Source organism: Cohnella baijiui (assembly GCF_020731285.1).
In the GTDB taxonomy this organism is placed as follows: domain Bacteria; phylum Bacillota; class Bacilli; order Paenibacillales; family Paenibacillaceae; genus Cohnella.
The window spans coordinates 230,687-288,357 of sequence record NZ_JAJFOW010000003.1 but is presented as its reverse complement, the minus strand read 5'-3'; the positions used below and the strand labels follow the sequence as shown (position 1 = coordinate 288,357).

Sequence of the window (57,671 nt, the reverse complement as noted above, 5' to 3'; positions counted from 1 at the left end):
AGCACTCTGCTTCCGTCGGCTCCTTCCCACCATAATTCCGCAAGATCCCCGTTGCCGTAAAAGCCGCGGAACAATACCGCATTATCGATCCCGAACCCTTGAAAAATTTGCGGCATCTGACTGTTGTGTCCGAAAATATCGGTCACATATCCCGATTTCATCGGTTCGAATCCCATCTTTCTCGATTGCCGGAAGCCGGTCAGCAAATTACGGACAAGCGACTCTCCGCTCACGAGAAATTCGTCAGGCATCACATACCATGGGCCCGCAGCCAATCTGCCTTCCTGCAAATACTTCAACAGCTCCTCTTCCCGTTCCGGGCGTATTTTCAGGTAATCCTCGATCACGATCGTCTGACCGTCCAGCATGAAATGACGGTAAGAAGCATCCTCGCCCAGACGATCCAGCAATTCGTCCATCATATAGACGAGCCGCGTCCGAAAACCCTGAAAGTCCTGATACCATTCCCTGTCCCAGTGCGTATGAGAGACTACGAATATTTTGTTTAGTTGTTTGTTCTGTTGCTGAAGGGTCATTTCTCCGGATTCTCCTATCCTCTGTCGAAATAAGGGGCAGAAGCGGCTCTTCAGTTCCTCTTCTGCCCGATCGGGTTCATTAATACTTTGGTTTTGATTTATTTTTTTGAAGCTCGTTCACTTCATCTACGATTTTCTGTCCGCCAGCTTTCAGATACTTATCGATGGCGGAATCCCAGTCCTGCTCCGTTAGCTTGTCGTTGATAATCGCGCCGTCGATCACCGATTGCAGGTAATCGGTGTACAGTTGCGCCCCTTTCTCCACATCGAGTGGGGAAAAGATGGTGTAATTGCGGTATTCCGGATATTGAACGGCATTGTACTCCTCGAATTTGGCTTTTGCAGCCGCGAAAGCTTCGCCAACCCCGGAACCTTCATAGGTCGCTTTGATCGAGTCCCAATCAAGAGTTTCGGACATTGGCTGCAAGAATTTCAGCGGTTCGACTTGACCGATTTTATAATCCGCTTCCGTTCGATCATCTGCCAGAGGCATCTTCTTTCCGTCTATCACCTCGTAGGTCTTTCCTTCAATACCATATCTCCTAAAATCGCTACCTTCCGTAAGCGTCCAGTTGAGAAAACGGAAGAAGCCATCTGGATCCTTCATTTTAGCGTTAATATACATCCCTCTATCATAAGCGCCGAACGGGCGTATGCCGCCCATCGCACCGTCGGGACCTTTCAGAGGAGGAAGAATGCCGATTTTGGCTTCCGGATGCGTTTTCTTCAGCGTCGAGTAAATTTCCGGACCGTAGCCCCAGTTGATGCCCAATACGGCCGCTTGACCGGAAGTAAACTTTTGCTTGGCATGATCCCAGTTTTTAGCCACTAGAAATTCCTTGTCCAATAAGCCATCTGATCTTAGCTTTTTCAGATAAAAATAGAATTCCTTCATCCCTTTCGTTAAATAAAAAGGAACGATTGTGTTCGGATTCTCTTTGTCCTCTCCAGCCGCCGGTCCCCAGCCGTATTGCGTGAATCCAAATGAGGTCGAAAGCGCGCCAAATCCCCACAGCGTATCCTGGCCGGTCAACGGAATCATCTTGGCATCGCTTTGCTTGATTTTGACCAAAGCATCCTCTAGTTCTTTAACGGTCTTCGGTTCGGGAATCCCGAGTTTTTCGAAGATGTCCTGACGATAATACATGAATAAAGGAATGAGAGGATTTTGTACATTGGGAATAAAATAAATATTGCCCTTGTCGTCCGTAAGCATATCCCAGACCGATTGAGGTACGGCTTCTTTGATTGCCGGGTATTTATCCAGGTATTCATTAATTTTCAAAAAAGCGCCTTGGTCTTGCATATCTTTGAACTTCTTGATCGTCGGTCCGGCCGCCCAGAACACATCGGGAATATCGCCGGATGCGATGACGGTCATAATTTTCTGGTCATATTCTCCTATAGGTATGATCTGTACGTCGATTTCCGCATTGGCTCGCTTGAACATCTCTTTCTCGTAAGCTCCCCCTTTCGTATAGGTAGCAGGCCCCCACACTGGGCGAACATAACTGAACTTGACCGTCTTCCCTTTACTATCCGTCTGCTGTTTGGCCGTCGCGGTCTCTCCCCCTTGAACCGCGCTTGATTCGCTTGCTTTCCCGTTTTCTTTGTTACTGGAGCAAGCCGCTAGCATTGTCGCAATTATCGCCAAGACAAGCAGAATAACCCCGCTCTTTTTACCCCTTCTCTTACGCATGTTGCACGACATCCCTTCGCTTTTTGTTTTATATGAAAAATCCTATCGGATCTCTCACCACGCTCAACCTTTCACAGATCCTAACATGATGCCTTTAACAAAGTATTTTTGGAGAAACGGATAGACAAGCAAAATAGGTACGATCGAAAAAATGATTGTCGCCGCTTTGATATTTTCCGGCGTTAACATGATCTTGGTCGCATCTTGACCGATCACGGCCGTTACACCCCGATTATTGAGGGCATTCATATCGATGACGATGGAACGAAGCAGCACCTGAAGCGGCCATTTCGTATTATCGTTCAGAAAAAATAAGCCGGTAAAAAAATCGTTCCAGTGACCCACCGCGTAGAAAAGACCAATCGTCGCGATTGCCGGCTTCGAGAGAGGGATGATCATCCGCCACAAAATTCCCATATCGGACGCCCCGTCAATCCGCATTGCTTCCTCCAGCTCCTCCGGAATGCTCCAGAAGAAATTGCGCATCAGAATCAAGTTAAAAGGAACGACCATGCCCGAGACAACCAGGACCCAAATGTTGTTGAGCAGATGCAGTTCTTTCAGCAACATATAGGTCGGGATCAATCCAGCCCCAAACAGCATGGGGAATATGCAAACCCATAGCAGCGTTTTGTTTCCCGGCAGTGCGGTTTTTGAAAGCGAGTAAGCGCCGGTTATCGTTAAGGCTAAATTGAAAAGCGTTCCTACGACCGTGGCAAAGACGGTTACGAAAAACGACTTCAGCAAGATAGAGGTTGAAAAAATATACTCGTAGGCCGCCATTGTAAAGTTGTAAGGAACGATCATCAGCGGATGCTTGAAAATGGCGTCCGCCTCGCTAAGCGACATGGCAAACACATTCAGGATCGGCAGCAAGGTTACAAGTGCCATCGCAATCAATACTAGATAGATCAAGGTCTGCACCCACGCCGGATTGCGGTCCAAATTCTTGGGGCGGTTGATTAGCGCTAATTCATTCGTTTCGGCTCGAACCGGTGGATTTACCAAAGCGATTTCTCTCCTGTCCGTCGAATGATATGATTGGCCGACACAATTAATATCGCAGCAATAACCCCTTTAAAGAGACCTACCGCTGTGGCTAATCCATAATCGGCTTCAAGCAGTCCGACACGGTACACGTAGGTATCGATAATATCCCCAACACTATAGACAACCGGGTTGGAGAGGATCAGAATTTGCTCGAATCCGGCATCCAAAACGCTTCCCAGTTGCAGGATCAGAAGCATTGCGATCATCGGCCTAATCCCCGTCAGAGTAATATGCCAAATCTGCCTAAGCTTGCTCGCTCCATCCATCTTCGCCGCTTCATACAGATGAGGGTCGATGCCGGTAAGCGAAGCCAAGTAAATGATCGCCGCCCAACCGAATTCCTTCAAGATTCCGGTTACGACGACTAGCGGGCGAAAGAGATCCGGATTGGCCGACAGATTGATCGCATCTATTCCGAGTTTTTCCAACACCAGATTAATAATGCCGGACGGGCCTACGACATTGTAGATAATGCCTCCAAAGATGACCCATGACAGAAAGTGCGGAAAATAGGCGATCGTTTGAATGCTTCGTTTGAACCACATGACCCGCACTTCATTCAACAAAAGCGCGAAGAGGATCGGAACGGGAAAACCGAATAGGATCCGGTAAATACTGATCAATACCGTATTGCGGATCAATTCGGGGAATTTGACGGATGAAAACATCGTCTCGAAATTTTTCCAACCCACCCAAGGGCTATCCCAAATACCCAAAAACGGTTGAAAGTTCTTGAAGGCTATGACAACACCGTAAAAGGGAATATAGCTGAACACGATAAAATACAGCAAAGTCGGTGTTAGCAGCAAATAAAAGTATCGCCATCTCCAAATATTCCGCAATTTTTTTCCCCCAAACTGTAATTATGTATCCGCTTTCTTTCAGTAACATCATAGTGCATGAATTGTCTTATGTCAATATTTTATTTGGTATATTTATCTTATGACTTTATTTCCAAACTGTTAGATAGGGGAAATTAAGCGAACCTCGTTGCGTCGCTAATATTATAATGTTATAATACTTTATAATACCTTTTTCGATGAGAGGAATTCCTATGTCCCTGACCTCTGATAATCAGCCGTTATACCTCCAAATTAGAGATAATCTTAAAGAAAAAATCGATCTGGGCGTATTGAAACCCGGGGATCAACTTCCAACCGAATCGGAACTCGTCCAACAACATGGCGTCAGCCGCATTACAATCAAAAGCGCACTGAAGATGCTTGTCGAAGACGGTCTTATCTATCGAATTGCTGGTAAAGGCACTTTTGTATCTGACCCCAATTCTTCCGAGCATCTCCATATAGATACAAACGCCGCATTCAAAAAAGTGGGCTTTCTCAGCCCGCTTGCCAACGACGAATTTTCGATGAAGCTCCTGATGGGCGTGCAAGAAGCATGCAAAGAGCGAAACTTGATCCTTATCGTCCAATCTGCAACTACTCAACTCGAGGAGCAAGAAGGAATCCAATTTTTGCGCACCGCAGGCGTGGATGGATTGCTCATTTTTCCGGTAGACGGGGAAGCATACAGCGAGGCGATATTAAATTTAAAGACGGAGGGTTTTCCTTTTGTCCTCATAGACCGTTATCTGCCGGGCATCAAAACGAATGCCGTCTATTCTGACAATTTTCTCGGCGGAAAAATGGGAACCGAATATTTGATTAATAAAGGACATAAACAAATTGGAATCATATCGGGTACCAAATCGAAAACATCCAGCTCCGAAGACCGCTTCTCCGGTTATTTGGACATGGCTACCAAAGCCGGGCTAAAGATCGAACCGGCGCACTGGCTGACCCGTATTGACGAAATCACTTATTTAGACATCAAGATGAGTCGTGAAATGATTCGCAAGTGGCTCGAGTCCCAACCCGAGATTACAGCTGTATTTGCTTTTTCCAACGCATTCGCTCTTTATGTAGCAGATGAAGCGATGAAAATCGGTAAAAAGGTACCCGAGGAGCTTGCCGTTCTTTCATTCGACGCTCCCCCGATCCGTGACTTCCAAGGGTGCTTGTTCAGCTATATCGAGCAACAAGAAGAGAAAATGGGAGAGGAAGCGATTGGGTTGCTTCTAGCGGCAATAGAAGATCCCTCGATTAACCGGCAAATTGTAATTCCCGTAAAATTGAATGAAGGAAGAACGACATAGTTTGTTGAACAATCTACTCATCCAACCCATTCGGCAATCGGAAGTAGCAACATAACAAACCACCCTGCTGCGAGAGGATCTCAACAGGGTGGTTTGTACTTTGTTACTTATTTCATTCGGCTAACCATGTTGATAGGACTTGTGCGCCTTCTGCTCTGGTCAACATTTCTTTTGGAGCGAATCGATTCTTTCCGCGTCCATTAATGAAGCCCAGTTCTTGCGCTTTACTCACTGCATCTTGCGCCCAAACGCTAATTTGAGCCTGGTCGCTAAATGTATCCTTCTTTGTGGTTGCACCCTTATTCCCCTTCTGGTATTCATAAGCGCGAATCGATATCACTGCCATTTCTTCGCGTGTGATTGAATCGTTTGGCGCAAATAAATCCGTGCTGCGTCCAAGTACAATTCCAGCCTCCTCTACTGCGGCGACACTCTCCGCAAACCACTTCGTTGAGCCAACATCTTTGAATTTCGAGTTATTTACAGCCTTTAATTCCAATGCTCGTGCAATCATTGCCGCGAATTCTGCTCTCGTGATCATTCCTTGCGGTGCAAAACGAGTATCGGAAACACCTTCAATAATATGCTTTGCAACCATATGCTTTATAATTTCACTAGCCCAGAAGCTCGAACTCACATCGGAAAAGGTTTTGTCATATTCAAGCACTGCATACTGACCTAAATAATTAACTTTAACCGTTATAACGGCATCGTTTAATTTTCCGCCCACATACTTAATCGTTCCATCCGCCGCGACAGAGTAAATGCCCAACAGATTGGGATTCGCATTCGGATTCACCCTGAATGTAAGCGTCAACGGCTCCGTAAAGGTTGTTACCGGTATGACTGAACCGTCTTTGGTAACTACATTCAATTTGAAATCAATCACATCACTGGCAGCCGTTAATTTAACCGACCCATTTTCAATAAATCTTTGCTCCAAATGGATAACAGCCTCTTTTGGTGCAATAGCTGCAGAGAAATTGATTTGCGCGCCAACTGCTTGCGCTCCGGTTACGACTCCTTGGATTTTTTGCAGCTGTTCTTTGGAGAATTCGATTGTCATATTGTTCTGCACAATCCGCAAGCGATTAGAGCCAATAAGGTCAGCTACATGGGTTGGAAGTATGACCGACTCCTTATTTTTCAGAACTTCAATCGTTATCATACCTGCTTTTGCATTTTTTAGTTGATCATCTGAAACAACCTGTTGTTTTTCAGCGTCGATTGGTTCTGTTTGTGATATCGGCGTCGGCGTCGACGTCGTTGGCGTTTGGTTCGCTTCTGCTACAATAACTGTTCTTATAACTTCCGTAGCTGCATTGCCTGCCGAATCCTTTACATTGTAATGGCAAATGTACGTTCCCGCCACTGTCGTATCGATACCAGCTACGGCAATCCCATCTTTCGTGTACGTTACGACAGCGGTTAATCCTGTGTCTCGGTTATCTGTAATGGTGACTCCTGCATCCGTATAAGTTGCTCCATTAGCCACATGAACTCGTTCACTACCTATCAATGTGATGACGGGTGGCGTTACATCTACGGGAGGCTCCGGAGTAAGCTTGCCGACCAACTTCATATCGGCCCAATTGGCTTGGTCATCGCCATTGCCCATCCACATGAGCTGCCCCCATACATTGCCGCTTAACTTACGAGTCGAGAGCATACTCATCCCTATGATCCGATCATTACTCGGACTAAAAGGCGTGATTTGCAAAGCGCTCCATGGGATCGCCATCTCAAGCACATACTTGTGCGCTTCTGTATCTATTACGGATTTAATGACTGCTTCGGTTAATGTATATTCCTGAGCCCCTCCGTCATCCCCCTGCCTCAAAAATACATGCGGCTGCGAATCCGGTCCACCCGCCGTAAACATCACTGCATAATCGCCTGACCGGTAGGCCGCCCCTTTCTTATTATGGTCGATATCAAGGAAGAGCATCGACGCCGTAGAGCTGAACATATTTCCACCCGTTTCTGTAAACAGGAACTCGCTATCTCCCCGCTGCTCAAGCACATACAAATTTGTGTCGTCCCATTTCAGCCGATACTTTGCATTCATATTCTCTGTATTCCCCCACAGCGTTCCATAACGCAGCAGATTCGGATCACTCTGACTAATGACGATGTCCGTCGCGTCATTCCATTCGCTTTCATTAGCGACACCATCTATCGTGATCGGCGAAGAAGCCCAATGACCTAGATAGACCGGTTTGACGAATTTGATCTTAATCGGCAGCAAATATTCGATTCCGAAATCTCCCGTCGATAACCGAATAGACTGTTGCGGCGATGATGACGTAATGTCCGTATTCGGCGTGACCTGGACATGAATCGTTCGCGTCTGATGCGGCAAAATCTCAAGTTGATTGTCAGGGAAAGCAATAGCTAGCTCCGGTTCGCTATCGCCAGATAGCGATAACCTGTGGAGCATGCCACCCCAGCCCCGTCCAAAATGATCGCCGATTTTGACATAGACCCATCCCGACTCCTTTTGATAGTTGCTTATCGGATAGCTGCGCTCCCGTTTGTTGGTTCCACCCTCTACAGAACTGTCTGCTTCGTAATCCACGACGGTCCAATTCGTTCCATCGGAAGACAGTGAAACTTCAAACCGATTGGACAGGGTCAATTTCAATTCAGGGTTGCCCATATCCTGCGGCACGGGGACCTTGTACACGAAATAATTGGCCCCATCCGCATATCGACCGCCCCCGGACATAGCCGATCCTCTATTCTCGACCAAGTAGTCCCCTTCTGCAGCTGATTCTGGAATGAAAGACAACGTATCCTTTACGTTAGGAAGAACAGACATCGCGACTTGGTGCGCTACCGTATCGCGATTCGTCACAGCCAGCTCTAAGGTTTTAGTCTCCCCCGGCTGGATATCCAAGGTGTCATTCGTACGCACAGTAAATGGCGCAATGCGCTCTTCATAATGAAGGGTAAAGCTGTACATAACGGGACCATTGCCTCTTGTAGGATCCGCATTTGTCATTTTCACATAAACTTCGCCATTGGCATTCGCATATTGTGCCAAATTACCGATCCTTCGGATACCTTTATTAGCTCCTCCAACTACCGGATCTCCGTTCGCATCCAGGTCTGCTCGGAAAAGCTCTGTCCAGACTGCATCGTCGCCGGAGACACTAATGACGTAATTGTTGGCTATCTCCAGCGTTAGACTTGCTTTAGGGTATTGATTGATATTAAATTTGTAAACAAGCTCCGCACTGTGGTCCGTAAATCTAAAATCAGGGTGTTGTCCGCCTGTATATCGGACTTTAAAGTCGGCGTCCCCATCATTCTGATTCGTCTCTACACGCTTCTCTACAAAGTTGACTGGCGCCGTATCCGGAACTGGCGTACTCGACCACTGCACATGGACCGTCACGCCTTGTTTCTGGTGATCATGCCGGATCAACAACGTCCTCGAACTGTTCTCCCATTCCGCTGATACGATTACGGGTTCGTTCGTAGCATCCGTTGCCGTCACTGTTTCCGGATAGAGCCCCTCAGGCGCGCCCAGTCTGGCGCTTGCACGGGAATTCGGCGTACCCGCCAGCTTATAGCTGGTTTCATCTGCGCCTTCCCTAACATCTGTCAGTTCGCCGCTTGCGAACAGCACCTCAGGCTTTATCGTATCTCTGTCATTAATATCATAGAGCATCGCATTGGTACGCGGCTGCATCTCTGTCATCCCCGTAACAACCTGCAACCGGTCATCGAACAGATCGATGTAAGAGCCTTGTAAATGTAATTGCTCCGGTTGATCCATGACTTGAATCGTCGTATACGGTCCACGAATGGACTTCAACAGATTAGCTTCGGTGTACGTTTCCCCCGCTTGCTCCACCGCATATTTCGCAATATCGCGGATCAACTGAGAAGCCTCCGGACTGGATGCAAAATAATCGGCAGATACGCCCATTACGATTACCTTGCCTTGATCAACTTCTTGCTCGTATGCAACGGATTGACCGTTCGCTTCATACAGCGAAGTCGCCCCGGCACCAAGCTCAGCCGAAGTCACAGTAAACCGCTTGGGTATGTTGATCGAAGAACGTCCGCCAAACACACCGGCCCCGCCCGAAGATTGCAACACGATATCGTTCGTTCCCTTGGAAGTTCGCTCACTCGCTACGTTTAATGCAAGCTTATTCCATAGATCTTGCTTCGGCGAAGACAGGTTCGTTTCCGTCCACCACTCTTCCAATTGGTCCGAACTACCGGAGCCCCCGGTATATACCAGCACGCCGCCGCCCTTCACCCAGTCGCGCAAGGCGTCATTAACCTTGGAACCCGTGCCATTTCCGACACCAACATTGCCTTCTATGGCTTTCCATACATCATAGCTAACGAACAACACTTTCGTATTTGCCAACGCATTCGGTTTGGTTAAGGTTTCTGCTGGAATAACCTGTAGCGGAATGCCTTTAGCCACTAAGGGAACCATCGGACCGTAGTATGATGGGACTGCACCCGCGGTTGACATTTGTGAAATCGTATCCGAGTACAAAATGCCGATCCCTTGCGTGCCTGCCTCGATCGTTGCCGATTTCTCATACATATCCTGCAGTGCCCGATACACATTGGTTTGAATCGTCTTATAAGAACCTGGCGCTTGCGCAAATCCCCGCTCTGACCACGGAACGACTTCAAACTGCTTGAATTGCGGCTGCATCAGCTGCGCGGCAATGGTTGTTTTATAAAACTGTTCGTACTCCGTCCAACTATACCCGGGTGTATCGGCTTTCGGGTCGGCAAGTGCATACAACTGCTTGCCATCATCACCCAGCTTCAAGTGAGCAAAGCTAGAATAATCAATGTATGCGGATTCAAAAATACGCCGTTCGCTGTTCCCGTTCGCCGGCACCGGCACTAACGCGGCATCGCTCCACTCTTGTGCAATATAACCATCGATCGTCGGAATGTTGTAGTAATCATAGTTGGAAGTCGTAATTCCATACATTAAGTAGCCGATCCCAGAATGCGAGGCAACCAATACCTTGACGTTCGAATCGTACGCTTTAATACGTTCGGATATGTCCTTAAGTGCACGATAGCACAAATACACTTTAAGCTTTTGCGATTTGAATTCCGCTTCTTTCGATGAAGCAGGATCTACCCAATCTTCCCCATAGTAAGCTAACCATTCTCGTTTGAACGCGTCGGAATATCCGGATTTAATAAACATGTCCGGTTCCTCGAAAACGATGCGTCTAGCTCCGGCATCGATACTGGCCTTAGCCATTGAATAGATGTAATTATTCCAATTTTCAGTAGGCACCATATAAGGTACATCAACGCTGGTCGAATGGGTAAATAAATTCCCATCCTTATCCTTCTGAATTTCATCAACGTGTTGTACGCCGTCATATAGTCCTCGTTTGTAATAATTCATATCCCGATTTAAAGCCATCATCACATCCACTTGATATCCCCGATTGGTCCATGAGGCAATTCTTGATTTGATCGATGTAGGCTCGAATACATAGACCATAACCGAATCCGCCAACACGTGCGCACTTTCATCGTCTCCTCCCGCTCCCGTCTGAAATGTCGTACGAACGACCGAACTAGCATTCACATTGTCCACCTCCGCATAAACAGGTACAGCTCCCGCTATTGTTAGCGCTACCAACAAACTCAAAACTTTCTTCCTCATCATCGCACGCCTCCATAAGGATGAAATCATTCACTACTAAGAAATTCATATTATCTTATGACAAAGTATATCTTTACAATTTGTATTATGTCAATATGAAAAAGGCATAGAGTTACGGTTTGAGACGACTCACTTTAGAAAAATGGCGACATGAGGAAGACTTCCCCGCGCCGCCATTGTTATTATTAGGGAAACAAAGGCTGTTCAATGCCCGCCGGCTTCACGTCGAGTACCTGATTTCCTCTCCATTTGATTGTGAAGTTTGTATCGAGAAGAGTCTCTTCCGTTATATTCTCTGTCAAGTCAAACTCTATAATTACACTAGAATTCTGTTGCATATGATCCATCAGAATATATCCGTTTTCAATCTGCAGACGCTTTCCATCCCCGTTGATCTGCACGGATAAACCTTGTTCATCTGCCCAGAGGGGAAGGCGAACGCTCAAATCACATTCCCTGTGGACGGCAATCTCTATTTTACCGAAATCGGGAAGAAAACTTGCGAGCGAGACTTCGGGTGTCCGAATGTCGCAAAACAGATGGATCATGACCTGTTTTTCTTTCCTTTCGACGATGGATTGATAATATGCGCACAATGCCTGTACCGCACCGGAGGTAATATCCATTGTCGCAATATCGATTCTTTCACCCGGCAGAAACCTGTCATTCATAAGCGGAAATCCAAAACTGCCTCTCGCCCTCGCGCGGATGTTTTTCAGGCAATCTTCCACACGATCCGAGTTTTCCGGCAGCGACTCTGAATCCATCAATTGGGCTGGAAGCAAGTGGCTTCGCATAAATCTTTCCGCATCCTCGAAATAACGGGCGTCACTGTGTTTCCCCAACAACAAAGCAATTTGGATCAGGTCCCCGGTGTTATTTGCTTCGCCCCTGCCGGATTGACCGCTGACAAGCTCCGAGCACCACCCCGTGTCGCTTCTGAACGTACGAAGCCCGCGGTCATAGATTCTTCTGCAATGGTCAATCATGTTCTCGTCGGCTATGAAGATGGCATATTCCAGAATGGATTCGACCGTTGAGGTAATCGAGTGACCATGATCGCCCGCTGCTTCCGTCAGCCCTCCCTCTAATGTAAACGCGGTTTTTAAATTATAATTTGCGTAACGAGAAGCCAGATCAAGCGCAAGCATGCTCCCGGTTTCACAATGGTACCTTACAAGAGCTCGAATAAAACGTCCGCTCGACATAGGGGGCGGTCCTTCCAAATCTTGAAGTCTGTCGATGATCCCTTCTTGCTCCGCTAATTTAGCAGAGAACGCTCCTTCTTTCGTGGTTAAATCATTAAGCTTATCCAACATACGATCCGCTACTTCCCTTGCCCGTGCATTGCTTCTGTACTTGACTAGTGCAACTAATCCCAACAAACCTTCCCGAATATTATGCATCTGGATAAAACGTTGGCCTTCTTGCTGATGGTCGACATAAGAATTAAGGCCGTCCCGATTGGAAAATGACGCGAAATGATAAAACGTTAGCGCCTCTTCGACTTCTGCGGGAATCGGAATGCCGGTCATCGACTCGGCCGTCAAAAGCGCATCCAATGCCCTCCCGGTGCAATGCGGAATGCCGATCGGTCCAGAATGATCCAACCGGATTCGACCATCGGGATGTTTGGTCATGACAAAATAAGGTTCGTTCATCCTATCCGTGTCGATAGAAAATCCGATTAAACTGCCCATTCCCGCTTCTATTCGATTTCTTATGTCCGTCGTTAACACGCTCATTTCTCCTTCACTTTGAATTTACGAATTCAAAAGAATATCTTCTCTTTCCTTGATGTAAGAGGCGGTCTGATACACAAGCCGATCAAGCGTTTCCTTGTCGGATTTGCCGTACATGGCAGGGTAGGGATCTCCGCCGGGTCCCAGCGGTTCGGCCGTAACATACCTGCCTTCACGGTTGTAGCCGAGCAAATAGAGCGCCATGATAACGGTATCCAAATCCATGGAACCGCTGCCGAGCGCTCCGCGGCTGCTGTCCGCGATATGCAGATTGAGCAGTTGTTCCCCCGCCGCCAGCAATGCTTCTCCAATATGCGCTTCTTCGGATTGCATGTGGTAGACATCCGCGTTAATGTGCTGAACCCCTGCATGAGCTACTGCCTGAATATAGGCTTGGGCGTCGGCAATCGTGTGGATGAAGCTGACCTCGGCTGAGCGGATGGGTTCGATTGCCGCTTTCACGTTCGCTTCGACGAACCGATCGGCCACCATGCTTATAGTTTCGACGCTGCGGTCGAACTCCATGCCGTCGTATGGAATCGGCCTGCCTACCGCTCCGGGAACAACCAAGACATACGCCCCTCCTATCTCTGCTGTAAACTCGATTTCCCGTTTCAAGTAATCGACCGCGGCCTGCCGGTGAATGGCGCGGTTGCTCGATAAGTCGTTATCCTTGGAAAACATGCCGCACACGCCGGAGACTTGGATGTCAAATGCATTCAGCACCTCTAAGGTTTCGTGTGGCTTATACCCGAGGTCCCGTCCGTAATGATTTCCATGCAGTTCGATATACCGGATCCCCGCCCGATGCAATCGCTTGGCCGAGTCTTGAAGAGGCTCGATTCCAAAACCCCAATTGCTCCAGGAAAGATTCAGACGCCTTTTCAACTTGTCCGGATAATTTTGTTTCAATGCCTCAAAGCCATTTCGAATTTGCTCATTTTTCTTCTCATAGTTTTGCATGGCCGTCTATCCCTTCAAACAAAGGATAAATTCCTTCAACCGGACTGACGCCGATCACTTGCTCGCCAAGCCATCGCACTCGGTACGGTTTATGATAGATAAACTCGTCTTCCTCGCATGTCTCGGGGATGAACTTGACCTCATAAGACAGACCCGCTTGCAAATTGCGTATGACGGCATAACGGTCCATCATCAGAAACGCTACAGGTTCGTTATCGATACAAATCTGCAAAGAGGATGGCTCTGTTCGCTCTGGTATGCGAACCAGAATATTCCTCGCCGCCTTGGGCGTGATGACGATTCGGCCTTCTTTGGGCAGATCGCTTCTCACTTCCGCCAGGTCGTTCTCCCAGGAGAACAATAAATGAACCATAATCCCCAATTCCGATTCGGTAATGATATGCTTCGTGAATTCGCAGATCGCCTGAACGGCCCCCTGGGTGATGTCTATCGTATTGATGGCAGAGTCTTCTTTCTGCAAATGGCTGCTAGGCGTCGGGAATCCGAATCCTCCGATCATCCTTTCTTTCATATCGCATTCATGGTCTCCTGCCGGACTAGGGACTTCCTCTACAAAGTCATTTTTCAACACCTGACTGGGCAATAAGGAGGAGCGCATGAAAGTCTCGGCATGCGAAAAGTATTTCCGATCCGAGTGAGCGGCCAAAAGCAATTGGATCTGGATCAAGTCGCCCACCTGATTGACTTCGCCTTGATCGGTTTCCAGCCAAGCTTGTTCCTTGCACCATCCATACGAGCTGTAAAATTCCCGAAGACCGATTTCATACACGTTTCGAATCTGATCCGTCAGGATGGGATCCTTCGCGAGAATGGCATATTCCAATATGCCGCTTAGGCTCGAAGTTATGGAATGGATATGGTTGGCGGCTTGATCTTGGATAAGGCCTTCCGGAGAAAAGCAATGCCGCATGGTGCTTCTGCTGTGCGCTGCGCAAAGCTTCAGGGCTTTCAGATTGCCGGTCTCCCGATAATACTTCAACATCGCGCCGACCAGCCTTCCCTGAACTAACGGATAAGCATGCTGGATCGTGGCGAACTCTTTTTCCCTGCCCATCTTTTTCGCCGAATCATAGGATAGGGCGCCGGTTGAAAAATCGGTGAGCCGGTATACAGTATCCACGAACCCGACGGCAATTTTAGCGGCAGCTTCATGATTCCTCCATTTGATCAACCAGGTGAGACCCTCCAAACCTTCCCGAAGGTTATGGAATTCCACGAATCTTTTGTTATCCTGATCAGGATCATAGTAAGAAGGCAGGCAATCCTCATTGCTGCAGCAATCTATCAAATACCTCGTATAGACATGCTCCCCATGTTCGGGAATCCGCTCTCCCGTAATTTCTTCCGTATAAAAAAGCGCGTCCAACGCTCTTCCCGTCACATGCGGAATACCGATTTGAACGGCATGGTTGGCGAAGGCCGTTCCTTCTTTGGTCCTGATGATGCCGAAGAAAGGTTCTTCATCCTTATCTTTGTCCAACATCCGGCATATGTAGGCAGTTGCCAATTGCAGCCTCTCCGTTATGTCGGCATCATACCATTGAATTTCTTTCCCATGCTTTGGCATCACAATATCTCCCTTGTTCAACATTTTGTTTCGATATTGATTCGTTCTTGTATCGTTCCAACATTGGACAAAATAAGCTTCTATCGAAGCCCCCTCGAAGAAGAGCGCCCGCGCTTGGCGGAAGCTTATTATGCCAATCGGAAAGAGCTATGGGAAACCCCTGCTGCGCTTACTGTCGGCAAGGCCCTGTCGTATGGCGCACAACTAGATGATGCTCATATGTCTTGTGTATCAGCCTGGTAACTCCATTATCCAGACAATCGAAAAGGATATTTATGGAATCGTCTACCAGCTGCACCAAGGAGTGCTGTACGGTTGTCAACGGCGGATTCATGCTGGAAGCCATCGGAATGTCGTCATATCCGATGATGGACACCTCTTCCGGCACGCTGATATTCCATTTTACCATCGCCTGCATGGCGCCAATCGCTTTTACGTCGATCTCGGCTGCAATCGCGGTGAAATCTCTTCCATACTGCGTCAAATAGCGATCGACCGCCTTGTAGGCACTGTCCTCGGGAAGCGAAACGTCGAGAATACGCCGATATTCGAGACCGTGCCGTTCGACAAAATCCAGATAAGCTTTTCTGCGAACTGAGCTGTCACCAGCCGTGAGAAATAATATTTTTCTATGTTGCAGATCATAGAGATGACGAAGCGCTTTCATCTGTCCGGAATAATCATCGATGGCCAGATAATTTACATCTTCATCTTTATCAAGAATAACAACGATCGGGATATTTCTTTGTTTGGCAGCTTGCTTGATTTCCTCCGGCACGACGCTTTGATACCAGATGAATCCGTCTGTGCTGCCACTCAGAACATATTGATATAAGGATTGAACATCCCGCCCGTAGCCGTTATAAAGCGTAAGTCCCATATTTTCCTGAGACAGCCGGCTGGACATACGTAACAACAATTCGGAAAAGAACGGTTCCGAATATGTCAATTGCGGGTTGACGGCTATCACCAATCCGATATTGTTGGCGCGTCCGGATACGAGGGAGACCGCTTTTTGATTCGGAACATAGTTTAATTCTTTGGCAATTTCCAATATGCGCCTGTGCTTTTCCTTGACCGCCTTTCCCTTGCGGTTCAAAACATAGGACACGGTACTTACCGGTACGCCTGCAAGAAGGCTTATGTCTTTTAATGTCGTCATATCAATCCTCTTCTTTATTAAGCTGGTAAAAAAATAAATTCGTTCTTGGAACGTTACAATTTATTCTCAATATACCGCAACATCATTTTTTTAGCAACTGTTTCCGCTTAACGTATTATCCATCATTGAAGCCGTCGCAGCCCACTTCTCGAGCAAAAGATCCACTCGGAATAAGAGCGATCCTCCCCTGCGAATGAGCGTCGATTTAGACGAAAATAACGTTCAATTCTTGTCAACTCTTAACTCGAATGGGCGGGTATTTTTTTGGATCCCACGATAACGTGCAAATGATTTCTCCTCGGCATTTTTGTATAATCGATTCATGAGGAATATATATGCTCCGTCAGGTAACGCGAAGATAAAAAGATGGCTTGCTTTTCTTTTCTACGCATTAACGATAAGCATGCTTATCGTTTATAAATCCGAGCTTCTGGCTTGGATGCAGCAGGGCTCCCATTCAGTCTTCCTTATGCTGTTGATAACGATTTGCTTTACCTTTTTCCCTATACTCCCTTACAGCGTTGTCATTGGGATCATGGCATTTATGTACGGCACTCTCCCAGGCGCCTTGCTGTGTTGGACCGGCGCTTGGATATCTTCCCTTCTGATGTACGCCTTCACTAGAACTTTTTATAGCGAACAAACGAATAAATGGCTGTCGGCCAACGAACGAATGGTTTCCTTTCATGCAAAAGTGAAGAAAAACCCGTTTGTCTCCATCTTATTGGCGCGTCTGATCCCCGTGCTTCCGCAATCGATCGTTTCCATTTATGCCGGTGCCGCTTCTATTTCTTTTCCAGTCTATGCGTTAGCATCCGCAATAGGCAAAATTCCGGGGATGCTCATATACGCTTTTATCGGCAAGCATCTGCTAAGCCTTTTTTAATAACATACAGACCGAAGCATTGCTTTCTCCGACTTCTTGTTTGCAAGCTGTTGAACGAGAAGCCCAAAGAGGGCCGCAACAGGTCACCAACCAGCAACCTGTAACAGCCCCCAAACCCGTATCCGACGTGGCCTCTCAGCTCTTTTTCTTCTCCCGTCGCGATCGGATCATCGCTGTAACTAATCCAATCGCTCCAGCTTCTTATCCATCCCACGAACCACTATGCTTAAAGGGGTCTAAAGCAAAATACTCCTATGGCTGGGTCGAGCCGAACGGAACGCCAACAAAAGGCCATGTGAAATAAGGTAGCACCGGAAGAAACACTAATTATATAGCTCATCGATCGGTAGACCATCCAGCACGTGACTTACTACGACTGGCAACTTCTTAATGAATTTACTCCACTTTACACCTTCAAAGATGAAAAGCTCTTCATGTTCTATATCGAAGCTACCTAGACATTTTTGATCAGGGATCCAAATGATGAAACCAGTACCGCCATATCCTTCAACTTCCTTGGTAAAGTCTAAAAATATCCTACCTCGCCACTCTATCGGCTTCACGTCAAAGATTGTTTCAAACTCGACGTATTCTGTAGGGCTTGTCCCTGGAAGATCAATTCTTCGATTTTCTGTACCAAGCCATTTTACGATGTCCGCCGGCATTCCCATCTTTTTGAGCTCTTCTGCACGTTTATCTGCTTCATGCCAGATGGGTGGTTCAAACTGCTTTATATATTCCATCATTTCCTTATTCTTGTTCCGCTTTGCCTCAAGAAATGCACGGTCGCCATACTTATCCCTTATCGTTACATCTGCACCGTGCTCTATTAAGTATTTTACGATTTCAAAATGATTTCCGGATGCGGCCATTTGTACTGGTGTTGTGCAATATGGAAACACTTGATCTTTACCGTTAAAATTAACATCAGCACCATGTTCAACTAAAAGTTTTACGATGACAAAATGCCCACCCCATGCTGCATCTCTTAGAGATTTTCCTCCAATCTCAATTATGTCAATACCCATTTCCACAAGAGCGATTGCTCCGGAGATGTTCTCGAATGCTATCGCGCGACTAAGCGCGGAGTGACCTACATGGCTAATCGCGTTGATATTAGCTCCTTTTTGAAACAGGTACTCAAATAATGAGGGTTCACCATGCGCTGCATTTACAAAAGCAGGATTCTTCTTGTCATTAATCTCAGCACCATACTCAATAAACAGTTTTGCAATCTCATATTGTCTAAAATCAAAAGCACATTCCAGTGGATTATCATATATACCCACTTTTACGTTAGGATCAATTCCATCTTTTAATAAACGGAGTACCGATTCAATTTTACCTTCTTTAATCATCTGCTCTAATTGTTCCATATTGACCCTTTCGAAAATGGAATAGGTACCAAACCATTAATACCACAATATAACATTACTTATTCTTGAGGTAAATGAATACCTTGTTAGAACCTTGTCCACCTTGCCATGCACATTAGATACCTTAAGGATTGTGCTGTTTTGAGAGCTTGCCAGTCGTTAGCGTGCAGTCCCAAATTGCGGCGTAGCCGGTCTTGCAGCCCGGTACGATTCCTGATGTGCTCCTGTGCCTTTGGCACCTCCTCATTTTCTCATTTCCCATTGTCGACAATCATATAATGGTGAAAATGTATCACGGAGGTACCCCGGGAAAATGACTCCTATTTTAATCAAAATAGATGAGGAAATTCAGCGACTGACAAATACACTTATTCAGCAGCAGCAACAAGACGGGTCTTGGCGTTTTTGTTTCGAGAACGGGACGACCATAGATGCATACGTGATCATTCTCTTTCGAACGTTGAACATTCAGAATGAAGCCCTTATTCGGCAACTGCATGATCGCATCCTCGCCGAACAGCAGCCCGAAGGCTACTGGAAGTTGTTCCCCGATGAAGAAGAAGGAAACTTATCGGCTTCTGTTGAAGCTTATTATGCCTTGCTCTATTCCGGATATAGCCAAACAACGGATGAGCCGATTAGACGAGCCAAGCGCTTCATTCAATCCAAAGGTGGTCTTGGAAAAGTCGCCAGCATCTTGACCCAAGCCATCCTCGCTGCTACTGGGCAAAGGAAATGGCCCTTATCCATCTCGTCCATTCCTCTTGAGGTGCTGCTTCTCCCCGCTTCTTTTCCCATCAACTTTTTTGAGTTTTCAGCGTATTCAAGAGTCCATCTGATTTCCATGCTGATCATGGCCGATCGGCATTATTCTATAAAGACTGATCAAACTCCCGATCTATCCGATCTTCATGTTGATCCTATGAACACCGATGAACAGCCCGCTCGTGCGTTTCAGGAGATGCAAGACAGCATACAGGCCGGACTACGCAGGCTTATTGGCACGCCCCGCTCGATCCATGAAGCCGCCACAACAAAGGCAGAACAGTTCATTCTTCAACGGATTGAATCGGATGGAACCTTATACAGCTACGCCAGCAGCACCATTCTGATGATCTACGCCTTGCTTGCCCTCGGTTATGATCAGCAGCATCCTCTCATCACGCGTGCCGTTCAAGGCATAACAGCTATGCAATATCGCTCTGACGGTAAAACGACGATTCAAAACTCACCCTCTACCCTATGGGATACCGCTTTGATCACCTACGCCATGCAGGAAGCCGGAATGGCCGATGACCATGCGACGATTCGGGGTGCAGCTGCTTATCTGCTTTCCAGACAGCATCACCATTCAGGAGATTGGAGTATTCATAATCCCAATACACTGCCTGGGGGATGGGGTTTTTCGGAAACCAATACCATGAACCCGGATGTGGATGACGCAACTGCAGCTTTACGAGCCATCAGAAGTTTATCTCCTGCCAATCCTTCCTACAGAGAATCGTGGAATCGCGGGCTCCATTGGGTTCTATCGATGCAAAATAACGACGGAGGCTGGCCGGCCTTCGAAAAAAACACAAACAATGAAATGCTCACTTGGCTTGCCATAGAGGGCGCCAAATCGGCAGCCATCGATCCCTCGGAAGCTGATCTTACCGGGCGCACCCTAGAGTACTTAGGAAACTTTACCGGACTTGACACTCGGCACGACTTCATCAAACGCGGAACCAACTGGCTGATGAACCATCAGGAGAACGACGGCTCATGGTATGGAAGATGGGGGATTTGTTACATCTACGGTACGTGGGCTGCCCTAACGGGATTAAAGGCTGCGAACATCTCCTTCGAACATGAGACTGTACAAAAGGGAGCCCAATGGCTCTTCAACATCCAGAACGCTGACGGGGGATGGGGAGAATCCTGCAGAAGCGATCGGCTTCGGCACTATGTGCCTTTGGGGGAAAGCACGCCTTCTCAAACCGCATGGGCATTAGACGCTCTCATCGCTGTACATCCACAATCAACTGCCGCAATGGATAAAGGCATCTACAGACTTATCGCTTCCCTGCAAGAAGACAAATGGACGGCCTCCTATCCGACAGGTGCCGGCCTTCCGGGTCATTTATATGTTCATTATCACAGCTACCGATACATCTGGCCCCTCCTTACGCTGAGTCACTATAGACGGAAATTTGGCCCCAAATCCTGAATCGAAGCAAATCCAATAATCACCTCTCATATAGAGGTAAAAATTCACCGTGCCTGTTTTGATAGCGTAAAGTCTGCGATTTGTCCGGTTTCAGCAACTAAAGGGCAATTATGTTCAACCAGCCGTGATACTTGTCCACGCACCTGAACAAGCTATTACATACGATACATCTTCATTTGATATCAGAATGTCATGTTCGTGTAGATGCGACCTCGAAGGAGTCCGTTTCCAATCTGCCGTCTGGAAGGTACCTGTGGGTACTGGCCACGACACCAAAGCCGTATTGTGATGAACGTGGAGTCGGATTGTCGAATATGGAGTTTCTGGTATGCGAGGGTCATGCGGGGATATTTTGAAATTAGTGATCGTTCTCCCTTCTTATTGCGGATAAAATGACAAAATCTCTTTCTATTCTGCGACGATGTTTACAATCCTTACATGCGGGTTTGTTGCGTTTGCGTTCCTCCTAGAATTCATCCCCGAGGGTCATTACTTCGCTGCTGTTACGAACAACTCGCCGATTGATTCATCTGTTTACAATTCGTTCCCGCAAACGTCTGGGTTGGAAGTGGGCTCACAAAGCCTTCATGGACGAGGTGTCCCACTTAGTTTGATAATCATTCTTAAAAGATTGTAAATTATAGAAATTTAGTATATTTTATAAATGTAGGTGTCATTTACCTTTTTATCCTTCAATTATCAAGCAGGGAAGTGACATCAAAAAAAATTAATGGGAGTTGGTCAGTTATGGGAAGTCGGTTGTTTAACGGAAAGTTCATCTTACGCCACCTAGCTCAAATTATGCTTGGTCAAGTTTTCGGAACAATTGGGTAAAGAACGGAGTCACATACGAAGTTCAACATCTGACTGCAGAACCTAATGATCAACCTTCCATTCTCAAGGGAACAGGAGGGATTCTATTGTCAAATTCTGATTCATTCCAGGCTGCAGCTGCAAACCTAGCTATCACCGTCATGAAAGAAGGGGTATCGCAGTTGTATGGACCTCTTGATGCTACAATCACTGTATATGATGCTTTGAAAAGCTTTGTTACCGATGCAAACTTTAGCAGGACAACAGAAGTCACTGATATTAAGGCGAATTACACATATGGTTGGTATGAAAATATAGACTTTATGTATGTAAAAAAATTAGGTGAAGCAGATGACAAACAAAAATTGACATTCACTTCATCTGCTGTATATGGAAATATTAGTTGGACTATACCTGAATTCTCATACAAGTCAAATGGCGCAGTCCAGAAGTTGAGTTTTAACACTGACCAGAGGCCCTTCAGCTACTATAACACTACTGCACATAGAAATGGTTCTTTCGCAGTTGCAGCATATCTTGACCCTTCTGCACCCAGAAATGCATATATAACATGGGCCGAGATGAGAGGATTTCAAAATAAATTAATTAAAACAGTACCTGTAGCCACACCTGCATCCCCATTTGTGATGTAATAATAAAATGATAAGATTTGTGCGAAGTGTAATTTATAACTTCGCACAAATCTTATCCAATTTTCCAGAAGAATAGGGGGTGCCATTATAGTGTTCAAAATATTTAAAATTACATTAACTCTGATAATTGTATTAGGAATAGTAACGTCACTCATTTTATACTTCTATAAATTCCCCAAAGAAGTGGATCTAGTTCTTCCTGCTGTCAGCTTTTACGAGAACGACCCTTCTTCCATCAAGCATACTTCAGTAAGAGTATCAGGAACACTGTACCGGCCTTTTTTTCGCCAACACATATTCAAAGGAAAAATAATGATTGATGGCTTAGATTTTACAAAAGTAAATAACACGTTAGATACATATGTACTCGAAAAAAATAATGGGATAAACATGAGTAATCTTGTTTATCAAAAACCCTCACAACCATGGGAATTCGTCACGTTGAGTATTATCTGGTTTGATGATAATTTTGAACATATAAATATTGTGAGTAATTGGGGGGAAAATAAAAAATTGACGCTTTTCATCGTTTCTGCCTCTTCTTATGAAGAGGCGGTCGTTTCTCAACAAAAGATGAAAGAGCTGTATGGTTCTACATTCGTTCCATGAGAATAGATCTTACTTATCTCTTACCAAAAAGGGCTCATAGGCAAACGGATAATGTTATAGTCACCAATCGAGAATCGCACAATGCTCTTAATATCATCATTTGATAAGAATGTATCCGATAACATAAAAGGCCCCCATATTACACGGACTTAAATATGATAACTTGAGTTTTGTGATTTCTATCAATAATTCGAAAAATGGCAAACGTGTAGCGGAGAGGTGATCAGGTTGTTTGGGCGGATATCTTGTGATGCTTAATGATGTCGAATAATGGCTTGTTCTCCATGGCTTGTTGGTAAACATACACGATGATCTGCCCAAAATACTCCTGCCGAATTCGATATACTACATCTCCAAGTGTAAGATGTTTTCCATTTCGCTCAGGGATCCTTCATATTCGTAAACCCAATATGTCCCCTGACCCTCCACCGTAACGGAGCGGAGATCAGCTTTGCGTACGTATTAGGTAGCGAAATCAGCCATGGAGATTGTCACGCCGCTTACTTGCCTTCACTGCGCTGCGCGCCAGGTTGTCGACGACGTGCTACCGCTTCCACCCACAGCTGTGCCACATAGTCCCAGTGCTGCAGCTGGCGGCCGCCGCACGCATCGAAGATCGGGCACGGCGCCCCGCGCCGGTACGGGCTCAGCTCGAATAGCGCAGTCATTCGAGCGCGGTCGAACGACTTGCCGTCACTGACCACGTCGGCGCGTACCTCCTCGCCGGGCAGCGCCTGCGCAACAAAAAGGTATAGCCATCTACTTGGCCACCCCCTTCGCCTTTATATGTTCATTATCACAGCTACCGATACATCTGGCCCCTCCTTACGCTGAGTCGCTATAGACGGAAATTTGGCCATCAAGCATAAACAGAGGTTTTATTTAGGCAAGATTTGGTCGCTTTTTTTGTTTTCGCGATCCCAACGGTTTGAAGACGGAAAGCACCAATATCGCGGAAAGAGAAAGGATCTGGAGAATAATCCCGGTCCACAACTCGCCACTGTTCACGATGAACGCCGGATCCTGAAGGACGCTTGATCCTTCAGCCGATGTCAGCTTGACCGCTTTGAGCGTCCAGACATACATGCCGATTGGTCCCAATGCGACAGCAAGGAGCGTCAAGATTTCCTTGGCGATAATCCAGTAAAATTTGAAGAGCCTCCAGTGGGTCCGCACCGACAGTAATATCCCGGTGATGATAACGAAGACGACTGAATATCGAACAGCTGTTTTGGATAACACATGCATACTGGTATAACATGCTTGAAGCACGCCGACATCGTTCGTATTTGCCGTTGTAATGCTCAGAATCAGAAAGACAAACGCTTCACCAAGCATCAGCCCGGAAAACAACAGATGGAGCGTCAGCAGCCACTTTCTCTCGGTTGCTCCGATTTTCCCCACAACATTCATCTCCCGTCACTCAAAACTGTTTTCCTTTTTCAGTTTAATGGTTAATTCTAAAAGGGCTCTAAACGAAATCTAAAAAAAGTAGAAAGTGAATAAACTGGCGGCCGCGTGCATGCCACAAAAATAAAAAACCCTCTCATCCAAGAGAGGGCCTGGCTGACAAAGATGCTGCTATGAAGCAAAGTGGCACAACGTTCAAAGCAATCACGACAGGTGTAAGGGGCAGCAGCAGCATCACGTATATCAGCCAGCATACCGGTACATATAGAAGCAATAGGCCAACGCCAAGCACGACAGACGCTGCCAACCTGAAAAAAAGAAATCGTTCCATAGCGGCAACAATCAGAATCGCCAGCGTAGGCAAAGCAAACAAATCACTCGCTTCATGAAAGAAAACGGTGGTCCCAAGAATTAGCAGGAGCTGAAATGGCAATAAACCTGCAAGCGCTTCAGCAAGCAACGACAAGGATATTCCCGCCTATTGACAATCCTTGGATGCAGGAGTAAGATCAAATCAAAAAAGTTAGTTACCTGTAACTAACATGAGGATGATTCGTTTGAGCATGAAAACAGAAAACACTGCCGAGAAAATACTCCTGTCTGCTTTAGATCTAATGGCCGAGAAAGGATACAAGACGGTAACCATAAAGGAAATCGCCGCGGCTGCATCCATCAGCGAGATGACTGTATTTCGGACGTATGGTTCCAAAAAAGCGATATTGGACGCTATAGTCGATCACTATCTCTCCTCCGCCCCGATTGAACAGATCAACCCGAAGAATCTCGCCTATGAGCTGGAACAAGATTTGAACATGATCAGCGAGCTGTACCACCAGGTGTTGAACAGAAATAAAAAAATTTACTTGATTTCCATTATGGAACGTAAAACGATGCCCGAAATCCATCTGAGGCTGCACAATAATGCGACCAAGTTTCTTGCCATAGTCACCGAATATTTCCGTGTCATGCAGCAAAAAGGCAAAGTGATCCAAGGCAATCCTGAGTCCCAAGCTTTGACGCTCATGCGATTTAATTACGGGAAATTTATTTCCGGCTTGCTTTTGGAAGATATCGCGCCCCCTTTCCCAGACGATAACCTTCAAGTTTCGATATCCATTATTGCCAAGGGTTTAAAACCCTAATTTTTTTCCTCTAGAATGTTAGTTATCGATAACTACCAAAAAAGAGGAAGTGAATCGATGAAACGCTTGTGGACCAAATCTTTTACGGGATTAACGTTAACGATGTTCTTCTTATGCTTCGGGTTTTATTTGCTCCTCCCGACATTGCCGCTGTACATCCAGCAATTGGGCATCGGCGAATCGCAGCTTGGATTCATCATTGGCGGATTTACTTTGTCCGCAGTCGTTGTTCGTCCGATCATCGGCGGTCTTCTAGACCGATTCGGCAGGCGCTTCTTTATTCTTGCAGGTTTGATTCTCTTCGCAATGGCTATGTTTCTGTACAACTGGGCAAGCGGTCTTCTCTTGTTGATTCTTTTGCGAATCTTTCATGGCTGCGGTTGGGCCGTTTCCACCACTTCCATCGGAACGTCCATTACCGATGTGATCCCTGCTCAGCGCCGAAGCGAAGGAATGGGATGGTACGGCATGTCCATGAGCGTATCCATGGCCATGGGCCCCATCATCGGAATGTGGGTGGTCCAAAGCTACTCTTTCCACAGTTTATTTTTCCTAGCCGCCGGCTTGTCTGTCGTATCCATCCTGATTGCCCGGGGAACCAAGGTGCCCACATTGCGACAGGACAACAAGCGGAGAACGGTATTTTTCGATAGATCCGTTCTGGCAATATCCGCAGCGATATTTTTCTTAGCCCTTACGTACGGAGGTATTACCACCTTCCTGCCGTTGTTCTCCAGCACCATCCAAGTTAACGCAGGTACTTTCTTTCTGGTCTACGCCATTGCTCTAACGATAACCCGTCCTATCGCCGGGAAACTTGCAGATCGTTATAACGAAGCTTCCATCATTATTCTGTCTTTGATGATTACGATCATCGCGCTGCTTATTTTGAGTTTCTCCAATGGATTGCCGGGAGTCATGGCTTCTGCCGTTCTGTACGGAATCGGCTTCGGATCGGCGCAACCCACGCTTCAAGCGGCAACGCTAAGCCTTGTTTCTTCTGACAAAAAAGGCGTGGCCACGGCTTCCTTCTTCACGGCCATGGATTTGGGGATCGGGCTTGGCTCCATCATACTTGGATTGATTTCCCAGCACTTGGGCTACTCCTTTCTGTTTGTTTCATGCGCCGTTTCCGGGCTGATTGCATTGCTGATCTTCACCGTTTTTGTCAGGAGGACCTTACTACGCGGAAAGGAGGATAACGCAGGAATAGTCGATTGATATCTTACAGGGGAGGAACCCGCAATGACAACCGCTCAAATGAACATCGGTATTATTTTGGGCAGCACGCGCCCAGCGAGAGTAAGCCCGCAGGTGGGGAACTGGGTCAAGGAACTTGCAGACAAGCGCGGCGACGCCACATACGAAATCGTGGATCTCGCCGACTACAACCTGCCGTTTCTCGGAGACCCTTCCGGCGAGCAGCAGGTTGCGGCTTGGGCCAAGAAAATAGCCAGTCTGGATGGATTCGTATTTGTTACTGCGGAATATAACCACAGCATTACCGGGGCATTGAAAAATGCGCTGGATTCCGCACGTGCGGAATGGTACAACAAAGCAGCCGGCATCGTCAGCTACGGCTCTTCGGGAGGGACGCGCGCCGCCGAGCATTTGCGCGGGATTCTGGGGGAGCTGCAGGTGGCGGACGTTCGTACGCACCCCGCTCTAAGTATGTTTACGGATTTCGAGAATTACACGATTTTTAAGCCGGCCGAACTGCACATTGCACATGTGAACGATATGTTGAATCAGGTCATTCGTTGGTCAACCGCACTAAAGTCCGTTCGCAGCTGACTAGAACCCCTATTCGCGACGAACAAGCTCATCCCTTAGGGGAAGAGCTTGTTCGCATTTTCTCCAGCGTCACAGCGACGGGATGATTCGTGGCGTGGTGTGTTTTTACGTTATCGTCCCCGAAAGATCCGCCTGGGTCGCTTTTTTTGTTTTCGCGGTCCCCATGGTTTGAAGACGGAAAGCACCAATATCGCGGAAAGAAAAAGGATCTGGAGAATAATCCCGGTCCTCAGCTCGCCTCTGTTCACGATGAACGCCGGATCCTGAAGGACGCTTGATCCTTCAGCCGATGTCAGCTTGACCGCTTGGAGCGTCCAGGCATACATGCCGATGGGTCCCAATGCGACTGTAAAGAGCGTCAAGATTTCCTTGGCGATAATCCAGTAAAATTTGAAGAGCCCCCAGCGGGTCCGTACCGACAGCAATATTCCGGTGATGATAACGAAGATGACCGAATATCGAACTGCTGTTTTGGATAACACATGCATACTGGTATAACACGCTTGAAGCACGCCGACATCGTTCGTATTTGCCGCTGTAAGGCTCAGAATCAAAAAGACAAACGCTTCGCCAAGCATGAGCCCGGAAAACAACAGGTGGAGCGTCAGAAGCCACTTTCTCTCGGTAGCTCCGATTTTCCCCACAATATCCCCCCCCCCTTTCAATTCAATATATCCCGTTTGGTAAACACGCTAAATGAAATCACCAATGAAATCAGTGCCCAGGCGGCTAATACCGAAAGTGAAAAGGGCAACGTAAGACCGGGAACTGGCGGCGATCCCGCTGACGGTAAAGCGGCGCTTAAAAACGTATTCGTCTGCAAGTTCACCATGAAGAAATATTTGGCGCTATCCCAACTCGCAACCATGTTGACCAGGATCACGCCAGAGATCAAGGCGGCCAGCATGATCCCCATTCCTGCCGCCGTGCTTCGTACCAATACGGATACCATTAAGGAGATGCAGCCCACGACAAAACAGGAGAACCAGCACAAGCTGATTTCCATGAACAGATAGCGCCATTGTTCAATCACATGGGCATTGGCTGTGATTAATTGATCCCCGGTCACTTGAAATCCGGTGATTACGGGCATTGACCAACCGCTGTAACCAAACGCCAACCCCGAGATGGCATAGCATATCAAAGTCGTCATCAGAATGATTAAGGAAGTAAATAACAGGAGCGTGATCAGCTTGCTCATTAATACTTTCCATCTGCGCACGGGACGCGTCAGTAATATTTTAATCGTGCCTGTCGAATGCTCGGCAGAGACAAGGTCTATGGCTAAGATCACGACTAATAACGGCAGGAACAACCCGATCGCATTTCCGAAAAAATCCCGCGTAAAGGTGACGCCGCTGGGCGTTTGCGGATTAATGTTTTTATCCAAAGCGTACTGCAACCTTGTGATCTCGACTTTGATCGCGCGCTTCGCCTCATCGGGAATACGAATATTGCTTAATTTGTTCGTATTATCCGCAATTTGATTTTGCGTGGTGATGCGCCAATCCGTTGTACCGAGTTGCTTGCGCGTGTTCTCTGCGATTCTCGTCTGGGCGTAAGTAAACACGGATACCAGCACGACGACAATCACGAGAATCACGAGAAAACGGCGCTTTTTCAGCAATTTGATCGTTTCGTTTTGAATCAGCGGATACAGGCTAATCAATGGTCTCACCGTCCGTTAAGCGCAGGAACAATTCTTCCAGCGTCGGATTTTTCACCGTGATGGCGTTTACCCGGACTTTCGAGCGTACCAGTTCGGCATTCTTGATCGGAATTTGGTCTTCCGGCATTTTACAGCGTACGATTCGGTTGCTTGATCCTTCGCCTATCGGAAGCTCCTCGAACGATGTGACATACCCGCTTGCTTTTAAAATCGCCATCCCTTCTTCAAAAGGCGACAGCCGCCACTCGACGATCGTTTCCGCCGGACGCATCAAATCCGCTACATGGCCCACAGCCGTTACGTTCCCATGACTGATAATGGCGACGCGGTCGCACATGAGTTGTATTTCGCTCAGCAGATGGCTGGAAACAAACACCGACAAGCCCTCTTGGGCCAAGCTGCGAATGAATACGCGCATTTCCTTTATTCCCTGCGGGTCCAATCCATTGGTCGGTTCATCCAGAATGAGCAGCTTAGGCTTGCCTAACAGCGCCTGCGCAATGCCTAACCGCTGGCGCATGCCGAGCGAATACGTTCTTACCTTGTCGTGAATCCGTTGGTTTAAACCCACGATTTCCACGACCTCATGAATCCGCTGCTTCGTTACGTTTTTCAGCATTCTCGCAAAATGCTCCAAGTTCTCCCAACCGGATAAGTAGGGATACAACTCCGGGTTTTCCACGATGCAGCCGACGTATTGCAGCGCTTCGTCCGGCTTATTGCCTACCGGAATGCCGCATATGAAAATTTGGCCCTCCGTTGGCTTGATCAAATCGACGAGCATTCGGATCGTGGTCGTTTTACCGGATCCGTTCGGACCCAGGAAGCCGAATACTTCTCCGGCCCGAACGTCAAAGGAGATTCCTTTGATAATCCATTTATTTTTAATCTTCTTCTTTATATCGCGCACGGATAACACGATAGATTCATCCTTCACTGCTATTCACCTCCTTCGCGAAATTTATTCCAAAGCTTGAACGACACGGGCGGCGATTCGATCATATCCGAGCGAATTCGGATGAAATTCATCGGTGTATAAATATTTTTGGATATCAAACTGGAACAAATCGAATGTAGGAACGACGATCATGTTGGGAAAGCCGTCTGCGATCTGTGCCGCCTTGAGATTCCATTGCTGCAGGATCGAAGATCCCTCTTGATTTCGGTCCTTTTTGATATAAGGATTGTATAAACCCACATATACAATTTTGGAATTCGGATTCAATGCCGCGATTTTGGTCAAAATTTGGTTCAGTTTCTCTTCGATGACAGGCAAGTTTTTGTTGATTTCCGCATAATTGATGTCCGACTGATTGGTGCTCCCGGCTTGACTTAAATCATTGGCGCCGATCGTCAGCATGACGATATCGGCTTGTCGAATCAATTTCTGAACGTCAGGCTCCTCCATAAATTGAAGCAAGCTGTCTGCACGCCAACCGTTAACGGCTTGATTGACCACATTTACGGGCTTCTTCCAGAGCTCTTCCAGATGCGTGCGAACTTTGCCGACGTAACCGCCGTCTCCCGATAAATCGCCGGTCCCCCTTGTTAAAGAATCTCCTAACGCCAGAATCATCGTTTCACCTTTAGGTAACGATTCAGCGGCGCTGTTCGTCGGCACTGGGTTGGAAGCGGCATTGGCATCTGAAGGTTTGGGATAGATGATATCTTGAGCCGCATAAATCAACCCGAACATAAACAACAAGGTGGCAACGAAAGCCAATGAACCGGCAGCACGCCATAGTACGATTGAAGATTTCATCCCATGTTCCCTCCTTAACCCCGGCTATTGCACGTTAAAATCGATGGAATGGAGATACGGGCAAGTAATCCACACGACAATCGCTGCATCTTTCGGAAGCCTTCCGCTTTCGAGGACATCGTACAGATGAATCGTATGGATCGGGTCGAGCCAAACCCCCGTATGTCGATGAAACCGAACCGCCCGGTTCCGATATTGTTCCATCGTCAGGCGGAACGGGCGGATGAACGCGACTTCACGATATCGGCCATATTTCATCCTTAATAGCGGGACGGATAACCGATACCCGGTCGTTACGCCGATGAAGGAATGGTTCATGGGCGCTGATCGGGCTTTCCGATGCAGAAAGCCGTCGAGCATGTTCCCTGAAGCGATCGGAAATACATGCACGATTGGACATTCGACGTGATATTCCTGCAGTTGTTGAATACACTCGCTGAACGCCGTTTCAAAAGGATTAGGCGATAAGGGAACCCGGCCGCCGATCCCGATCGTGCGAACGCCGCGGAACGGGAGCCACTTGTAAGCAAAATACTTGGCCAGCTGAATGAGGGCCGGAGCCCGACTGATCGTAACGCGATGGTGATTCAAGTAAAGCTTCCTTCCCCGATCCGCGTAGGCTGTCGTGCTGGCCGCTCGCTCGAGAAAGTGAAGATGCTTGGCGCCTTTCCCATCGTTCTCTCGCAGAAATTGCAACAGGATTTGAAACGTATGCGATCCGGGATCGGACATGGCAACTAGGCGGTCCACATGTCCGTACCGGTCGAAAAAGGCTTGGAAGCGGCGGACTTTATTGCCTCCGTCCGGTCGGATCAAATCTTCCCGCTTCAAAAAAATCGGCGCTTGGCGCGAAAAAGCATCCCATCTTTGCAACGGCGACAAAGGAACGATCATGGACACAATTCTCTCCCTAAAGTAAGCGTAGCGTGTCTCGCTCCGATCATGAACCGCTGTGCGGGGCCGTAACGGGGCTCCGTGATTCCGCCGACCATATACAGCTTTTCCACGCTCGTTTCAAATCGGAAATTGACGATCGGGATGCCGCCTTCGACTTGAATGGCTCGCCGAAGACCGGCATCCAGGAAGCGGAGTGCATCCAATCGGTAGCGGAAGCCCGTCGCCGCGATAACCCCGTCATAGGACTCGTTCAATACGTCCGATTTGATGGGTCCATCTTTATCCTCATACAACTTCAAGTCGTTTACGTCCGCATAGACGGTGCGAAGGTCGTTCGATTCCCATACGTTTTTCATATCTGGCGTCATGGTCGTCTCGACGAATTTTTTGCCGAGCAGCGATTTGATCCGCGGCGGCAGGAAATAGTAATACGGAGAGGCGTACAGGATGAACTTGAACGCCGGTTTTGGCAAATTGATCGGTTCGGAATAAAACACGGGTTGCTTGCGCATCACCCAGGTGACCTGGTTTTCCTTGGACAAATGGGCGGCGCATTCCGCGGCGGACTGCCCTGCTCCGACAACGAGCAGGCGCTTGTTTTTTATGTTTTCGTAGTCCGCTACCTGCCAGCTATGCAACACGAGGTCGGATCTCAGCGACGCCAGACCCTCCGGAATCACGCCGTGATTTTCGATGCCCGTGGCCATGATGCTCGCTTCGGAGATTACTTGCCGCCCGTCTTCCAATGTGTGCACGAATAATGCCCCCTGCTTTTTTACATGCACCACTTTTTGCCGTTCGATGGGAAACGGCAAGCGCTTCAACACGTCCCGCAAATAATCGCGAAATACCGAAGTCGAGATGCGGTGGTTTAACAGCTCGTCGGCTCGGTCGGGGAATTTCTGCTGGATATAGCGCTTGATGTTGAAAGTATTATCTCGCGTATAGATCTCGCTCGTATGATAGTCGGAGCGAATCGACATGGAGCCGAGCGTATGATCGAACCAAAGCGAGAAGGGTTGCCCCGCGATTACGAATGGCACTTTGAGCCGCCAAAGCTCATAGGCAAGACTAATGCCGTATGGACCGGCTCCGACGATCATCACGGTTGTGTTCATGTGTCCCCCTTTCCGGAATTGGAAATCTTCCTAATGTTTTGCCGTGAATCCCGTATCCGACGAACATGATGGCCCCGATGAGCAGAACGACCTCTATCAAGTACGGAGTATGGAACAATAGCTGATTCACGGATTTCAGCGAATGCGGCTCGGATAGCGAACTGCGCTGCAAAAATAATGGATCGGCAGCTTTCCCGAATAACAGCAACGGAATTGCCGAGAGGATCGCCATCACCGAAAAATAATAGGTAATCCGGTTTCTCTTTTGGCGGAAATAAATGTCCGCGCGAAACCATTCCATCATGATGCGCGTCGCTCCATGGTAGATGAAAAACCCGATTGTAATGAGACCGTTGGGCAAATGTAAGGGAATGAGGCACATCAAGGTCGTAAAAGCGGCTAGATTGATGCCGGACTTGTAGAGCTGTACCGGATGAACGCGCACGCCTTGAAGCTCGGGATGAAGCCGCAAAATTTTCGATTTCAAGTTTGTGTAGGCGATTCCCCATCGGGAAGTCGTTGTTTTCCCGTAGCAGCACCCGTAATTAAAACAACCGATTCGTCCGAAAAATTGTCCCAACAACGTACCGAAGCAAAGACCGTCCCAAACGAAGCTGAGCGGGATGTTCGCAACGGAAGCGTATAGAATCGACCATAGGACGGCACCTATGATTCCGCCCTGGAAATAAAACCCGGTTTCGGACATATATTTTTTGGGATTCCGGAAAAATTTTTTGCCGAGCGCAATCAGATGCATGAGCCTGGCGCCGGCCCAAACCATCACTCCCCCGACCGGCAGCATGTAGTAAGTGCTTTCCGAGACGGCATATCCGTGAATGAACAAGTAGTAATAAAAAGCGGTTAGAATCGACATCGCGTTCAAGGCGCTGAATATTCCGAAATAGACGATGTGGAGTTTTTTTCCGCTATAAAGAATCGGATGGTCCTGTACCATTTTGATTGCCCGGAGCAGCACAGACGGTTTCTTTTGCATACCCGTTTACGCCATGGACTTGCCGGCATAAAGCCGGATGAACTGACGAGTTCCCTCCGTTCTTCTTGAATATCAGCGTGTATTTCAATACTGCTTTCCTTATTCAGTTTAATGGTTATTTCTAAATGGGCTCTAAACGTAAATCTAAAAAAAGTAAAAAAGGGAATGAGCCGCTTGATGAATCGCCACCGGAGCGGTCGTTGTTTATGCCACAAAAATAAAAAACCCTCTCATCCAAGAGAGGGCAATCCACGAACGAACTTATTGCGTTTTGAGCTCTCTTCTAGCCAACAACCAGCCTACCGCAATACTCATGATTGGCATGGAGAGATACCTTAAGCCGATTTGACCCAGATAATCGAGGAACGATATCTTCATCCACGGCAACAATACAAGCGCATCTTCCTGCATTGACTATACGGGTCAAAGCATGAATTACGCTTGAGCTTCAACAGAAATGCAGCTATATTTCGCGAATGTGTTACATAAAACAAATTTGGACGCCTGCTACAAATGAATCGCCTAATCCAATCGTATACCGGGGCTTATCGATATACTTGGTAGGAACGATTATGGCCTCTCCAGCATATATACTCTTATCTATTATTTCCTTATTAAACACTCCCTTTTCGCTCAGAGGAAGCTCTATCACTTTTGATATCTCTTCCTTAGAACCATACCAACCAACCATAGCTTTTGCAGTAGCAAGCATATTTCCATAGATGAGACCGCTTTCGATATCAATTGGAAGCCTATCTCCTACATACAAAGAATAATCCTTTGTATGTACAATGATGCCCTTGCTCATCCTAAATTTCTCTTTAAGGTATTTTATCCCCTCCACGCATGAGATGATATCATCAATCTGAATAGGGAAATTATACATACTTAGTGTATAAGCCAGCTCTTCTTCATTCATGCAAACCATATCCACTTCGGAATAGATCGTTTCGATGCATAATTTTCTTATTGCATCACTGTGATAATGAGCATCCTCAAAAAACACGATACCCGACTCGTTATTCGCCTTATACTTTCTTATATGTTGTCTTACATCATCTAATCGTTTTTGTAAAATTTCTTTGTCCTTAAGGGCATTGAAGCTAGAAAGTACGTTACTGCTGATATCTTTGGCATACCTCTCAATATACTCGAAATAGGGCTTCGAGAACGGCATGATTTCGTTTACCGTAATCCTTGTAATAATCAAACGATTCGATATCGGTATCGCCAGCTCTTGATCTCCTAAACGGATCATGTCTCCTTTTTTAAACTGTATAATGTAGTGTAATTCTTGTTCGGATTTTTGTGTCACTTGGTTTGTATGAATCAAGCTGCCGTCAGCAGACACTGTATAGATGCGCGGCGAATCAAGAATTTCGCAAACCTCTTTGGAATCATCGGTCAGATGAATAACGGAGGGACATCCAACGGCAGCTAATGCCATTGCCGCTTGTGCTGCAGTTCCTCCTATACCGTACTTCGTCGCAAAGAACTTCTCGATGATTTCGGTATCTTCTATCTCAACCTCGCCGCCAATTCCCTTCCCGCAAAAATAAACCAAAGTGCGAATAAAATCCTGTACTGTTCTTATAACCTTTGATGCTTTCATGTTACGCAAGTCTTCTCCCTGCATAAATTCTTCAAGGAGATGATTTAAAATATCCATCTGAAAATCGCATAAAACATCCAAGTTGCTTGTATACCCCATAGCAGGCATTTTTCCGTTGTTTTTTCGGACATTGATGTTCTCATCCATTTTGATATAAAGTTCGGCATACTTCTCTTCTATTCTCATGATTATGTCCCTCTGCGGATTTTAGATTTTCGTTACTTAGTGCTTAACAGCTCCGGATGTCATCCCTGCAATGAAATATCTTTGGAAAAATAAGAACAGGAGCAATACCGGCAACGACCCGAGTACGCTCATCGCCATCATCTGGTTCCATTCATACGCATGCTGGCCCATGAGCAAGCTAATTCCTACAGGGACCGTTCGATACTCATTCGTCTTTGTTAAAGCTAAAGCAAACAGATATTCGTTCCATGACTGCATGAAGGTATACATTCCTACGGAGACTAATCCGGGAACCGATACCGGAACCAATACCGTCCAGAGCGCTCTAAACCTGGATCCGCCATCCATCATCACCGCTTCATCCAAGTCTTTAGGCAACGTATTCAAATATCCGGTCATCATTAAGATTGCATAAGGCAGCGTAAACAACAGATAGGTTAGAATCAACGCGCCATAGGTGTTATATAATTTCATTGTTACAATCAAACTCAAATAGGGAATTAATAATGTGATAGGCGGCACCGCCTGAACGCTTACAATAATGGTGTTGATTACATTTTTGCCCCTAAATTTAAACCTGCTGAAGCTGTAAGAAGCGAGAATACTTATCGCTAAAGTCAAAATAACTGCGGTAAAAGCTATAAAATAGCTATTTACGAAAAATCTGATTTTTTCCGGATTTTTGAAAATCTCCACGTAAGCATCCACCAAGAAGTTCTTGGAAATCCACGTTGGCGGCCATGCGAAGATTTCCGAGTTTGGTTTAAAGGAATTCAAAACCATCCACAAGATAGGGAAACCTGAAAAGAGGGTTCCAATCATCAACAGGGTTACAACCAGAACTTTAATATACCCGCTTTTTCCTCCAACCATATTATTCCTGCCCTCTCTGATGGCGTACATAAAAAAACGCGACAATCGAACAAATCACTAACAAAATGACCGCGCTAGCCGAAGCCTGAGAATATTGATACTTGCTAAACCCTAATTTATATATAAACGTACTAAGCATCTCAGTCGAATGAATGGGGCCTCCGCCAGTCGTCATCCAAATGAGGGCAAATTGTTGCAAGGTCCATACAAAATCCAACATTAATAGACTGATTAGAATTGGTTTTAACTGCGGAATGGTAATGCGGAAAAAATGCTGTACGGCGCTTGCACCATCAATCGCGGAAGACTCATAAAGGTCAGAGGGGATTCCTTGAAGCCCGGCTAAAATACTTACCATATAGAATGGATATCCCGCCCAGATGTTAATGATCGTAACCGAAAGCAACGCAAAATCTCTTGAAGCCAACCATTCTACCTGGGTACTGTTTAAATTAAATATTTCCAATAAGTAGTTAACAACGCCGTGTGGATCCAGCAGCATTTTCCACAGAATGGCAATCACAGACGCCGTGAACATCCATGGCAAAGCAAAAATTACTCTGAATAAAGCTTTTGTTTTTGCGCTTAGGTATTTTGTATTCAATAGCATCGCAAATGTCATCCCAATAAACAAATGAACAATCACACTGCCGCCAACAAAAATCAACGTATTCTTTGCAGCCGCTGAAAAGGATTTATTATGGAACACTTTTGCAAAATTTTCGAAACCTATAAATTGAGGATGTTTATTAATAATTACATTATCGTAAAAGGAATAACGAACAACCATAATGATGGGTATGATTAACAATATGACCATTAAAATAATGGTCGGCGCGAGATAGAAATAGGGCTCGGACCTTCTTATTTTCTCAACTCTCACCTGCTAAGACCGCCTTTCTAGAACAGGGATGTATGTCAGACATACATCCCATTGATGAATCATGCAATGATTATTTAAATGCGTCTTGCCAAATATTTTGCGTTTCGGCCAACATATCGGTTGCCGAACTTGTATCTCCGCCTAAGTAAAGCTGCAGTTGCTCGTCAAAAGATCTCATTAATTCTTCTGAAGTAGGAAGTCCTGTAAATTCGTTAACCGCATAACAAGTCTTATAGATATCATACGCCTTCAAGAATAACGGATCCGCTGCCGAATAATCGGGTTCTGCTTTGGAGTTGCCGGGGAAGGCATTGGCATAAACCGCCAGTTTTGCGTTAACTTCAGGACTCATTAAGTATTCAACGAACTTCATGGCTTCTGCCTTGTATTTGCTGTTTTCTGCAATTCCAATGCCCCAATTCGCTACGTCCATGCCGCTTTTTCCAGCAAAACCATCTTTCACGGGAACCGGAATAATGTCGAAATTTAATTGGGGTGCTTCTTTTTTAATAAGCGTCAAATGAGCCAGAGAATCCGTCATAAATGCTACGCGGCCATTTGTAAACTCTCCGACCATGTCCGCTTCTTTCATCGAATTCGAGCCTTTAGCCACGACGCCGGAATCAAACAAACCTTTTACAAACGCGACAGTCGCGCCTAAGTCTGCGTTGTTCGTCAGTGCAGGCTTACCATCCTTTAACATAGACCCGCCCGATGCCCATAACCAACTCATAAAATTGTTTTGAATACCGCTTGGGGATTCTGTCGACAATGGGATCGCCCATCCTGCCTTGCCTGTTGAAGTACTAATTTTTTTAGTTGCTTCCTTAAATTCAGACCAAGTCTTCGGTATCGATTCAACGCCGGCTTCTTTTACGATATCTAAGTTTACATACATCGGATACGCGAAGTTTACGACAGGAATCATATAGGTGTTTCCGTCAACTCTAATTTGATCGGACAACTGGCTATCATCATATCCATCCGCTTTCATTAAATCTGTCAAATTGGCGATGGACTCGTGTTTAGCAAAATCATATACCCAAGAACCATCAAGACCAACAACGTCCGCCATTGTTCCAGCCGCCGCGCCGGCTGCAATTTGCGTTTTCGTATCCGCATACGGATTACTTAAAAGTTTGATCTTTACCCCCGTTTGAGCGGTGAACCCATCAACGATTTGCTGAAGAACGCCATCCGGCAATTCTACTCCCCACCACTGTTGGAACTCTAACGTAATGTCTTTTTTGCTGCCTTTTCCCCCAGTGTTGGAATCATTTGCAGCGGTCTCCGTTTGATTCTGAGTAGCAGTTGCACCATTGTCGCTTGATGAACCCGAACAGCCTACAAGCGCGATCATAATACTCGCTATAAATAATATGGAAAACGCTGTCTTGTTAAGCGCTTTCAAATGATCCAATTTAAACGGATTCAACCCATAAAACCTCCCCTACTTTTTATTTTTCATTAAGACTTTCCGAATGGATTCCACAAAAAAACTTACAATGCCGTCACTTGATACAAGCTAGCCTTGCCCGCGGAACCGAACAATTGCATCTTATATGCAATTACCGTCATAGCGGCTTGGGTTGAACTCGGAAAAAGCGCATCCGGCTCATAACCATTCGGATTGTTGTTCAAAGTATTGCGAAGTTCCGAAAAAAACGCCCGTTTCATTTCACTGGAGAGATTGATCTTGCCCACACCGTACTTCGTGGATCCCCGAATATCCTCTTCCGAGTTGTCGGATCCTCCATGCAAGACAAGCGGAATATTTACTTTTTCATAGATTTGAGACAAACGATCGATCTGGAGCTTAGGCTTCATCGATTTGGGATAGAACCCATGAGAGGTACCGATTGCAATGGCAAGCGTATCGACATTCGTATGATCCACGAAGTCTTTCGCTTGATCCGGATCCGTATACAGAATCTCCTCCGCTCCGCCTTCTGAACTCGTGCCTGTGTTCCCGATGGTACCGAGTTCCCCCTCAACGGAAACCCGTTGTGCATGAGCGATTTTCACGGCTTCCTTGGTCAGCTCCACATTCTTTTCGTAAGGCAGATGAGATCCGTCAATCATGACGGATGTAAATCCATTCCGGATAGCTCGAACAACATCATCGATATCGCGGCCGTGATCAAGATGGATTACGATCGGCACGCTAGCCCGCTGCGCCGCTTGAACGCAATAGGCGGCAAAGTCGTCTCCCATCAGGTCAATTTCATTCGGATGGATTTGAAGGATGGCAGGGGAATCCGCTCTTTCCGCCGTCCGAATGACAGCCCTTACAAATTCGCTGTTCGCAATGTTGAAGGCCCCCACTGCAAATTTTTCCCTATACGCTACGCGAAGCAATTTATCCATAGTCGTCAACATGTGAACACCTCCCCGTTATTTTTGCTTTTCGAACAGTTCATACCGGAATCCCTTTTTCTGCTCGCTTCCCTTGGCTTCACTCCTTACCATATCTTGTTTGTTCTCACCTCAAGAGTAAACATAATGTGTTTTTTTGTCAATATAAAATGATCAATATGAACATATTTTTAATAATTTTCTTCGATAAATGTTTGTTTTGTTTATTTGTTCGGTGCCTGCATAAACTAAAAAGGGAACGGTTGCAACCGTCCCCCTTACCAACCTTTCATTATACGGAACAAGTCGCCGATCATACTCTAACCAGTTCGGTGCCGTGCTCTCTCAACATGTCGCGCCATTCATCGGAAACGCCGGAGTCGGCGATGACCTGATGGGCTTGGCTAAGCGGCGCAAAAAAGTTCAGCGAACGGTTGCCGAATTTGGTGGAATCAGCCACGACATACGTTTCGGCGCTCGCCTTGCCCATCATTTGTTTGATTTCCGCTTCGGCAAAGCTGGTGGTGCTGAACCCTTTCTCCGTGATCCCGCCTGTCGCGATAAAAGCTTTATTGACGTAAATATTCTCGAAGAAGTCTCTGGCAACACTTCCTACAAAGGATTGGGAGCTGTGCCTCAATTCTCCCCCGCACATCACCAAGGAAACGTGCTCCTGCTCCCTCAGGCGATAAGCTGCCGTCAGTGAGCTGGTAATCACCGTAATGTCCCGGATCTGAGCTTCGGCGATGGCGATCGCGATCTGATACGTTGTCGTGCCGGAGTCCAGGATGATCGTATCTTTAGGCTGAAGCAGATTCAAACAATACTGCGCGATTTGTTTTTTCTCGTCCAACTGCACCGTTTCCCTTTTATCCAGCGGCGTTTCATCCAGAATGCGAATGCCGCCGTGAAACCTTTGGAATTCTCCGGACGCTTCCAGCTTCTGTAGATCCCGGCGGATCGTCATATCGGAAACCTGAAAATAATCCATTAATTCCTGAACGGAAACCGTGCCTCTTTGTTTGATCAGCTCCGAAGCTTTCTCCAGCCGTTTATTGGTAAACATGGGCCTTTGCCTCATCCTCCTCTTATCCACCCCACAATTCAAACGCCTGTGCGTATGTGAATATAATAGATGAATTTTTTTTGAGTCGTCAATGCAAATTCGTCAAAATCAAACACCAAAAACAAACACAACGCCAAAATTCACCCCTATAAAAAGTTTGAATTGTGTTGACACTTCGTTTTTATGGTCTTAATATGAACATAAATCGAACAAAACATTCATAATTACGAACGTTCCGAGCAGTCGACGAGATTCAGGAACATGAAGGTCGCTGAATGAATGGGGAGAACCCGCCGAATGGCGTTTTCTTAAATGAAAACAAATCACCTGAGACAGAGGGAGAGACAAACCATGTTGATTACGATGAAAGAATTGCTGACTGTCGCTTACAAGAACAAATTCGCCGTAGGCGCCTTTAATGTCGGCAACGGCGAGTTTCTGCGAGCCATTATGGAAACGGCCGAAGAGAACGATTCACCGGTGATTCTGGCCATCCACCCTTCAGAGTTGGAATTCCTGACGGACAGCTTTGTGGCATACTGCCGCGACATCGCTAATCAGGTCAAAGTGCCGGTCGTCATTCACCTTGATCACGGCGGCAACACGGCGCAAATCGTCCGCGCGATCCGCTGCGGATTTACTTCCGTCATGATTGACGCTTCAACGCAAACGTTTGACGAGAATATCCGGATCACGAAAGAAGCCGTCGCTATCGCCCATTCCGTCGGCGTCTCGGTCGAAGCGGAATTGGGTACGGTTGGCCAGGCGGAAGGCAGCATGGAAGGCGGTCATGACGAAATCCTTTATACCGATCCTCTGGAGGCTAAAGAATTCGTAGAGCGCACCGGGATCGATTCGCTCGCCGTCGCCATCGGAACGGCACATGGCATGTATCCGAAGGATCGGGTACCCAAACTCCAATTGGACCGTCTAAAAGAAATCGCCTCCCTCGTATCCGTCCCCCTTGTCCTGCACGGCGGTTCGGACAACTCCTCGGACGAGGTTGCAGCCTCGATTCAGTTGGGGATCAGCAAAGTAAATATATCCACGGAAATGAAAAAAGCCTTCTTCGGCCAACTCCGCGCCAAATGCGAGGAAATGCCGAAGCAGGTTGAGCCCACTGTCCTTTTCCCTTCCGCAATCGAAGCGGCCAAAGCGCTTATTCTGAAGAAGATGCAATTGTTCGGTTCCGTTGGCAAAAGGAATCTTTATATCAATGAGGTGCAGGATGATTACGCGCGAATCGGCCAATGAAGCGCGGAAAATGACTGCAAAGATGCTGGGGAAAGCCGGGGTCGTGCTTACTCCCGAGGAATACCCAAACCTCGAAATAACGGACTTCGGGTTGGGTAAGCTGATAAATACCGGATTGCAATTGTTCACTTATGTGAATACGCCCCGCTACTGCGCCAAAGATTTGGTGCTGTTTCCGCGGCAAACATGCGCCGAGCACCGCCATCCGCCGGTGGACGCGGGTAATCCCGGCAAGCAGGAGACGTTTCGCTGCCGTATGGGCATCGTCTATTTATATGTAGAAGGAGAGCCGACACCGAATCCGCAGGCTGTTCCGCCCGAGGGAGACGAGCCTTTCTATACGGCTTGGCACGAGGTCGTGCTGCGGCCGGGAGAACAATATACGATTTCGCCCAATACCCGTCACTGGTTTCAGGCCGGTGACGAAGGGGCCGTCGTAAGCGAATTTTCCTCCTTAAGCTTGGACGATAAGGATCTATTTACAGACCCGAGAATTGTTCGGGTTCAAAGCGAGTAGTGATTATAAAACCATACGATTTCATTTGAAGAAGGAACGGGAAAGACGGGGGCTGCAGCTTCCGTCTTTTTTCTTTTACCCGTTCCTACTAATTATATTGCGCAATGCAACAGCATGATCACATGGCCGCCAACAGACAAATGAGCAAATCCTTCGTAGGTTAACCTAAATCATGACCGGTTACGACGATGTAACCGACAAGGAAAACATTTAAAGCCAAAATGACAGCTGCGGCAAGCCACGATGCTACTTTAACCCAGGGTCGGTTTGCAAACTCCCCCATCTTCCTTTTATCGCTTGTGAATATGAGGAGCGGAACGACGGCAAAGGGCAGCTGCAGACTGAGTACCACCTGGCTCCATAAGAGCAAATCTCCTGTCCCCCTCGATCCGGCAAGCCATGTCACAATAAATGCGGGCACAACTGCGATTAATCGGGTAATCATGCGGCGGAGCCACGGGGAGATTCTTAGCTGTATGAACCCTTCCATCACGATTTGTCCGGCTAACGTTCCGGTAATCGTTGAATTCTGACCGGAGGCAAGCAAAGCGACCGCAAATAAGGTGCTCGCGATCCCTACGCCTACGGTTGGGCTCAACAGCTCATAGGCTCCTTCAATTTCAGAAACGTCCAGACCGGTTCCGTAGAAAGCGGCCGCACCCAGAATCAGAATGGCGGAATTGATTAGGAAGGCAATAAATAGCGAAATATTCGAGTCCCATACAGAGTACTTCAACGCTTCTTTTCGCCCTTCTGTATTACGCTTGAATTGCCTCGTTTGCACGATAGACGAATGCAAATAAAGATTGTGCGGCATAACCGTTGCGCCCAAAATGCCCAAAGAGATAAATAACATCTCCGGATTCGTCACAATTTCAAATTTCGGAACATACCCGCCCAACAGTGCAGATACCTCCGGCTTGGAAACGATCATTTCAAACACAAACACGCCGAATATCGTTGCCATGAGAACGATAACGATCGATTCAATAATTCGAAACCCTTTTTTCTGTAATAACAATAACAGCAGCACGTCTAGTGTTGTAATGAGAATACCGAGCAGCAAAGGGATCCCGAATAGCAAATTAAGTGCGATGGCCGATCCGATGACCTCTGCCAAATCACACGCAATAATCGCGATCTCCGATAAAATCCATAAAACAAAGGACGTTCTTTTACCGACCGCGTCTCGAGTCGCCTGGGCTAAATCCCGACCCGTTACAACCCCTAATTTCGCTGCCAATGCTTGGAGTAACATTGCAATTAAGTTCGAGATCAGAATAACGGACAACAGGGTGTAGCCAAAGCGTGCTCCCCCGGCAATCGATGTCGCCCAATTGCCCGGGTCGACATAACCGACGGCTACAAGCGAGCCCGGCCCGGCAAAAGCAATGAACTTCCTCCAATATCCGGTTTTGCTTGGAATTTGAACGGAATTATGAACCTCTTCCAAGCTTACGGTAGAGCTTGGCCGCAGCCAGCCCTTTTTCCCATACTCGACTTCACTGTTCATTGTCGTCACGCTTTCTAAAGATATTGTATTTGTTTCCCTAGGTAAACATTTTTTAATACACACAAATCTTATTCCCTCGGGCAATTATTTGCAAGTCTTTTTTAGCGAAATTTACATCACTTTGAAGGTCAAATGATGCTTCTTAACAGACAATAACGATAATGAAATTTCGTTCGCGATAGGGCGAGCCGGATACACGTATAAAAAAAGATGTCCCTCATCATCCAATGATGACGAGGGACATCCTCTTACTGTACTATCCTTTTATGATATAAAGCCTGCTGGATTCCTTATGCGTAGTCTCCCGGCTGTGTCTTGCTCTTCATTGCTACCCCAAAGTCGGTATAAATCCGCTGGGTCAAATCGATTCCTCTTGCTCCCGCAATATGATGAGCCAAAATCTGGAACGGAATAATCATTATGAACGGAGCCATGAACTCGTCCAGCTTCACCTCCAGACCAATCGTACGGTCATTCTCCGCTTTACCTAACGTGACGGTATAGGTGTAGTTCGTAATCCGGCTCTCGTACGCAATCAGCAGCTCCATCCGCTCCTTGACCGGGCTTTCTGTTTCAACGAAGAAAATACGGTGCTCCGGATTGACCTCCAGATACGGTCCATGCATGAAGGCCTCCAGATCGATCCCCTGCGACGGCATCCGAACCGTTTCTGAAAATTTGGTTTCAAATTCCTTCACCGTTCCGACGGTAGGGCCGTAACCAACAGCGGAAAATCTGGGCGCGCTCGCCAAATTTTCCTTGTGCTGCTCGAAGAACACCTCTGTTTTGGCGATCGTTTGCGGAATAGCGGCTATCGCAGCGCGGAATTGATCGAGATGGGCCTGCTCCTCCTGTTCCGTCAGCGTTTTTTTCGCTACTGCCGTCTTAAGGCCGGCGAGCATCAGCGTCAATACGGTAGCGATAAACCCTTTGGTCACGTAGCCGACTCTTTCCTTGCCGCAGCCGATATCAAGCGTCAGATCAGCCGCTTCGGAAATGGCCGTCGTCACATCGCACGTGAAGGCGACCGTTTTGAGGCCTGTTTGCACTCGAATCCGGTTCAAGGCGCCGATCGTCGAAGTGCTCTGGCCGCTTTGCGAAATGCCGATGACCAGATCGCAGTGCGGACTGATTTTATCGTAATGCGTGAAATTGAACGGTTCTTTGACGTCAATGCGCACATCCGCCACTTTCTCGATATAATATTTGGCGCTTAGCGCGGCATTGATACTTGAACCGGTCGCCAAAATAAGCCATTCCGTCTTCTTGTCCGCCGCCAACTCCGCGAAGGCATCCACGTTGCCCGGGTAGCTGCCGAGAATGCCTTCCGTTACCGCCTGCTCTTCTTGAATATAGGTCATCATTGTCGGTTTCATCGATTCTTCCTCCTAGCCGACAAGACTGACCGGCAGATCGCGCTGCCGGTCAGCCTAGTCGCATTATGGTCTGCTCAAGCCTCGCTCCGCTTGTCGTACGCGTACAAGTCGGAGAGCAGAGACAGCCATTTGCCTGCTAGACCGACCCATACTTCCTTGTAGGTGGCGTTGTTCATTTGCGGCCAGTATGGAATATCCTCGTTCTCGAAGGTTTGTACGCCTACCGGAATTTCGCCTACGATTTCTCCGCTAAGCACGCTGTATTGCTGGGCGAAGTTATAGCCTTCGCCGTACATTAGCGATTGACCGAACGGATTCTTGCCTACTACCCACTGCAACTGACTCTCGGCAATCGAGATCAGCTCCCGATCCTCAAGCAGCATGCCTGCCAGGGACGCGGCCTTGCCGGTAGAAAGGACGATCGCCGTGTTGCCCTTGAACGAGAACCAGACCGGAAACCGCTTCAAGTAATGGTAGTCGTTCAGACGGACCCCCTGCCTCAATTGCTCCGTATACAACGCTTTCGCTTCCTCCCCCACCAACAAATGCTGGAGCTCGAAGCTTTCACGGTCCTCATTCTCATCCACATGGTAAATGCCGCTTGAAATCATGGGATACGGCGCTGTAAAGGCTGTCAGAAACTTGATATATTCCCCGTAGCTTCGGACGGATTCCATCCAGCTATCACGCTTGGCATGCTCAGGCTGCGTCTTCAGAATTTCGCTGAAAGCCTGCAAATACACATGCTCTCTAGCCTGGTGGTTGAAATGCTGAATGACCTTCTTCTCCGGCGTCCGGTAGAAAAAGCCGGCTACGGTCTTGCCGTCATCGGTGTGAATGCCGGCAAGCTCTTGCGAATCGATCACATAGTCTAAATATTCGACAGCCTTGATTGCATAGGAAGCCTCGCCTGTCAGCCGGTATTGGAGCGATGCCGACCATGAAGCCGTCGCCATGAACAAGCTTTCCGAGCTCATGTAGGTGTGCTCCCAGAAGATAGGCTTCGGCGCAAAGCTTCTGAGCTCGAATTGCTCGACCGCATATTTGAAATCCTGGATCGCACAGGCTGCTAATTTATCCTTCAGCAGATCCCCATCCTCCATGAACATGGCGATCTGCGCTTCGATGCCGGAGAGGATAAAGTTTTCATACGGGTTGTTGTGCACGCGGGCAGTCATATCGTCCATATTGCCCATGATGCCGTCCGACCAGATTCGGATCCCAGCGCTTGTAGCCCGGTAGCCGTCGCCGAATCGGGTCTTCAGAATGAAGTCCACTCCCCATTCTCCCTCTTCGACAAGTCGAAGATACAGCGGATAGTTGCGCTCCTTCACCTGATAGGCAATCTCGTAGAGGGCGAATGCCACCTCTGCCGTCTGCACCAGTTGCTGGGATACATCGCCTGCATCATGCCATCCGCCATTGAAAATAATCGTTCCGCCGTTATGCCGGGCGAGAATATCCTCATGGCAGCTTCCGTGAATGCCGTGCACCGGACAGCCGCAGCGCTCGCAATAGATAAAGTTAATCGATTTCCAGATCGAATCTTCCCATCGGTCCGCCGCGCCGCCAATCTCGAAGGGTTTTGTCAGCAGCTCGCCCACCCGGACGATATACTTCCCTTTCTCCTTAAACGCGGAAAAGTCCACAACGGAGAAACTGCCGATGGAGGTGCTCGCATGATTAACGGGGCCGGTGAACTTCTCCTCTCCCGTCTCAAGCTCGATAACGGTGAAAGACGATGTGTGTTGCTCTGCCAAAATCATCGTTTTAGGTTGCTCCACACTGTAGCCGTTATGGGAAAAAATAATATCCTTGCTTCTTGGCTGCCATCCTTTCGAAATGTTCGGATAGGCTACCTTTTCCAGGAAGACGTTGCGAATGCGAAATATCATCGTATCGCCGGTCGCACGGTCTTTGCCGTACATATCATAGCAAAACGCAAGCTCGGTAATCCCGTCCCGCGGCAAGTCCGGAATTTCCATCGAGCATACATTCCATTGGCGGTCTTTCAAATTGATGACATTGGAGCCTTCACGGTGATAAATATCGGGAATTTTGATCGTACCGTCATTTTTTAGGGCTACTTTCATATGCGGGTTCGACATCCCGCTGCAGTCCGGGTAAATTTCGAAGGAAATCCGGTTGAAATGCTCCCAGTTCTCATGATCGAATGTCCGATAAACGCCTACATGCCCGTAAGTGCAGTAATCTCCGTCGCTAGGCGAACCCTCCGGCCACGTATCCATATCAAACGGAGAAGTCAGCTGCAACAGACCGCCTTCAAGCACGCTTGACGCCCCGAGTCCACGATGCATCCACCGATCGCAGCCCGCGGCCTGATCGAGAATGACTACCCTGTCCAATACTTCCTTCTTCAAGCTGTCCGCTTCCAATGACGCACTCTCGTCCACCTTCAGCGGTCTGTGAATCAGATTTGAAAGTTCAAGTTCACGCGCTATTTTCGATGCCATGATTCCTTTATCCCCCCTTTTTAGGCTTCCGGCTTGGACATCGTTCTGATAGCCAGCCATGCAGCGCCCTTCAATCCGATAATGGCCTCGTCGATCGCCGTCTTCTTCACGCCGTTGATAACGAAACGCATCGTCTTCTCCTGCAACCTGATCTGCAGCTTGTCAATGAACCAGCTACCGCTAACAACACCGCCGCCAAGTACAACAGTGTCCGGATCGGAGAAGCGGACCATATTCATAATCGTTTCCGCTACAGCCTGCAGCGCAGTATCCACAACCTCCGCACAGAGCGGATCACCGTGATCGTAGCCTGCAAAAATCTCTTCGACACCTACGCGGCCTTCATTCGGGATGACAATGGGCGAATCGGGATAGGACGGCTTCAGCGCAACGATCCGATTGTGCATCCCGAGCCCGGAAGCCAACGGCTCGACGCAACCCTTCCTTCCGCAGATGCATTGAACATCGCTGTCATAATCTACCACATGATGCCCAACCTCGCCCGCATTGAAATGCCGGCCGATAATCGGCTCGCCGTTTACTACGCAACGGGCGGCAATCCCCGTACCGATATTCATATAAATAAAATTGTCCGAATAGGTACCGCAGCCCCATTTCTGCTCCGCGAGCGTGGCACAGTAGACATCGTTGCCGATTGTGCACGGCATCTCGAACAGCTCGCTGATCTTCCGGGCGAGCGCGATCGGCTGGCTTCTGGAAGGATCGATTTCGAGCCAGACGCCCTCGCTCGTATCGACCCGTCCTACTACGCCGATCCCGATCGCCGCCGCTTCGCGCCGCAGTCCCACATGTTTGATATAATCTCCGAGGGCTGCCGCTAACGTCTCGAATACTTTTTCTTGCGATACTACCGTCGATGCATAAACCTTGCTTTCGAGCACTTCACCGTCCAGCGAAACCTCCCCGATCAAGATTTTGGTTCCTCCCAAATCAACAGCCAGTACAGACTTCTCCATCGTGGTTCCTCCTGATAGCACTTGCTTTTTTGGCGCAGGAACGGAAGACAAATCATGGGGCGAAGGCCTGTTTTTAATGGTCATCCTGAATGAACTCGACGAGCTCGCCGCCCGGCGCGCGAACATAGCAGAAGCTCAAGCTGACGATTTCGCCCGAGCGGGCCGGAATGTTACTATGGCGCGGAACGCCAAGAGGCGTTGCTCCCGCCGCCACGGCCCGGCGCACCGATTCCTCGATATCCATCGTTCGAACTGCCAGATGCTCCCATATCCCATCGACAAATTCCCTCTTCGTCTCGAAGATTTCCAGGAAATCGCCATCGCCCAGATCCACCAGCACCGCATGATCCTCGGCCCCATCCTTGCCCCATTCCACGACAAAGCGTGCGCCAAGACCTTCTATGTAAAACTTGACTGTACTTTCGATATCCCGTGTCTTTAGGCAAACATGATGGATACCCTGCTTTTTAGTTGTCGTATACATGATCTCACTCTCTTCCCGGAATTGTGATGAGCTGCCGACGGCAAGCCGGTATTTAAACCGAGCTCCAATCAAAAATAACGCAGGGTTTCGTCAATGTGCCGCCGGCAATTCCCGCATACACTTCTCCGCATGCGCTTGGCGCATAGCTATCATAAATGTTCTCTACCTGGATCAGCCCGTCGCGAATCCATTCCATTGCTTTCCTAATGCTCCCATGATTGCTGTTAGGATGGAACTCCGAAGAATGTCGCGGGAGGGACCATTCCCAGCCGGAATTAACCTGGATATATCCATAGAAAATGCTGCGAAGCAAATCATGCGCGAACTTGTCCGTCGAACGGTACCAAGGCACGCCGATCAGATACAGTTCCCCGCCCTTGCGCAGGTTGGCAAGCAAGGAATACACCGCCTCTTCCCTGCCGGAGCAATCCATCGCCAATCCAGCCGTTCCTTTCAGTACCGGCACTTCATCCGGCGAGGCATATACATGGCGCAATCCGCAAGATCGGGCTGTTGCTCTGCGGCCCTCGTTCGGATCAAAGGCATAGACCTCATAGCCGCAATGCTGCATCACTTGCGCGCACATGAGGCCCACAATGCCAAGCCCCGTTACCATAACCGATTCCGTCGGGCGGATTCGGGAATGAATCATGGAGGTCATCGAGACAGCCGGGAATCGGCCAATCACGGCATGCTCCGGCTTCATTCCCGCCGGGACAGGAATGTAATCATGGAATTTGACCCGGCTGTATGCCTGATGCGGGGACAATGCCAGCACATGTTCGCCCACTCTCGCATTTGTAACCTCTTCACCCGCCTCAAGCACCTCGAGAATAGCGGCATAGCCAGTCTCAACCGGATACTTCATCCCTCCGGAATAGTCCATATATGCGCCCATCTCCGAGCCATTCGATATGAGCGATACGATCGTTCGCCCTAAAATTTCATCGGCTGCAAGCGGCGACGGCTCCCAATCGCCCTGCACAAGCGATGCTTGCTGCTTGCCTGTGAATCTGATTGCCTGATTGGTCTGCATCACCGTAACATCTCCCACTGGTTTAGTAACGCTAAACTTCTCTGTCTACAGCCGGCTGAAGCTGCCCCAGCTGCTCCAGCAGCCCGGCATAACACCGCTCCGCGCCATCAAACTGGGGATACTCGGTCTCCGATTCATGCTCTACAATCAGCCATTCGGTTCCCGAGCGGCTGCATGCCTCAAGAATAGCCGGCCAATCATTGTCATCCATAGCGCTGCCGATGAATGTCTCGTGGCCAAGCTTACGGGAGAACGGCTTGCAATGCACAAGCTGTACTCTCCCCGGGTGATCTGCAATAGCCTGGGCCGGATCAGCCTCCGCTTCCATGCAATTGCCTGTATCCAGTTCCAGTAGGATGCCGGAATGAGTATGTTCGCTAAGAAGCGACCACGGCGTTGACTCGCCAAAATGCGTATGAAATTCATGCGCATGAGTATGGTAGCCGATGCGGAAATTCCGCTCTTCCACCTTCCTCGCAAGTTCATTGATGCGGACTGCATATTGCACCCACACATCCGCGCAATCCTCGCTCATCTGATGTCCAATTTGCCAAGGCCCGCCCAAGGCCGGGATGATCATATTGGTCGTTCCGGCGCGGGCATGGTAGTCCAGCGTTGCGTCAATCGTATCTGCCTGCAGCCATTTCCATTCCGTATGCCAGCCGCAGTTGACGAGTCCGATTTCCTTCAGCAGTCCATTAATCTTCTCCGGCTCATGAATGAACGGGCCATAGAATTCCACCCCTTCATAGCCGATTGCCTTGACTCTGCGCAGCGTCGACTCCAGGTCGCGCCGAAGCTCCTTGTATACCGAATACAATCCTAATGCCACTGACATCGAACCCACTGACACATCGCTCCCTCGTTAGGTTCTAGCTCTGGCGAGCAGCCCAGTCCACACTGTTCTTCATGAGCTGAATCATTTGAGGATGGCCCAGCGCCTCCGGAGTATGTCCAGGAGTCAGTGCCACTACTTTGCCTGCCCCAACCTGATGTGCCCATCCCCCTACTGCCGTCACATGCCGGGAAGTGCTAAACAGAATCACATCGGTTCTCGTCGTATCCACTTGACAGTAGTAATGCTCGTCGATAGCAACGAATGGCTCGATGCCCTCGATAATCGGATGCTTGAAGCTAATCGCCGGGTTATTCGTCACCTCCACGTGATGGGGAGAATGCTCGACGAATCGGCCGGAATTCAGCTCCATATAGAACGGGCTGTCCGACTCAATGAGGACAAGTCCTGCATGTATGAACATAATGCCCATGCCGTTCCTTACCTTCCGGACAATCTGCCGCTGCTCTTCCGGGGTCAGATTGGTCTCCCCTTCAGGTCGCCCGTTGGTAAAGAATATGGCCATATCTACCAATTCCTCGGTCTCTATCAAATCTCTCGCCCGGTCAGTGAGGATCACTTCCCACTGCTCCGCATCGAACACCTTTTCCATAACCGGATCAATGACTTCCTTCGGGTGGTTAACATCATCGCGAATCATATAAACGACGTTCTTCATTGGCCTGCACTCCTCGCCATTGCGATGTTTTAAGCTTTCATCTCATCCTATCTTTTAACCCCGCCCCTTCCCTTGCGGGAAAGGACGGGTCTGTTCCTACATTTTTCTTTACTTTTTGGATGCAAGCCATGCCTGGACCTGTTTTTCCACTTCTGCTCTAACCTTATCAAGACCTGCAGCCTTGGCTTTATCCAGATATCTCTGGTATGCCTTATCCACATCGCTGAGAAGACCTGCCTCCAGCGGGTATCCATATTGGCTATTTACATCATTAAGTGCCGTATACTCCGTCTCGAAGCTGCTCTTATCCATGACAAAGCCTTCAAAAATGTCGGGTACGACCTTTTTATTGATCTTTTCCATCATGGCGTCATAATTCACCCAAGCATCGCTTTTGCGCTTCTTGAATTTGTCATTTGCAAACATACCGCTGGGGAAATAGTTGAAGGATGCGCCGTCTGCAATGTTTGACGTATCAATCGTTCCGTCTGCAGTCAGGTTGTAATTAACGCCCTCTGTACCATAAGTAATGAAATCCCAGAGATCTTCATGCTGCTGGATATAATCCAGAACCATCAGTGCTCGTTCAGGATGCTCGGCATTCGTTGAGATTGCCGTCATGCTGCTGGTTGTGGAGCCTTGAAGGACGGAGTCCGGATTTCCTTCGAAATACATAAAATAATTCAATTCCCAGCCCTCGGCGCCATGTTCCTTTTCCACCTGTGTCGCATGGTTGTTATAGCCGGGCAGCTGTTCATTGAAGGATGCCGCCGCTACTCCGTTGAGTACCTGCGTTACGCCCCAGTTCGTGCTGGTCAGTACGCTGGAAGACCAAAAGCCTCGATCAGCCCAATCCTTCATTTTATACATAAATTTTTTGAATTCAGGCGTCTCGATAACACTGAGCACTTGACCGTTTCTGGGGTCGTAAACAAAGTTGAAAAGTCTGTCGTGAATTTCATCGATGCCGATATAAGGCGTGGTGTAAATCCAGGAAGTGCCGTATACCTGACTCTGATAATCATCGCTCGGGATGATTCCCGGCTCTTTGTCCTTGATCCCCTGCAGATAGGTCTCGATATCATCCATGGACTTGATTTCAGGCAGATTGTGCTTCTTTCTTAAATCCTCTCTGTATACGAAGGCGGGTGCCGTTACTCCCGTATACATACCGGGAACACCATAGATCTTTCCGTTGACGGACGCTGCATCCCATGTAGTCTTGGGAATATTCTTCCATAGGTAAGGGGCATACTTCGGCAGCAGGTCATCAAGCGGCTTAAATGCGTTCTTTGATGCATAGCTTTGATAATCCAACCAGCCGGGAGCCGCCTGCATCAGGTCATATTTTTCTCCTGAAGCAATTGCCAGAGCGTAATTGTTTTTGTAATCATTGCCTGCTGCATAAGTGAAATCGATAGTCGTATTCAGTTCCTTTTTTAATCTGGCATTGAGCTGATCCCAGTACTGCTTGGCCAGGTCCGTATTATTGGGTGCATCGGAAATCGCATACATTTTCAGCTTCACATAATCCAAATCGCCCGTATACCCTGATCTCTCCGAACTTTCTGTCGGTGTCTTGCTGCCGCATGCAGCACTGCCAAGAACCATTGCTGCTACCGATAACCCTAATGTCAGGTTCTTCATGCTTTTTCTCATCTTTCAGTTCCTCCTCTTTTTGATAGGAATCGTTCCTGCTTTTTGACCCTTGCCCCAATTTTCAAAAAGTAGGTTTATATAGTAATTTGCATGACTACCGCTTTGGAATTATCCTTTTACCGCTCCGATGGAAATCCCCTGAACGAAGTACTTCTGCAGGAAAGGATATAGGAAAATAATCGGTCCTGTTGCTACGATCGCGTTCGCCAGCTTCTGCGTCTCTGTCGGCAGAATTTTGCTGGTAAAGTTTTCCGCTCCGACCGACGCGATCTTGGACGCGGCATTCAAGATGTTGTATAGCCGGTATTGTAAAGGCCACATATCGGCATTTGTAATATAAAGGGAAGCCAGGTACCAGTCATTCCAGTATGCAAGCGCCAGAAACAAGGCAATGGTGGCCAGGATCGGCTTTGACATCGGCACGACGATTTGCAACAAGGTACGAAACTCCCCTGCTCCTTCGAGCCTTGCAGATTCCACAAGGGCATCCGGTATCGTCTTCATAAAATTACGAATGAGCAATATATAGAAGGAGCTGCAGATGGACGGAATGATCAACGCCCAGATGCTGTTCTTTAATCCCAGCTTGGTAACTACGATATACCAGGGTACCAAACCGCCGGAAAAAAGAGTCGTAAAATAAATCATGAAAGAAATGACATTGCGATATTTCAATTCGCTTCTGGAAATCGCATAACCGCAGAAGGTCATGACCATCAGACCAATGCCGGTTCCCGCACCGGTTACAAAGATACTGACGCCATAGGCTTTGGCAATCTGCGCCGGAAACAGGAAAATACTGCGGTAGCCATCCAGCGAAAATCCCCTGGGCAGAATGGAGTAACCGTTTCGCAAGATCTGCGCGCTGTCCGAAAAAGAACCCGAAATCACCAGAATAAAGGGTAGTACGCAGACAATAGACACCATTGAAAGAACGATATAGAAAAATAGTTTTAAGCCTTTTTCACCGGCGGACATTTTATGGCTATTCATCTTTCTCGACTCTCCTTATTTAGAATAAGGCGTTTTCCGGACTCGTCTTACGTATGATCTTGTTCACGGTGACCACAAGGATAAAGCCGAATACGGACTGGTAAACACCTGCCGCCGTAGAGGTACCCAGATTGAAATTGACTGTCATCGCACGGTATATGTAGGTATCCAGAACATCCGTTACGCTGAATAACTGTCCGTTTCTCTGAATCAGGTTATAGAACAATTCAAACTGTCCTCTCATAATGCCGCCAAGGTTGAACAGCACCAGCATAATAAAGGTTGGCTTTAACATCGGCAGCGTGATGTACCTGATCTCCTTAAATAGGTTACAGCCGTCGATTTTGGCCGCTTCATAAACCTCCCGGTCAAAGCCCGTGATGGCAGCAAGATAAACCACCATGCCAAAGCCGGTACCTTTCCAAAGGAAGAAAAATGTGATGATGAACGGCCATATCCATTGAATCATATATACGCTGATCCCGCTCCCGCCCAGAGCCTTCAGCAGCGAATTGAGTACGCCATAGTTGCTGTTGAAAATGTTATAGGCAATCGTGCCCACGATCACGTAGGATACAAAGTGCGGCAAAAGCATTACAGATTGCGTTACTCTCTTAAAGAGCCGTCCGACAACCGTGGTAATCATGATGGCTAACATACACTGCATGATATTTCCCAGGAGAATAAACGCCAGATTGTAAAGGATCGTATTCTTGGTCAAGTAAACAATCGGCGCATCCCATCCGCCGGAAACGAAATACTGAAAATTCTTCAGTCCCACAAACGAACTGTGAAGAATACCCTTGCCAAAGTCATAATCAACAAATGCATAATACACGCCCATCATGGGGATGTAGCTGAAAATCAGGAAAAAGATCAACGCCGGAAGCGTCATTGCATACAAAGTCCTGTGTCTGAACAGCTCATAGAATACACCGCCGTTCTTTTGTTTCATCAGTTGGTTCTGCGCTGTCTTTTTCGTCTCCCTGTCCTTTCGCATCGCAACTTCTCCTTTTACCTCAACGAATTTGAAAGCGGTGCCAAGTTGAAATAAAAAATAAAAGCAACCTCCATTTATCATTTTTAGGCACTTTACTTTCTACCTGAACCATTTTGGTACCGGTACCAAAATGAAATAAAAAAATAATAGCACCCTCCGTTTATCATTTTTTTGGATTTCCCAATCCTAAATTTGCCCTGGAGGAGATTTTGGTACCGGTACCAAATTTCCTAAGCTGAACTATAAATTATACTGTTCATTTTTGTCAACCTCATTTTACCGTAAATTTTTCATTTTCTGTCTGTTTTCTTTCTTTTGGTATCGGTATCAAAATCATCTCGTCTACGTTGACTTTTAATTTTCCCCATACTACAATTAAGAAAAATATCGGATTGCTTGTTTTTTCCTGTTTTTCAAACACGCACGGCATCTTGGTACCGATTCCAAAAGCATATGTTGGTGTTCCTATATAGAGGTTATAGCAGAGAGGAATTTTTTCATGTCAGATGATCAAAAGAACCTTACCATTTATAAAATCGCGGAGTTGAGCGGGGTGTCTGTTTCCACCATATCCCGCGTCATCAACAACAGTCCTAATGTTTCCGCAAAGACAAAGGCACATGTGACTGACATCATTAACAAATACCACTTCTCGCCAAGCTCCGTGGCACGTGCCATGATCAGTAACCATACCCAGACGCTGGGAGTCATCGTATCCGATATCACAAATCCTTACTTTAGCGAGCTGTATCTGGAGATCCAGCGCTACGCAGTGGATTTCGGGTATTCCATCATTTTATGCAACACCTTTTACGGCGGATCCAACCATGGCGTTTCCGATGCCATACCGGAAAACACCTATTTCCAGATGATGCTGGATAAGAAGGTGGATGGCGTATTGATTTTGGGTGGCGAAATCGACCGAGATGAAATTTCCGATTCCTATAAAGAAGCCTTAAACCGTATGGGCAGACAGATTCCGGTCGTCATTCTGGGACAGTCCGTTCCGGACTGCAGCTGTACCTTCTTGAACCGAAATATAAGCGGCGGTATATCTGCCCTGATCCATCATCTACTGGCGCTGGGTCGCCGCAGGATAGGCTTTGTTGGAGGCGAGGAAGGGATTCGGACTACCACAGCCAGACTGGCTGCCTATACGCAGACGCTGAAGAACCTGGCGATACCCTTTGACCCTTCCCTGATCTCTTTAAGCAATTATTACGCGCCGGACGGCTATCGAGCCATGGCTAAACTGCTGGAACAACCGGAAACGACCCCTACCGCGATCATCTGCATGAACGATGCGGTAGCGCAGGGTGCCATCCGGGCGATAGCAGATAAAGGACTGCGCGTACCGGAAGATATCTCCGTTGTCAGCTGCGATCAGTTTCCCTCGGGCGAATATAACTGCCCCCGCCTGACTACGCTGGACCAGCAGAACAGTTACCTGGGACGCATGTCCATCATGACCTTGATAAGCGCTATCAACAATGATTCCGAAGGGATCAGCATTTCCCATGAGCCCCATTTAATCATTCGGGAATCTTGCGGTGCCCGTCTGGGTTTTCCATTCGAACAATAGTATGCTATGCCATCGGCCAGAACGAAAAGGGGATCCTCCTAATGGAACGAAAAATCCATGTCACCATATTCAACGAGCACAATCAGGACCGCAGCGAGCCCGTAAAATCAATCTATCCCGATGGCATTCATGCTGCTATCGCCCAGGCATTTCACGGCTATGATGATTTTGAGGTGACGATTGCCACTCAGGATATGCCTTCCCATGGACTTTCCGAAGAAGTCCTGGCGGCTACCGATGTTCTGATCTGGTGGAGCCACATCGACAATGCCGCCTTTGATGACGCAGTCGCAAGCCGGATCTGCTATCATGTCGTCAACCGCGGAATGGGTTTTATCGCCCTGCATTCCTCCATCTTTTCAAAGCCCTGGCAGCGAATGCTTGGTATTTATTATGATGCCGGCCTTTGGGGGCGC

The 57,671-nt window shown here is 47.7% G+C and carries 49 protein-coding genes (2 of these 49 running past the window's edge); 12 read left to right on the top strand and 37 right to left on the bottom strand.

Annotated elements, in window-relative coordinates:
- From LKX83_RS04860 to LKX83_RS04845, 4 genes are all read right to left on the bottom strand, one after another.
- Positions 1-536, bottom strand: partial view of an alpha-mannosidase gene (locus LKX83_RS04860; RefSeq protein ID WP_227881028.1) — the 5' portion only. It extends 2,224 nt beyond the left edge of the window; the window shows 536 of its 2,760 coding nt (coding positions 1-536); its start codon is at positions 534-536; its stop codon lies beyond the left edge, outside the window.
- Between the two features lie 79 nt (positions 537-615).
- A complete protein-coding gene (locus LKX83_RS04855; protein WP_227881027.1) occupies positions 616-2,235 on the bottom strand; it encodes a type 2 periplasmic-binding domain-containing protein in 1,620 nt (539 codons plus the stop codon).
- A 63-nt stretch (positions 2,236-2,298) separates the two neighbouring features.
- Positions 2,299-3,243, bottom strand: coding sequence for a carbohydrate ABC transporter permease (locus tag LKX83_RS04850; RefSeq protein ID WP_227881026.1), 945 nt, complete (start codon positions 3,241-3,243; stop codon positions 2,299-2,301).
- Entirely contained in the window at positions 3,237-4,127 is an 891-nt protein-coding gene (locus LKX83_RS04845; protein ID WP_227881025.1) for an ABC transporter permease, read from the bottom strand. The genes LKX83_RS04850 and LKX83_RS04845 overlap by 7 nt, the downstream gene beginning before the upstream one ends.
- A 212-nt stretch (positions 4,128-4,339) precedes the next feature.
- Between LKX83_RS04845 and LKX83_RS04835 the strand changes: the two genes are divergently transcribed.
- Positions 4,340-5,440, top strand: coding sequence for a GntR family transcriptional regulator (locus LKX83_RS04835; RefSeq protein WP_304518293.1), 1,101 nt, complete (start codon positions 4,340-4,342; stop codon positions 5,438-5,440).
- A 112-nt stretch (positions 5,441-5,552) separates the two neighbouring features.
- On the opposite strand, the gene LKX83_RS04830 is transcribed toward LKX83_RS04835, so the two are convergent.
- The 5 genes from LKX83_RS04830 to LKX83_RS04810 all read right to left on the bottom strand — a co-directional run bounded on the left by LKX83_RS04830 (position 5,553) and on the right by LKX83_RS04810 (position 16,569).
- Positions 5,553-11,114, bottom strand: a complete 5,562-nt coding sequence (locus tag LKX83_RS04830) for an S-layer homology domain-containing protein (protein ID WP_227881024.1) — start codon at positions 11,112-11,114, stop codon at positions 5,553-5,555.
- A 185-nt stretch (positions 11,115-11,299) separates the two neighbouring features.
- Positions 11,300-12,853 carry a hypothetical protein gene (locus LKX83_RS04825; RefSeq protein ID WP_227881023.1) on the bottom strand — a complete coding sequence of 518 codons (1,554 nt, stop codon included), beginning with the start codon at positions 12,851-12,853 and terminating at the stop codon, positions 11,300-11,302.
- 24 nt (positions 12,854-12,877) lie between these two features.
- Positions 12,878-13,819, bottom strand: coding sequence for a sugar phosphate isomerase/epimerase family protein (locus LKX83_RS04820; RefSeq protein ID WP_227881022.1), 942 nt, complete (start codon positions 13,817-13,819; stop codon positions 12,878-12,880).
- A complete protein-coding gene (locus LKX83_RS04815) occupies positions 13,806-15,407 on the bottom strand; it encodes a hypothetical protein (RefSeq protein WP_227881021.1) in 1,602 nt (533 codons plus the stop codon). Before LKX83_RS04815 ends, LKX83_RS04820 begins: the two co-directional genes overlap by 14 nt.
- A 169-nt stretch (positions 15,408-15,576) precedes the next feature.
- Entirely contained in the window at positions 15,577-16,569 is a 993-nt protein-coding gene (locus LKX83_RS04810; protein WP_227881020.1) for a LacI family DNA-binding transcriptional regulator, read from the bottom strand.
- A 322-nt stretch (positions 16,570-16,891) separates the two neighbouring features.
- Here LKX83_RS04810 and LKX83_RS04805 point away from each other — a divergent pair, with 322 nt between their 5' ends.
- Positions 16,892-17,455, top strand: a complete 564-nt coding sequence (locus tag LKX83_RS04805; RefSeq protein ID WP_370639024.1) for a TVP38/TMEM64 family protein — start codon at positions 16,892-16,894, stop codon at positions 17,453-17,455.
- Between the two features lie 323 nt (positions 17,456-17,778).
- Here the strand turns inward: LKX83_RS04805 and LKX83_RS04800 are convergent, their stop codons facing one another.
- A complete protein-coding gene (locus tag LKX83_RS04800) occupies positions 17,779-18,831 on the bottom strand; it encodes an ankyrin repeat domain-containing protein (protein WP_227881019.1) in 1,053 nt (350 codons plus the stop codon).
- 313 nt (positions 18,832-19,144) lie between these two features.
- On the opposite strand from LKX83_RS04800, the gene shc reads away from it, so the two are divergent.
- The 3 genes from shc (at position 19,145) to LKX83_RS04785 (ending at position 23,115) form a co-directional block, all read left to right on the top strand.
- The gene (gene shc, locus LKX83_RS04795; protein ID WP_227881018.1) at positions 19,145-21,040 is read left to right on the top strand and encodes a squalene--hopene cyclase; all 1,896 of its coding nucleotides are present in this window, start codon (positions 19,145-19,147) and stop codon (positions 21,038-21,040) included.
- Between the two features lie 920 nt (positions 21,041-21,960).
- Complete coding sequence (locus tag LKX83_RS04790) at positions 21,961-22,506, top strand: hypothetical protein (RefSeq protein WP_227881017.1); 546 nt, start codon at positions 21,961-21,963, stop codon at positions 22,504-22,506.
- A 90-nt stretch (positions 22,507-22,596) separates the two neighbouring features.
- Complete coding sequence (locus tag LKX83_RS04785) at positions 22,597-23,115, top strand: hypothetical protein (protein ID WP_227881016.1); 519 nt, start codon at positions 22,597-22,599, stop codon at positions 23,113-23,115.
- Between the two features lie 500 nt (positions 23,116-23,615).
- Here LKX83_RS04785 and LKX83_RS04780 read toward each other — a convergent pair whose 3' ends face one another.
- The 3 genes from LKX83_RS04780 to LKX83_RS04770 form a co-directional block, all read right to left on the bottom strand.
- Complete coding sequence (locus LKX83_RS04780) at positions 23,616-23,819, bottom strand: hypothetical protein (protein WP_227881015.1); 204 nt, start codon at positions 23,817-23,819, stop codon at positions 23,616-23,618.
- A gap of 178 nt (positions 23,820-23,997) precedes the next feature.
- The gene (locus LKX83_RS04775) at positions 23,998-24,519 is read right to left on the bottom strand and encodes a DUF2269 family protein (RefSeq protein ID WP_227881014.1); all 522 of its coding nucleotides are present in this window, start codon (positions 24,517-24,519) and stop codon (positions 23,998-24,000) included.
- 142 nt (positions 24,520-24,661) lie between these two features.
- A complete protein-coding gene (locus LKX83_RS04770; RefSeq protein WP_227881013.1) occupies positions 24,662-24,991 on the bottom strand; it encodes a hypothetical protein in 330 nt (109 codons plus the stop codon).
- A 97-nt stretch (positions 24,992-25,088) separates the two neighbouring features.
- Here LKX83_RS04770 and LKX83_RS04765 point away from each other — a divergent pair, with 97 nt between their 5' ends.
- From LKX83_RS04765 to LKX83_RS04755, 3 genes are read left to right on the top strand one after another with little or no spacing between them, the layout of a single operon-like run.
- Positions 25,089-25,667 carry a TetR/AcrR family transcriptional regulator gene (locus LKX83_RS04765; protein WP_227881012.1) on the top strand — a complete coding sequence of 193 codons (579 nt, stop codon included), beginning with the start codon at positions 25,089-25,091 and terminating at the stop codon, positions 25,665-25,667.
- A gap of 15 nt (positions 25,668-25,682) precedes the next feature.
- The gene (locus LKX83_RS04760; protein ID WP_370639023.1) at positions 25,683-26,888 is read left to right on the top strand and encodes an MFS transporter; all 1,206 of its coding nucleotides are present in this window, start codon (positions 25,683-25,685) and stop codon (positions 26,886-26,888) included.
- 24 nt (positions 26,889-26,912) lie between these two features.
- On the top strand, positions 26,913-27,461 hold the full coding sequence (locus LKX83_RS04755; protein WP_227881010.1) for an NADPH-dependent FMN reductase: 549 nt from the start codon (positions 26,913-26,915) through the stop codon (positions 27,459-27,461).
- A 110-nt stretch (positions 27,462-27,571) separates the two neighbouring features.
- Here LKX83_RS04755 and LKX83_RS04750 read toward each other — a convergent pair whose 3' ends face one another.
- From LKX83_RS04750 to LKX83_RS04690, 13 genes are all read right to left on the bottom strand, one after another.
- Positions 27,572-28,105: a DUF2269 family protein gene (locus LKX83_RS04750; protein ID WP_227881009.1), complete on the bottom strand. Its 534-nt coding sequence runs from the start codon at positions 28,103-28,105 to the stop codon at positions 27,572-27,574.
- A 17-nt stretch (positions 28,106-28,122) separates the two neighbouring features.
- Positions 28,123-29,130, bottom strand: a complete 1,008-nt coding sequence (locus LKX83_RS04745; RefSeq protein WP_227881008.1) for an ABC transporter permease — start codon at positions 29,128-29,130, stop codon at positions 28,123-28,125.
- The gene (locus tag LKX83_RS04740) at positions 29,123-30,073 is read right to left on the bottom strand and encodes an ABC transporter ATP-binding protein (protein WP_370639026.1); all 951 of its coding nucleotides are present in this window, start codon (positions 30,071-30,073) and stop codon (positions 29,123-29,125) included. Before LKX83_RS04740 ends, LKX83_RS04745 begins: the two co-directional genes overlap by 8 nt.
- An 18-nt stretch (positions 30,074-30,091) precedes the next feature.
- Positions 30,092-30,892 carry a GDSL-type esterase/lipase family protein gene (locus tag LKX83_RS04735; RefSeq protein WP_227881006.1) on the bottom strand — a complete coding sequence of 267 codons (801 nt, stop codon included), beginning with the start codon at positions 30,890-30,892 and terminating at the stop codon, positions 30,092-30,094.
- 24 nt (positions 30,893-30,916) lie between these two features.
- Positions 30,917-31,786 carry a hypothetical protein gene (locus LKX83_RS04730; RefSeq protein WP_227881005.1) on the bottom strand — a complete coding sequence of 290 codons (870 nt, stop codon included), beginning with the start codon at positions 31,784-31,786 and terminating at the stop codon, positions 30,917-30,919.
- Complete coding sequence (locus LKX83_RS04725) at positions 31,783-32,907, bottom strand: NAD(P)-binding domain-containing protein (RefSeq protein WP_227881004.1); 1,125 nt, start codon at positions 32,905-32,907, stop codon at positions 31,783-31,785. Before LKX83_RS04725 ends, LKX83_RS04730 begins: the two co-directional genes overlap by 4 nt.
- Positions 32,861-33,862, bottom strand: a complete 1,002-nt coding sequence (locus LKX83_RS04720; protein WP_227881127.1) for a prolipoprotein diacylglyceryl transferase — start codon at positions 33,860-33,862, stop codon at positions 32,861-32,863. The genes LKX83_RS04725 and LKX83_RS04720 overlap by 47 nt, the downstream gene beginning before the upstream one ends.
- Positions 33,863-34,382: 520 nt before the next feature.
- Positions 34,383-35,699: an ADP-dependent glucokinase/phosphofructokinase gene (locus LKX83_RS04715; protein WP_227881003.1), complete on the bottom strand. Its 1,317-nt coding sequence runs from the start codon at positions 35,697-35,699 to the stop codon at positions 34,383-34,385.
- Positions 35,700-35,735: 36 nt separating this feature from the next.
- Entirely contained in the window at positions 35,736-36,572 is an 837-nt protein-coding gene (locus LKX83_RS04710) for a carbohydrate ABC transporter permease (RefSeq protein WP_227881002.1), read from the bottom strand.
- A 1-nt stretch (position 36,573) separates the two neighbouring features.
- On the bottom strand, positions 36,574-37,455 hold the full coding sequence (locus tag LKX83_RS04705) for a carbohydrate ABC transporter permease (protein WP_227881001.1): 882 nt from the start codon (positions 37,453-37,455) through the stop codon (positions 36,574-36,576).
- Between the two features lie 70 nt (positions 37,456-37,525).
- Positions 37,526-38,890, bottom strand: a complete 1,365-nt coding sequence (locus LKX83_RS04700; RefSeq protein WP_227881000.1) for an ABC transporter substrate-binding protein — start codon at positions 38,888-38,890, stop codon at positions 37,526-37,528.
- 65 nt (positions 38,891-38,955) lie between these two features.
- Positions 38,956-39,834, bottom strand: a complete 879-nt coding sequence (locus LKX83_RS04695) for a ketose-bisphosphate aldolase (RefSeq protein WP_227880999.1) — start codon at positions 39,832-39,834, stop codon at positions 38,956-38,958.
- 289 nt (positions 39,835-40,123) lie between these two features.
- Entirely contained in the window at positions 40,124-40,876 is a 753-nt protein-coding gene (locus tag LKX83_RS04690; protein ID WP_227880998.1) for a DeoR/GlpR family DNA-binding transcription regulator, read from the bottom strand.
- Between the two features lie 351 nt (positions 40,877-41,227).
- On the opposite strand from LKX83_RS04690, the gene LKX83_RS04685 reads away from it, so the two are divergent.
- Positions 41,228-42,130, top strand: a complete 903-nt coding sequence (locus LKX83_RS04685) for a ketose-bisphosphate aldolase (protein WP_227880997.1) — start codon at positions 41,228-41,230, stop codon at positions 42,128-42,130.
- Complete coding sequence (locus LKX83_RS04680; RefSeq protein ID WP_304518292.1) at positions 42,105-42,647, top strand: D-lyxose/D-mannose family sugar isomerase; 543 nt, start codon at positions 42,105-42,107, stop codon at positions 42,645-42,647. Before LKX83_RS04685 ends, LKX83_RS04680 begins: the two co-directional genes overlap by 26 nt.
- A gap of 160 nt (positions 42,648-42,807) precedes the next feature.
- On the opposite strand, the gene LKX83_RS04675 is transcribed toward LKX83_RS04680, so the two are convergent.
- From LKX83_RS04675 to LKX83_RS04625, 11 genes are all read right to left on the bottom strand, one after another.
- Entirely contained in the window at positions 42,808-44,160 is a 1,353-nt protein-coding gene (locus LKX83_RS04675; RefSeq protein WP_227880996.1) for an Nramp family divalent metal transporter, read from the bottom strand.
- A gap of 290 nt (positions 44,161-44,450) precedes the next feature.
- Positions 44,451-45,536, bottom strand: coding sequence for an SIS domain-containing protein (locus LKX83_RS04670; RefSeq protein WP_227880995.1), 1,086 nt, complete (start codon positions 45,534-45,536; stop codon positions 44,451-44,453).
- 74 nt (positions 45,537-45,610) lie between these two features.
- Positions 45,611-48,010: a glycoside hydrolase family 9 protein gene (locus LKX83_RS04665; protein WP_227880994.1), complete on the bottom strand. Its 2,400-nt coding sequence runs from the start codon at positions 48,008-48,010 to the stop codon at positions 45,611-45,613.
- A gap of 20 nt (positions 48,011-48,030) precedes the next feature.
- The gene (locus LKX83_RS04660) at positions 48,031-48,987 is read right to left on the bottom strand and encodes an ROK family protein (protein ID WP_227880993.1); all 957 of its coding nucleotides are present in this window, start codon (positions 48,985-48,987) and stop codon (positions 48,031-48,033) included.
- Positions 48,988-49,060: 73 nt separating this feature from the next.
- Positions 49,061-49,471, bottom strand: a complete 411-nt coding sequence (locus LKX83_RS04655; RefSeq protein ID WP_227880992.1) for a VOC family protein — start codon at positions 49,469-49,471, stop codon at positions 49,061-49,063.
- 52 nt (positions 49,472-49,523) lie between these two features.
- Positions 49,524-50,507: a zinc-binding dehydrogenase gene (locus LKX83_RS04650; RefSeq protein ID WP_227880991.1), complete on the bottom strand. Its 984-nt coding sequence runs from the start codon at positions 50,505-50,507 to the stop codon at positions 49,524-49,526.
- Between the two features lie 31 nt (positions 50,508-50,538).
- Positions 50,539-51,345, bottom strand: coding sequence for a sugar phosphate isomerase/epimerase family protein (locus LKX83_RS04645; protein WP_227881125.1), 807 nt, complete (start codon positions 51,343-51,345; stop codon positions 50,539-50,541).
- Between the two features lie 34 nt (positions 51,346-51,379).
- Positions 51,380-52,021, bottom strand: coding sequence for a ThuA domain-containing protein (locus LKX83_RS04640; RefSeq protein ID WP_227880990.1), 642 nt, complete (start codon positions 52,019-52,021; stop codon positions 51,380-51,382).
- Between the two features lie 108 nt (positions 52,022-52,129).
- Complete coding sequence (locus LKX83_RS04635; protein WP_227880989.1) at positions 52,130-53,680, bottom strand: extracellular solute-binding protein; 1,551 nt, start codon at positions 53,678-53,680, stop codon at positions 52,130-52,132.
- Positions 53,681-53,788: 108 nt separating this feature from the next.
- Entirely contained in the window at positions 53,789-54,673 is an 885-nt protein-coding gene (locus LKX83_RS04630; protein WP_227880988.1) for a carbohydrate ABC transporter permease, read from the bottom strand.
- A 19-nt stretch (positions 54,674-54,692) separates the two neighbouring features.
- The gene (locus tag LKX83_RS04625; protein WP_227880987.1) at positions 54,693-55,673 is read right to left on the bottom strand and encodes an ABC transporter permease; all 981 of its coding nucleotides are present in this window, start codon (positions 55,671-55,673) and stop codon (positions 54,693-54,695) included.
- 499 nt (positions 55,674-56,172) lie between these two features.
- Between LKX83_RS04625 and LKX83_RS04620 the strand changes: the two genes are divergently transcribed.
- Entirely contained in the window at positions 56,173-57,255 is a 1,083-nt protein-coding gene (locus tag LKX83_RS04620; protein WP_227880986.1) for a LacI family DNA-binding transcriptional regulator, read from the top strand.
- Between the two features lie 41 nt (positions 57,256-57,296).
- On the top strand, positions 57,297-57,671 hold the beginning of the coding sequence (locus LKX83_RS04615; RefSeq protein WP_227880985.1) for a ThuA domain-containing protein. Its footprint extends 396 nt past the window's final position; 375 of the gene's 771 nt are visible here — the first part of the coding sequence; its start codon is at positions 57,297-57,299; its stop codon lies off the right edge, out of view.

What these genes read in the sequence shown, in the direction of transcription:
- LKX83_RS04855 (WP_227881027.1), bottom strand. Translation starts at nt 2,235, where the DNA reads ATGCGTAAGAGAAGGGGTAAAAAGAGCGGGGTTATTCTGCTTGTCTTG.
- LKX83_RS04835 (WP_304518293.1), top strand. Translation starts at nt 4,340, where the DNA reads ATGTCCCTGACCTCTGATAATCAGCCGTTATACCTCCAAATTAGAGAT.
- LKX83_RS04830 (WP_227881024.1), bottom strand. Translation starts at nt 11,114, where the DNA reads ATGAGGAAGAAAGTTTTGAGTTTGTTGGTAGCGCTAACAATAGCGGGA.
- LKX83_RS04820 (WP_227881022.1), bottom strand. Translation starts at nt 13,819, where the DNA reads ATGCAAAACTATGAGAAGAAAAATGAGCAAATTCGAAATGGCTTTGAG.
- LKX83_RS04815 (WP_227881021.1), bottom strand. Translation starts at nt 15,407, where the DNA reads ATGCCAAAGCATGGGAAAGAAATTCAATGGTATGATGCCGACATAACG.
- LKX83_RS04810 (WP_227881020.1), bottom strand. Translation starts at nt 16,569, where the DNA reads ATGACGACATTAAAAGACATAAGCCTTCTTGCAGGCGTACCGGTAAGT.
- LKX83_RS04805 (WP_370639024.1), top strand. Translation starts at nt 16,892, where the DNA reads ATGAGGAATATATATGCTCCGTCAGGTAACGCGAAGATAAAAAGATGG.
- LKX83_RS04800 (WP_227881019.1), bottom strand. Translation starts at nt 18,831, where the DNA reads ATGGAACAATTAGAGCAGATGATTAAAGAAGGTAAAATTGAATCGGTA.
- shc (WP_227881018.1), top strand. Translation starts at nt 19,145, where the DNA reads ATGACTCCTATTTTAATCAAAATAGATGAGGAAATTCAGCGACTGACA.
- LKX83_RS04765 (WP_227881012.1), top strand. Translation starts at nt 25,089, where the DNA reads ATGAAAACAGAAAACACTGCCGAGAAAATACTCCTGTCTGCTTTAGAT.
- LKX83_RS04760 (WP_370639023.1), top strand. Translation starts at nt 25,683, where the DNA reads ATGTTAGTTATCGATAACTACCAAAAAAGAGGAAGTGAATCGATGAAA.
- LKX83_RS04755 (WP_227881010.1), top strand. Translation starts at nt 26,913, where the DNA reads ATGACAACCGCTCAAATGAACATCGGTATTATTTTGGGCAGCACGCGC.
- LKX83_RS04735 (WP_227881006.1), bottom strand. Translation starts at nt 30,892, where the DNA reads ATGAAATCTTCAATCGTACTATGGCGTGCTGCCGGTTCATTGGCTTTC.
- LKX83_RS04730 (WP_227881005.1), bottom strand. Translation starts at nt 31,786, where the DNA reads ATGATCGTTCCTTTGTCGCCGTTGCAAAGATGGGATGCTTTTTCGCGC.
- LKX83_RS04725 (WP_227881004.1), bottom strand. Translation starts at nt 32,907, where the DNA reads ATGAACACAACCGTGATGATCGTCGGAGCCGGTCCATACGGCATTAGT.
- LKX83_RS04720 (WP_227881127.1), bottom strand. Translation starts at nt 33,862, where the DNA reads ATGGTACAGGACCATCCGATTCTTTATAGCGGAAAAAAACTCCACATC.
- LKX83_RS04715 (WP_227881003.1), bottom strand. Translation starts at nt 35,699, where the DNA reads ATGAGAATAGAAGAGAAGTATGCCGAACTTTATATCAAAATGGATGAG.
- LKX83_RS04710 (WP_227881002.1), bottom strand. Translation starts at nt 36,572, where the DNA reads ATGGTTGGAGGAAAAAGCGGGTATATTAAAGTTCTGGTTGTAACCCTG.
- LKX83_RS04695 (WP_227880999.1), bottom strand. Translation starts at nt 39,834, where the DNA reads ATGTTGACGACTATGGATAAATTGCTTCGCGTAGCGTATAGGGAAAAA.
- LKX83_RS04690 (WP_227880998.1), bottom strand. Translation starts at nt 40,876, where the DNA reads ATGTTTACCAATAAACGGCTGGAGAAAGCTTCGGAGCTGATCAAACAA.
- LKX83_RS04685 (WP_227880997.1), top strand. Translation starts at nt 41,228, where the DNA reads ATGTTGATTACGATGAAAGAATTGCTGACTGTCGCTTACAAGAACAAA.
- LKX83_RS04680 (WP_304518292.1), top strand. Translation starts at nt 42,105, where the DNA reads ATGATTACGCGCGAATCGGCCAATGAAGCGCGGAAAATGACTGCAAAG.
- LKX83_RS04675 (WP_227880996.1), bottom strand. Translation starts at nt 44,160, where the DNA reads ATGAACAGTGAAGTCGAGTATGGGAAAAAGGGCTGGCTGCGGCCAAGC.
- LKX83_RS04670 (WP_227880995.1), bottom strand. Translation starts at nt 45,536, where the DNA reads ATGAAACCGACAATGATGACCTATATTCAAGAAGAGCAGGCGGTAACG.
- LKX83_RS04665 (WP_227880994.1), bottom strand. Translation starts at nt 48,010, where the DNA reads ATGGCATCGAAAATAGCGCGTGAACTTGAACTTTCAAATCTGATTCAC.
- LKX83_RS04660 (WP_227880993.1), bottom strand. Translation starts at nt 48,987, where the DNA reads ATGGAGAAGTCTGTACTGGCTGTTGATTTGGGAGGAACCAAAATCTTG.
- LKX83_RS04655 (WP_227880992.1), bottom strand. Translation starts at nt 49,471, where the DNA reads ATGTATACGACAACTAAAAAGCAGGGTATCCATCATGTTTGCCTAAAG.
- LKX83_RS04650 (WP_227880991.1), bottom strand. Translation starts at nt 50,507, where the DNA reads ATGCAGACCAATCAGGCAATCAGATTCACAGGCAAGCAGCAAGCATCG.
- LKX83_RS04645 (WP_227881125.1), bottom strand. Translation starts at nt 51,345, where the DNA reads ATGTCAGTGGCATTAGGATTGTATTCGGTATACAAGGAGCTTCGGCGC.
- LKX83_RS04640 (WP_227880990.1), bottom strand. Translation starts at nt 52,021, where the DNA reads ATGAAGAACGTCGTTTATATGATTCGCGATGATGTTAACCACCCGAAG.
- LKX83_RS04635 (WP_227880989.1), bottom strand. Translation starts at nt 53,680, where the DNA reads ATGAGAAAAAGCATGAAGAACCTGACATTAGGGTTATCGGTAGCAGCA.
- LKX83_RS04630 (WP_227880988.1), bottom strand. Translation starts at nt 54,673, where the DNA reads ATGAATAGCCATAAAATGTCCGCCGGTGAAAAAGGCTTAAAACTATTT.
- LKX83_RS04625 (WP_227880987.1), bottom strand. Translation starts at nt 55,673, where the DNA reads ATGCGAAAGGACAGGGAGACGAAAAAGACAGCGCAGAACCAACTGATG.
- LKX83_RS04620 (WP_227880986.1), top strand. Translation starts at nt 56,173, where the DNA reads ATGTCAGATGATCAAAAGAACCTTACCATTTATAAAATCGCGGAGTTG.